Origin of the sequence: Amycolatopsis sp. NPDC004169 (assembly GCF_040610315.1) — a bacterium.
Lineage (GTDB): Bacteria > Actinomycetota > Actinomycetes > Mycobacteriales > Pseudonocardiaceae > Amycolatopsis.
In genome coordinates this window covers 1-57,671 of sequence record NZ_JBEXMD010000044.1, presented here as the reverse complement: position 1 = coordinate 57,671, position 57,671 = coordinate 1, and the positions used below count along the sequence as shown (strand labels likewise).

47 protein-coding genes (1 of these 47 running past the window's edge) are annotated in these 57,671 nt (G+C 71.6%); 21 read left to right on the top strand and 26 right to left on the bottom strand.

Features of this window, described 5'->3' with window-relative positions; all coding sequences use genetic code 11:
- The 4 genes in view from ABZX11_RS39510 to ABZX11_RS39495 are tightly spaced (at most 11 nt apart) and all read left to right on the top strand, a layout consistent with a single transcriptional unit that may run on beyond the window.
- Positions 1–421, top strand: the final stretch of a protein-coding gene (locus ABZX11_RS39510) for a methyltransferase (RefSeq protein ID WP_354923284.1). 1,007 nt of this gene lie to the left of the window's left edge; only the last 421 of its 1,428 coding nucleotides appear in the window; the start codon falls outside the window, past its left edge; it ends in the stop codon at positions 419–421.
- Complete coding sequence (locus tag ABZX11_RS39505) at positions 408–3,176, top strand: condensation domain-containing protein (protein ID WP_354923281.1); 2,769 nt, start codon at positions 408–410, stop codon at positions 3,174–3,176. The genes ABZX11_RS39510 and ABZX11_RS39505 overlap by 14 nt, the downstream gene beginning before the upstream one ends.
- Positions 3,173–4,927 carry a non-ribosomal peptide synthetase gene (locus tag ABZX11_RS39500; RefSeq protein WP_354923278.1) on the top strand — a complete coding sequence of 585 codons (1,755 nt, stop codon included), beginning with the start codon at positions 3,173–3,175 and terminating at the stop codon, positions 4,925–4,927. The genes ABZX11_RS39505 and ABZX11_RS39500 overlap by 4 nt, the downstream gene beginning before the upstream one ends.
- Before the next feature lie 11 nt (positions 4,928–4,938).
- Entirely contained in the window at positions 4,939–6,144 is a 1,206-nt protein-coding gene (locus tag ABZX11_RS39495; RefSeq protein ID WP_354923275.1) for a cytochrome P450, read from the top strand.
- 166 nt (positions 6,145–6,310) lie between these two features.
- Here ABZX11_RS39495 and ABZX11_RS39490 read toward each other — a convergent pair whose 3' ends face one another.
- From ABZX11_RS39490 to ABZX11_RS39480, 3 genes are all read right to left on the bottom strand, one after another.
- Complete coding sequence (locus ABZX11_RS39490) at positions 6,311–8,722, bottom strand: glycoside hydrolase family 3 C-terminal domain-containing protein (RefSeq protein WP_354923314.1); 2,412 nt, start codon at positions 8,720–8,722, stop codon at positions 6,311–6,313.
- A 134-nt stretch (positions 8,723–8,856) separates the two neighbouring features.
- A complete protein-coding gene (locus tag ABZX11_RS39485) occupies positions 8,857–9,165 on the bottom strand; it encodes a hypothetical protein (RefSeq protein WP_354923272.1) in 309 nt (102 codons plus the stop codon).
- Positions 9,166–9,179: 14 nt separating this feature from the next.
- A complete protein-coding gene (locus tag ABZX11_RS39480; RefSeq protein WP_354923269.1) occupies positions 9,180–10,493 on the bottom strand; it encodes a histidine kinase in 1,314 nt (437 codons plus the stop codon).
- Positions 10,494–10,795: 302 nt separating this feature from the next.
- Between ABZX11_RS39480 and ABZX11_RS39475 the strand changes: the two genes are divergently transcribed.
- The 5 genes from ABZX11_RS39475 (at position 10,796) to ABZX11_RS39455 (ending at position 15,343) form a co-directional block, all read left to right on the top strand.
- Positions 10,796–11,467, top strand: coding sequence for a VC0807 family protein (locus ABZX11_RS39475; RefSeq protein WP_176171887.1), 672 nt, complete (start codon positions 10,796–10,798; stop codon positions 11,465–11,467).
- Positions 11,468–11,504: 37 nt separating this feature from the next.
- Positions 11,505–12,698 (top strand): macrolide family glycosyltransferase, encoded by a 1,194-nt coding sequence (locus ABZX11_RS39470; RefSeq protein WP_354923266.1) that lies wholly within the window; start codon positions 11,505–11,507, stop codon positions 12,696–12,698.
- Between the two features lie 111 nt (positions 12,699–12,809).
- Positions 12,810–13,796: an ABC transporter ATP-binding protein gene (locus ABZX11_RS39465; RefSeq protein WP_354923263.1), complete on the top strand. Its 987-nt coding sequence runs from the start codon at positions 12,810–12,812 to the stop codon at positions 13,794–13,796.
- Positions 13,793–14,608, top strand: coding sequence for an ABC transporter permease (locus ABZX11_RS39460; RefSeq protein ID WP_176171890.1), 816 nt, complete (start codon positions 13,793–13,795; stop codon positions 14,606–14,608). The genes ABZX11_RS39465 and ABZX11_RS39460 overlap by 4 nt, the downstream gene beginning before the upstream one ends.
- Positions 14,609–14,683: 75 nt before the next feature.
- A complete protein-coding gene (locus tag ABZX11_RS39455) occupies positions 14,684–15,343 on the top strand; it encodes a response regulator transcription factor (RefSeq protein ID WP_176171891.1) in 660 nt (219 codons plus the stop codon).
- A gap of 55 nt (positions 15,344–15,398) precedes the next feature.
- Here ABZX11_RS39455 and ABZX11_RS39450 read toward each other — a convergent pair whose 3' ends face one another.
- The 8 genes from ABZX11_RS39450 to ABZX11_RS39415 all read right to left on the bottom strand — a co-directional run bounded on the left by ABZX11_RS39450 (position 15,399) and on the right by ABZX11_RS39415 (position 25,206).
- Entirely contained in the window at positions 15,399–16,445 is a 1,047-nt protein-coding gene (locus tag ABZX11_RS39450) for a DegT/DnrJ/EryC1/StrS family aminotransferase (RefSeq protein ID WP_176171892.1), read from the bottom strand.
- Complete coding sequence (locus ABZX11_RS39445) at positions 16,442–17,806, bottom strand: glycosyltransferase (RefSeq protein WP_354923258.1); 1,365 nt, start codon at positions 17,804–17,806, stop codon at positions 16,442–16,444. The genes ABZX11_RS39450 and ABZX11_RS39445 overlap by 4 nt, the downstream gene beginning before the upstream one ends.
- Before the next feature lie 5 nt (positions 17,807–17,811).
- On the bottom strand, positions 17,812–18,840 hold the full coding sequence (locus ABZX11_RS39440) for a GDP-mannose 4,6-dehydratase (protein ID WP_176171894.1): 1,029 nt from the start codon (positions 18,838–18,840) through the stop codon (positions 17,812–17,814).
- A gap of 277 nt (positions 18,841–19,117) precedes the next feature.
- Positions 19,118–21,970 carry a LuxR family transcriptional regulator gene (locus ABZX11_RS39435; protein ID WP_303246967.1) on the bottom strand — a complete coding sequence of 951 codons (2,853 nt, stop codon included), beginning with the start codon at positions 21,968–21,970 and terminating at the stop codon, positions 19,118–19,120.
- Between the two features lie 680 nt (positions 21,971–22,650).
- Positions 22,651–23,139 carry a hypothetical protein gene (locus tag ABZX11_RS39430; RefSeq protein WP_354923253.1) on the bottom strand — a complete coding sequence of 163 codons (489 nt, stop codon included), beginning with the start codon at positions 23,137–23,139 and terminating at the stop codon, positions 22,651–22,653.
- A gap of 12 nt (positions 23,140–23,151) precedes the next feature.
- Positions 23,152–23,748 carry a TetR/AcrR family transcriptional regulator gene (locus tag ABZX11_RS39425; protein WP_254896890.1) on the bottom strand — a complete coding sequence of 199 codons (597 nt, stop codon included), beginning with the start codon at positions 23,746–23,748 and terminating at the stop codon, positions 23,152–23,154.
- Between the two features lie 136 nt (positions 23,749–23,884).
- Positions 23,885–24,325 carry a nuclear transport factor 2 family protein gene (locus ABZX11_RS39420; protein WP_354923311.1) on the bottom strand — a complete coding sequence of 147 codons (441 nt, stop codon included), beginning with the start codon at positions 24,323–24,325 and terminating at the stop codon, positions 23,885–23,887.
- 5 nt (positions 24,326–24,330) lie between these two features.
- Positions 24,331–25,206, bottom strand: coding sequence for a TIGR03619 family F420-dependent LLM class oxidoreductase (locus ABZX11_RS39415; protein ID WP_354923250.1), 876 nt, complete (start codon positions 25,204–25,206; stop codon positions 24,331–24,333).
- A 146-nt stretch (positions 25,207–25,352) separates the two neighbouring features.
- Here ABZX11_RS39415 and ABZX11_RS39410 point away from each other — a divergent pair, with 146 nt between their 5' ends.
- Positions 25,353–26,165, top strand: coding sequence for a hypothetical protein (locus ABZX11_RS39410; protein WP_354923247.1), 813 nt, complete (start codon positions 25,353–25,355; stop codon positions 26,163–26,165).
- Positions 26,166–26,218: 53 nt separating this feature from the next.
- Here the strand turns inward: ABZX11_RS39410 and ABZX11_RS39405 are convergent, their stop codons facing one another.
- Complete coding sequence (locus tag ABZX11_RS39405; protein WP_354923244.1) at positions 26,219–27,028, bottom strand: DNA-formamidopyrimidine glycosylase family protein; 810 nt, start codon at positions 27,026–27,028, stop codon at positions 26,219–26,221.
- Positions 27,028–27,501: a ribose-5-phosphate isomerase gene (locus ABZX11_RS39400; protein ID WP_176171902.1), complete on the bottom strand. Its 474-nt coding sequence runs from the start codon at positions 27,499–27,501 to the stop codon at positions 27,028–27,030. Before ABZX11_RS39400 ends, ABZX11_RS39405 begins: the two co-directional genes overlap by 1 nt.
- 51 nt (positions 27,502–27,552) lie before the next feature.
- Here ABZX11_RS39400 and ABZX11_RS39395 point away from each other — a divergent pair, with 51 nt between their 5' ends.
- Complete coding sequence (locus ABZX11_RS39395) at positions 27,553–28,269, top strand: 2-phosphosulfolactate phosphatase (protein ID WP_354923308.1); 717 nt, start codon at positions 27,553–27,555, stop codon at positions 28,267–28,269.
- The gene (locus ABZX11_RS39390; RefSeq protein WP_176171904.1) at positions 28,266–29,075 is read left to right on the top strand and encodes an MBL fold metallo-hydrolase; all 810 of its coding nucleotides are present in this window, start codon (positions 28,266–28,268) and stop codon (positions 29,073–29,075) included. The genes ABZX11_RS39395 and ABZX11_RS39390 overlap by 4 nt, the downstream gene beginning before the upstream one ends.
- Before the next feature lie 60 nt (positions 29,076–29,135).
- Here the strand turns inward: ABZX11_RS39390 and ABZX11_RS39385 are convergent, their stop codons facing one another.
- Complete coding sequence (locus ABZX11_RS39385) at positions 29,136–29,756, bottom strand: DsbA family protein (protein ID WP_176171905.1); 621 nt, start codon at positions 29,754–29,756, stop codon at positions 29,136–29,138.
- A gap of 153 nt (positions 29,757–29,909) precedes the next feature.
- On the opposite strand from ABZX11_RS39385, the gene pepN reads away from it, so the two are divergent.
- Positions 29,910–32,477, top strand: coding sequence for an aminopeptidase N (pepN, locus tag ABZX11_RS39380; RefSeq protein WP_354923305.1), 2,568 nt, complete (start codon positions 29,910–29,912; stop codon positions 32,475–32,477).
- 308 nt (positions 32,478–32,785) lie between these two features.
- Here pepN and ABZX11_RS39375 read toward each other — a convergent pair whose 3' ends face one another.
- Both ABZX11_RS39375 and ABZX11_RS39370 read right to left on the bottom strand, forming a co-directional pair.
- Entirely contained in the window at positions 32,786–33,274 is a 489-nt protein-coding gene (locus tag ABZX11_RS39375) for a DUF5130 family protein (protein WP_354923239.1), read from the bottom strand.
- A complete protein-coding gene (locus ABZX11_RS39370) occupies positions 33,261–33,515 on the bottom strand; it encodes a hypothetical protein (RefSeq protein ID WP_176171907.1) in 255 nt (84 codons plus the stop codon). The genes ABZX11_RS39375 and ABZX11_RS39370 overlap by 14 nt, the downstream gene beginning before the upstream one ends.
- 278 nt (positions 33,516–33,793) lie before the next feature.
- Between ABZX11_RS39370 and ABZX11_RS39365 the strand changes: the two genes are divergently transcribed.
- Entirely contained in the window at positions 33,794–34,165 is a 372-nt protein-coding gene (locus ABZX11_RS39365; RefSeq protein WP_254896891.1) for a hypothetical protein, read from the top strand.
- Positions 34,166–34,273: 108 nt separating this feature from the next.
- Here ABZX11_RS39365 and ABZX11_RS39360 read toward each other — a convergent pair whose 3' ends face one another.
- On the bottom strand, positions 34,274–34,771 hold the full coding sequence (locus ABZX11_RS39360; protein ID WP_176171908.1) for an HNH endonuclease: 498 nt from the start codon (positions 34,769–34,771) through the stop codon (positions 34,274–34,276).
- Positions 34,772–35,138: 367 nt separating this feature from the next.
- On the opposite strand from ABZX11_RS39360, the gene ABZX11_RS39355 reads away from it, so the two are divergent.
- The 4 genes from ABZX11_RS39355 (at position 35,139) to ABZX11_RS39340 (ending at position 38,343) form a co-directional block, all read left to right on the top strand.
- A complete protein-coding gene (locus ABZX11_RS39355) occupies positions 35,139–36,122 on the top strand; it encodes a mechanosensitive ion channel family protein (protein ID WP_254897470.1) in 984 nt (327 codons plus the stop codon).
- Positions 36,123–36,303: 181 nt separating this feature from the next.
- On the top strand, positions 36,304–36,687 hold the full coding sequence (locus ABZX11_RS39350; RefSeq protein ID WP_354923302.1) for a globin: 384 nt from the start codon (positions 36,304–36,306) through the stop codon (positions 36,685–36,687).
- Positions 36,684–38,234 (top strand): glycoside hydrolase family 13 protein, encoded by a 1,551-nt coding sequence (locus tag ABZX11_RS39345; protein ID WP_176171910.1) that lies wholly within the window; start codon positions 36,684–36,686, stop codon positions 38,232–38,234. The genes ABZX11_RS39350 and ABZX11_RS39345 overlap by 4 nt, the downstream gene beginning before the upstream one ends.
- Complete coding sequence (locus ABZX11_RS39340) at positions 38,212–38,343, top strand: hypothetical protein (protein WP_354923234.1); 132 nt, start codon at positions 38,212–38,214, stop codon at positions 38,341–38,343. The genes ABZX11_RS39345 and ABZX11_RS39340 overlap by 23 nt, the downstream gene beginning before the upstream one ends.
- An 803-nt stretch (positions 38,344–39,146) precedes the next feature.
- Here the strand turns inward: ABZX11_RS39340 and ABZX11_RS39335 are convergent.
- The 7 genes from ABZX11_RS39335 to ABZX11_RS39305 form a co-directional block, all read right to left on the bottom strand.
- Positions 39,147–39,401 (bottom strand): hypothetical protein, encoded by a 255-nt coding sequence (locus tag ABZX11_RS39335; protein ID WP_354923231.1) that lies wholly within the window; start codon positions 39,399–39,401, stop codon positions 39,147–39,149.
- 53 nt (positions 39,402–39,454) lie between these two features.
- Complete coding sequence (locus ABZX11_RS39330; RefSeq protein WP_176171912.1) at positions 39,455–40,090, bottom strand: hypothetical protein; 636 nt, start codon at positions 40,088–40,090, stop codon at positions 39,455–39,457.
- Complete coding sequence (locus ABZX11_RS39325; protein WP_176171913.1) at positions 40,083–40,502, bottom strand: thioesterase family protein; 420 nt, start codon at positions 40,500–40,502, stop codon at positions 40,083–40,085. Before ABZX11_RS39325 ends, ABZX11_RS39330 begins: the two co-directional genes overlap by 8 nt.
- Positions 40,499–45,478: an NAD-glutamate dehydrogenase gene (locus tag ABZX11_RS39320; RefSeq protein WP_354923227.1), complete on the bottom strand. Its 4,980-nt coding sequence runs from the start codon at positions 45,476–45,478 to the stop codon at positions 40,499–40,501. The genes ABZX11_RS39325 and ABZX11_RS39320 overlap by 4 nt, the downstream gene beginning before the upstream one ends.
- A 630-nt stretch (positions 45,479–46,108) precedes the next feature.
- Positions 46,109–48,691, bottom strand: coding sequence for a hypothetical protein (locus ABZX11_RS39315; RefSeq protein ID WP_354923299.1), 2,583 nt, complete (start codon positions 48,689–48,691; stop codon positions 46,109–46,111).
- 148 nt (positions 48,692–48,839) lie between these two features.
- Positions 48,840–50,516, bottom strand: coding sequence for an energy-dependent translational throttle protein EttA (ettA, locus tag ABZX11_RS39310; protein WP_354923224.1), 1,677 nt, complete (start codon positions 50,514–50,516; stop codon positions 48,840–48,842).
- Positions 50,517–50,646: 130 nt separating this feature from the next.
- Positions 50,647–52,665, bottom strand: coding sequence for a cytochrome c oxidase assembly protein (locus ABZX11_RS39305; protein WP_354923221.1), 2,019 nt, complete (start codon positions 52,663–52,665; stop codon positions 50,647–50,649).
- Positions 52,666–52,721: 56 nt separating this feature from the next.
- Here ABZX11_RS39305 and ABZX11_RS39300 point away from each other — a divergent pair, with 56 nt between their 5' ends.
- Positions 52,722–53,360: a phosphoglycerate mutase family protein gene (locus ABZX11_RS39300; RefSeq protein ID WP_176171917.1), complete on the top strand. Its 639-nt coding sequence runs from the start codon at positions 52,722–52,724 to the stop codon at positions 53,358–53,360.
- Here ABZX11_RS39300 and ABZX11_RS39295 read toward each other — a convergent pair.
- Together ABZX11_RS39295 and ABZX11_RS39290 are read right to left on the bottom strand one after the other, a co-directional pair.
- Positions 53,334–54,515 (bottom strand): ATP-binding protein, encoded by a 1,182-nt coding sequence (locus ABZX11_RS39295; RefSeq protein WP_354923217.1) that lies wholly within the window; start codon positions 54,513–54,515, stop codon positions 53,334–53,336. The genes ABZX11_RS39300 and ABZX11_RS39295 overlap by 27 nt on opposite strands.
- Positions 54,516–54,692: 177 nt before the next feature.
- Entirely contained in the window at positions 54,693–55,874 is a 1,182-nt protein-coding gene (locus tag ABZX11_RS39290; RefSeq protein WP_354923214.1) for an MFS transporter, read from the bottom strand.
- 74 nt (positions 55,875–55,948) lie between these two features.
- Between ABZX11_RS39290 and ABZX11_RS39285 the strand changes: the two genes are divergently transcribed.
- Both ABZX11_RS39285 and ABZX11_RS39280 read left to right on the top strand, forming a co-directional pair.
- Positions 55,949–56,992 carry a LacI family DNA-binding transcriptional regulator gene (locus ABZX11_RS39285; RefSeq protein WP_176171919.1) on the top strand — a complete coding sequence of 348 codons (1,044 nt, stop codon included), beginning with the start codon at positions 55,949–55,951 and terminating at the stop codon, positions 56,990–56,992.
- Between the two features lie 170 nt (positions 56,993–57,162).
- Positions 57,163–57,537, top strand: coding sequence for a peptidase inhibitor family I36 protein (locus ABZX11_RS39280; RefSeq protein WP_354923211.1), 375 nt, complete (start codon positions 57,163–57,165; stop codon positions 57,535–57,537).
- Positions 57,538–57,671: the final 134 nt, after the last annotated feature.

Sequence of the window (57,671 nt, the reverse complement as noted above, 5' to 3'; positions counted from 1 at the left end):
GCCGTCCGCGCGGATCACCGGCGTGCCGAACGGCCGGGTCGCCCGCGAGCTGGCCGCGCTGGCCAAGCTCGACAGCGGCAGCACGCCCGCCGCGGTGACCGCACCGGACCCCGAAGACCTGCACGAGATCGGACGGCGGCGGGGCTACCAGGCCGCGGTGACCTGGTCGGCGGGCGGACCGGGCCTGGTCGACGTCGTCTACACCCGCGAGGGCGAGCCGGTGACCGTGCCCGCTTCGGCGGCGACCCCCGGGCTGCCCTTCACCGAGTACGCGAACGCCCCCTCGCGCGCGGCGAAGACGAGCACCTTCGTCGCCGAGCTGCGCGCCTACCTGGCCGCCCGGCTGCCCGCGGAGGCGGTTCCGCACGCCTTCTTCACCGTCGAAGACCTCCCCGAAGGGACCGGACATGCCGACCGCTGAGGAGACGCCGCGAATTCCGGCGACCCGCAAGGAAGAAGGGCTCTGGCTGCTCGAACGGCTGGTGCCCGGCGAGGGCGTGAACAACGTGCCGGGTGTCGCGCTGCGGGTGGCGGGCCGGCTCGACCGGGCCGTCCTGCAGGAGGCCGTCGCGCAGCTGGTGCGCCGGTACGACGCGCTGCGGACGGTGTTCCACGCCGACGACACCCGGCTGACGAAGTCGGTGCTGCCGTCGTTCCCGATCCCCCTCGAAGGCGCGGAGTGCGAGGATGTCGACGCTGCCCTGCGCGAGCTGATCACCCGTCCGTTCACCTTGGACGGATCGCCGCTGCTGCGCGTCGGCCTGTACCACGGCCCGGAGCACGACTCGGTCGGCGTGGCCGTGCACCACCTCGTCTTCGACGGCACGTCGATGTCGATCTTCCTGGAGGAGCTGGCCGCCGCGTACGACGCGGTGCTCGCCGGGGACCTCCCGGACGCCGGGCCGCCCGTCCCGGTCTGGCCGGAGTCCGAGCCGAAACCCGAGAGCCTCGCCTTCTGGCGCGAGCACCTGCGTGACTTCGGCTCCGGCGGGCCCGGACTGTGGTGCGGCGGCCAGGAAAGCGCCCAGCCGACCCTGCGCGGCGAGCAGCTCGTCCGCCCGTTCTCCGCGGCCGCGAAGGACGTCGTCACCGCGCTGCAGAAGGAACTCAAGGCACCGGACGTCGTCGTGCTGCTGGCCGCCTACTACCTGCTGCTGCACGCGCACGGCGCCGGGACCGACCTCGCCGTCGGCTTCCCGGTGAACGTGCGCAGCCAGCAGGCCCAGCGCGCGATCGGCTACCACGTCAACATCGTGCCGCTGCGCGTGCGGATCGACCCGGCCGAGACGTTCCGGACCTTCAGCCGCCGGGTGCGGGACCTGTTCTTCGAGGCGATCGCGCACGCGGACGTCCCGATGGACGTCCTGCTGCCCGAGGTCGAGCGAGCGGATTCGTCCTGGCGCACCACCCTGTTCCGGCACGTGTTCAACTACCTGCCCTTCGGCGGCCGGGCCGCCACGAGCCTCGGCGGCGCGGCCGCCGAGGTCGTCGAAATCGACCCCGGGCACAGCAAGTTCGACCTCGAGTTCGTCATCCTGCCCTCGGCGGAGGAGAGCCGCGTCAAGGCGGTCTACGGCGCCGAGGTGCTCGACCGCGGCGAGGTCGAACTGCTGCTCGAGCGCTACGACGCCCTCCTGGTCGCGGCGGCGAGCGCGCCGGACCGGCCGCTGCGCGAGCTCGACGGCTGGGGCGCCACCGACCACGCCGTCCTCGACGCGCCCGGTGTTCCCGCCGGAACCGGGACCGTCCTCACCGCGATCGCCCGGCACGTCTCGGAAAACCCGGGTGCCCCCGCCATCGTGACCGACGGGGGCACGACGTCCTACCGGGATCTCTGGCGGGCCGCGGCGGCCGTCACCACCCTGCTGGCCGACGCGGGAACCGGCCCGGGTGACGTCGTCGCCGTGACCGCCCCGCGCGGCCCGGACTTCGCGGCCGCGGTGCTCGGCAGCTGGCTGGCCGGAGCGGCCGTCACGGAGGCCTCCGACGCGAAAAAGGTGCTGGACGCCGAGGAAATCTCCTACGCCGTCACGGTCGCCGTCGACCCGGACGCGGCCGCCGTTTCCCCGGACAGCCCGGCGCTGCCCGGCGTGACCCACCGCGAGCTCGCGGACTCCGTCCGGCCGGTCGCCGTGGGTTCCCGGCCGGTGCTGTGGCTTTCCACCGCCGTCCCGGAACTGCTCCTGGCCCTGACCAACGGCGTGCCGCTGGTCGTCGCCCCGGACGCGGCCCGCACCGACGGTCACCTGCTCGCCGGGCTGCTCACCGGGCACGACATCGGCGTCGTGCCCGCCACCCCGCTCGTCTGGGCCCGCGTGGCCGAGCAGCTGGGCGAGGCCGTCGGCGGCCGCACCGCGCTGATCGGCGCCGAGCCCGCGCCCGGCCCGCTCGTCCGCACCCTGCAGGCCCTGGACGCCGAAGTCCACACGGTGTTCTCCGCCGGGGGCCGCTGGGTGCTGGCCGACGGCGTCCCCGTTCCGGGCCTCGGCGCCGACGTCGTCGCGCCGGACGGGCGGCGGCTGCCCGTGGGCGTGCGCGGGGAACTGAGGCTGGGCACCGCCACCGGCGTGCTCGCGCACTGGCGGCCCGACGGGTCCCTGCACGTCCACGGTCCACTGGACCGGCAGCTGGTGTCCGGCGGCACCCGGGTCGATCTGGCCACCGTGGAAGACGCCCTGACCGCGCACACGGACGTCGTCGCCGCCGCGGTCACCCTGCGTCCCGGCACCGAGGACCTCGTCGCCGTCGTGCAGGCGCCGGACAAACCGCAGCTCGCGGCCGAGCTGGCCCGGCACGCCGAGGCGGTGCTGCCGCCCGCGGCGCGTCCGGCCTGCTACCTGCGGGTCGACGCGCTGCCCGAGACGGCCGCGCACGAGGTGGACCGGGCCGCGGTCGCCGAGCTGGCCACCGCGGCCGGACCGGTGGCGGTGGCCCCGGCGGAGACCGCGCCGGACGCCACGACCGCCGCCGTCGTGGCGCTGTTCGGGCAGCTGCTCAAGCGGACCGACGTCACCGCGGACACGAACTTCTTCGCCGGCGGCGGGCATTCGCTGCTGGCCGCGCAGCTCGTCCAGCGGATCCAGAAGCAGACCGGGGTCCGGCTCAAGCTGTCCGCCGCCTTCGCCCACCCGACGCCGGCCGCGCTGGCGCAGCTGATCACCGGGAGCACCCGATGACCCCGTCCGCCAACCCCGCACCCGTCCCCTTCGGGCGCGCGGAGACCATGCACGGCCTGTTCGAGTGGTGTGCTTCGCGGTGGCCCGAGCGCACCGCACTGCACCACCGGGGCCGCGACACCAGCTACCGCGAGCTGGCGGAACTCGCCGACGCCTGCGCGGCCGAACTGCAGGACCGCGGCGTCGGACGCGGCTCGATCGTGCCGGTGCTGCTGCCCCGCTCCCCCGAGCTGTTCGCGACGCTGCTGGCCGTGCTCAAGTGCGGCGCCGCCTACGCCGCCCTCGACCTGCGGTGGCCCACCGCCCGGCTGGCCGAGCTGATCGAGCACCTCGGCGGGCCCGTGGTGGCCGCCGAGCGCGGGAGCTCGTGGCCGTCGGTGTGGTCGCCGCCGTCGCACCCGGTCGCGGGCGCCCGGCCGGCCGCGGTCGACGTCGGCTCCGACGACGCCTGCGCGGTGTTCTTCACCTCCGGGACCACCGGGACGCCGAAGGGCGTGGTCACCGCGCACCGCGGCAACGTCCGGCTCTTCGACGACTGGCTGTTCACCCCGCTGGACTCCGGCGCGGTGATGCCGCAGGCGCTCGCGGCGACGTGGGACGCCTTCGGCCTCGACTCCTGGGGCGTGCTGTTCAACGGCGGCACCCTGGTCCTGCTCGAAGACACCCTGGAGCTGGCGACGAAACTGCGTGACCTGGTCGCCATCCACGGCGTCACCACGATCTTCCCGCCCACCGCGGTGTTCCACAGCATGGTCGACAACGACCTCGACGCCTTCGCGGGCCTGCGGGCGGTGGGCACCGGCGGCGAGAAGCTCTCGGCCCGGCACGCCGCCCGGTTCCTCGAGGCGTACCCGGACATCCCGCTCTACAACATGTACGGCCCGGTCGAGTCGAGCGTCGCGGCCACCTGCCACCGCGTGCGGGTCACCGACCACCCCGAGGTGCCGCTCGGCGTGCCGTTCCCCAACACCCAGGCCTACGTCCTCGACGGCGACCGGCTGTGCGAGACCGGCGAGAGCGGCGAAATCTGCCTGGGCGGGCGCGGTCTGGCGCTGGGGTACTTCCGGGACGAGGAGCTCACCGCGCGGAAGTTCGTCACGGTTTCCCTGCCGTCCGGGCCGGAACGCGTGTACCGCACCGGCGACCTCGGCCGCTGGACCGCCGACGGCCTGCTGCACTTCGAAGGCCGGGCGGACCGCCAGGTCAAGATCCGCGGTCACCGCATCGAACTGGACGACGTCGAGCAGAACGCCGGCCGTGTCCCGGGGGTCGGGGCGTGCGCGGTGGTGCCGGTGACCGGCACCGACGGCGCGTACGAGGACCTCTGCCTGTTCTACACCGGAACGCCCGGTGAGGACGAGCTGCGTGCCCGGCTGGCCGAGCGGCTGCCGGGCTACCTGGTGCCCGCGCTCGTGCGGCGGCTGGAACGGCTGCCCGTGCTGGAGGACCGGAAGCTCGACCGCCGGGCGCTGGCCGAACTGGCCGTCCGCCTGCGGGCGGCGGCCGCACCAGCCGGGGACTCGCCGCTTTCGGAGACCGAAGCCGCCGTGGCGGGCATCCTGCGGGAGATCATCGGCGTGCCGTCGATCGCCGCCGACGTCTCGTTCTTCCGGCAGGGCGGCAACTCGCTGTCCGCCGCCCAGCTGTGCTCGCGGATCAGCCGCGACCTCGGGGTCAAGCTGCGCATCTCCCAGGTGTTCGAGGCACCGACCGTGCGCGGGGTGGCCGGGCTGATCGCGGCGGCGTCATGACGGTCCAGGACATGACCACCCAGATGCGGGTGCTGTGGACCCTCGGCGAGCTCGGTGACCCGCTCGCGCTGCTGCTGCGCGGCCCGGAGGACCCCTACCCGCTCTACGAACGGATCCGCGCGAAGGGCCCGCTGCACCGCAGCGAGCTCGGCGCGTGGACGACGGTCGACCACGCGACGGCCACGAAGGTGCTGCGGGACCGCCGGTTCGGCGTCCTCAAGTCCGACGGCACCCCGATCAGCCCGGTGATCACGACGTTCGACAACTCGATGCTCGGCGCCGACGGCGCCGACCACGCCCGGCTGCGGAAACTGGCCACGCCGTTCCTGAGCCCCAAGGCGATCGCCGGGTTTCGCGACCGGCTCACCGCGATCTGCCACGAGCTGCTGGACCGGGTCGACACGAGTCGCGAGTTCGACCTGATGACGTCGTTCGCCGACCTCATCCCGGTGACGGTGGTCGCGGCCGTCTTCGACATCCCCGAGCCGTTCCTGAGCCGGTACCTCGAGCACGGCCCGAAGTTCGGCACGATCTTCGACGAGATCACGTCGGTGGAGCACATCACGGAGGTCCAGCGGTCGCTCGACGAGCTCGACGCGCTGTTCACCGAGCTGATGCAGCTGCGCCTGGCCCACCCGGGCGACGACGCGGTCAGCAAGCTGCTCACCGCCCGCGCGGAGGACCGGCTGTCGACGCACGAGCTGGTGTCGCTGTGCCAGCTGCTCACCCTGGCCGGCGCGGAGTCGACGGTGAACCTGATCGGCGTCGGGGTCAAGACCATGCTGGAACGGCGTGACCAGTGGGAGAAGCTGGTCGCGAACCCCGACCTGGCGCCCCAGGCGGCGCAGGAGTCACTGCGGTTCGAGGCGCCGGTCCAGCAGTCCAGCCGGGTGTCCACAGAGGACGTGCTGGTCGGTGACACGGTGATCCCCGCGGACACGGCGGTGGTCGTCCTGACGGCGGGCTGCAACCGCGACCCGTCCGTGTGGTCCCGCCCCGACGTCTTCGACCTCACCCGCCCGACCACCCCGGACAACCTCTCGTTCTCGGGCGGTTCGCACTACTGCCTCGGCGCACCCCTGGCCCGCCTGGAGGCGGACGTGGCGTTCCGCGTCCTGGCCACCCGCCTGCCGGACCTCCACCAGACGGGCCCGGCCGACCGCCGCCGCTCGGCGATCATCCGCGGCCTCCGCCACCTACCGGTGACCAACGGCTGAGGAGCGAACGAGGAAACGGCCGGCACCCCACCAGGGCGCCGGCCGTTTCCTTGTGATCAGCGAGGCATCACGTGTGCTCAGCGGGGCATCATGCGTGATCGGAGGGGCATCAGGCTGATGCCCCTCCAATCACATGTGATGCCCCCGGGGACACGCGTGATGCCCCTCAGCGCACGGCGACCCGGGTGCTCAGCGGGAGGGATGCCGAGGACGGACCCACCTGGACCGCGCGAGTGCCGCCGCCGCGCTTCCACGCCTTCGCCGTCACGTCCCAGTAGGACAGCTGGCGGGGGTCGACGTGGATCGTCAGCGTCCGGTACGCGCCCGCCGTCAACGTCACCTTCGCGTAGCCGCCCAGGGCCGTCGGCGGCTGCGGGGCCGTCACCTGCGGGCTCGGGCCGACGAACACCTGGGCCACCTCCGTGCCCGTGCGGGTGCCCGTGTTGCGGACGGTCACCTTCACGTCGAGGCCGCCGTCGGAAGCGTTCGCCACCGTGAGGCCGCTGTAGGCGAACGTCGTGTACGAAAGCCCGAAGCCGAACGGGAACAGCGGGGTCATCTTCTTGTCCGCGTACCAGCGGTAGCCGATGTCGACGCCCTCGGTGTACTTCACCTGGCCGTCCTGGCCCGGGTACAGCCCGGCGCTGCCGCTGACCAGCGTGTGCGCCTCGTCCACCGGGAACGTCTGCGTCAGCTTGCCCTGCGGGCCGACGTCGCCGTAGAGCAACGCCGTCGTCGCCTCGGCGCCCTTCTGGCCCGGGTACCACATCTCCAGCACCGCCGCCGTCTTGGCCAGCCACGGCATCTTCACCGCGGAACCGGTGTTCAGCACCACGACCGTCCGCGGGTTGGCCGCCGCGACGGCGTCGATCAGCTCGTCCTGGTAGCCGGGCAGCGAGAGGTCCGGCCGGTCGAGGCCTTCGGAGCTGTCGTCGTAGGCGAACACGATCGGCGTGGTGGCCGCCTTCGCCGCCGCCACCGCCTGGTCGATGTCGGCCTGGGCCGCGGCCGGGGTGATCCAGTGCAGGTTGACCTTCAGCGGGTTGACGAAGTCCGCGAAGCCGTACAGCAGCAGCGAGTGCGGCCCCGCGGTCAGGTGCACGGTGATCCCGGTGTACCCGCCCGCGATCGAGTCGCCGAACAGCCCGCTCGCCGTCCCGTCCACCTGGAAGAACCCGCCGCCGCCGGTCGACTGGAGCTGGATGCTGTAGTCGCCCTCGCTCGGCGCGGTGACCGTGCCGTTGTAGAACACGCCCTCCGCCCCGGCGGGCAGCCCGCCGCCCTGGGTGAACGCCGGGGACAGCGCGCCGGCCGGCACGGCCTCGCCCACCGGGTCGTAGCCCGCGGTGTAGGTCGTGGTGCTGCCCGCGCGCTGCTTGATCAGGTCGACCGGCGAGGCGGGCGTGGCGGACGGGAGCACGTGGGAGCTGCCGCCACCGTTGAGCTTCGGCGTCTTCGCGTTGTAGCCGATCACCGCGACCTTGCCGGAGCGCGCGGTGCTCAGCGGCAGCGCCGACTTTTCGTTGCGCAGCAACACCGCGCCGGCCTGGGCGACGTCCTGCGCGGTCGCCGTCAGCCCGGCGAGGTCGCGGGACGGCCGGGCGGGGTTGTCGAGCAGGTGGAAGCGGTCCAGCTGGCTCAGGATGCGCCCGACCGCGGTGTCCAAAGCGGACTGCGGGATGGTGCCCGCGGTGAGCGCCGCCTTGAGCTGGTCACCGAAGTACGTGCCGTCCGGCATTTCCTGGTCGAGGCCCTTGGGCAGGCTGTCCGGGGTCAGCGACATCCGCCAGTCCGACATCACCCAGCCCTGGAAGGCCAGCTGCTCGCGCAGGATCCCGGTCAGCAGGTCGGGGTTCGCGCAGGCGGACGGCCCGTTGAGGTTGTTGTACGAGCACATCACCGCGCCCGCACCGGCCTTGACGGCGGCCTCGAAGCCGGGCAGCTCGACCTCGTGCAGGGTCTGGTCGTCCTGCACGACGTTGATCGTCTGCCGGTCGTTCTCCTGGTTGTTCCCGGCGAGGTGCTTGACGACCGGGATGGTGCCCTGCCCGGCGATGCCCCGCACCTCGGCACCGGCCAGCCGGGACGTCAGCAGCGGGTCCTCGCTGAAGGTTTCGAAGTTGCGGCCGCCGTAGGGGATCCGGATGGTGTTGACCATCGGGGAGAGCAGGACGTCGGTGCCCAGCGCGCGGGCTTCCCGGCCGACGCCGGCGCCGTACCGGGTGGCGAGGGATTCGTCGAAACTGGACGCGAGCGAAACCGGCGCCGGCATGACGACCGAAGGCTTGTCGACGCGCACCCCGGCGGAGCCGTCGGTCAGCCGCAGCGACGGGATGCCGAGCCGCGGCACACCGGGTACGTACCCGGCTTCGCCGACGCTGTTCGGGTCGTTTCCGCCGTGCACCAGGGAAAGCTTCTCGTCGAGCGTCAGCTCGCCGACGAGGCTCCGCACCCGCGGCGAGAACTTCGCGGCCGGGTCGGCCGCGGCGGCGGAAGCCGCCAAAGCGGACGTCAGCAGCACGCCGGCGAGGACGACCGCCGCCGCGCGCGGGCGCGCTCGTAGAAGATCATTACGCATAGTCACCCCAGAAACCCGCGAAAGGGTCACCCCTGCCGCTAGTCGGTCCAATCGTGGACCAACCTAGGTGACTGCTGCACGGACCGTAACCCCTGTCTTGACCAGCGCGGACAGGGCGGCCGGTGCACCGCCGGCTAATTCCGGGTGACGTCCAAACTGGCCTCGCCGCCGCGGATCTCCCCCAGGTGCAGGTGGTACCCCAGGAAATCGAGGTCGACACCCTGGAACAGTGAGACGCTGATGCCGTCGGTCAGGAAGGTGACGGAATTGTTGTCCATTTTCTGCACCTTCAGCTCCTGCCCGCCGAGGTCCACCTTTCCCCCGCTGACGAGGTTGAAATGACAGGACCGTTCCGCGCACCCGAGGTCCACGAAATGGTCGCACCCGGTCACCGAAAAAGAAGTGACCACGGCGAACAGGCACACTGCAATGGCGCGACGCATGCTGATCCCCCTGGTTATTCGGCGTACGGAATGACGATGGTGATTTCGGTGGGTCCGCCGGGCGGGCTGACGCATTCCACGACGCCGTCGAACGCCGCGATCCGGCGCTGGACACCGACCAGCCCGGTGCCGCGGCCGAAGTCCGCGCCGCCCTTCCCGTCGTCGGCGACGACGACCTGCAGCGCCCCCGGCCGGTGGGTGACGCGCACCCGCACGCGCTTGGCCGCCGCGTGCTTGGCCGCGTTGGCCAGCAGCTCGGCGACGGCGAAGTAGACGGCCGACTCCAGGGCGGCGTCCGGACGGCCGATCAGCCCGACCTCGACGTCCGTGGGCACCGGGGCGTCCATCGCGAGGTCCTCGAGCGCGGCGCCGAGGCCGCGGTCGGCGAGCATCGGCGGCTGGATGCCGTGGACCAGCCCGCGCAGCTCCCGCAGCGCGGCGGCGGACAGCTCGCGCGCGCCGGCCAGCTGCCGCCGCACCTCGTCGAGGTCGGTGTCGAGCAGCATTTCCGCGGTGCCGAGCGAGATGCCGATCGCGATCAGCCGGGCCTGGGCGCCGTCGTGCAGGTCACGCTCGATCCGCCGCAGCTCGGCGGCCTGCGCGTCGATCGCCGCGGCGCGCGTGGCGAACAGCCGCTCCACCCGCCGGGACAGCAGCGCCCGCTCGTCGGGCGCCAGCAGCCACCGCGTCCAGGCTTCGTGCAGGCCGACCGCGCCGGGCGCGGCCACCAGCCCCAGCACCAGCAGGGCCAGCCCGGCGACGACCGTCGCGGCGATGCCCGCCGGGCTGTCCACCGGCAGCGGGAAGTACCAGGCCCCGGACGGCAGGTGCGGCGCGGTCAGCGGGGCGACCAGCAGGAACGCCCCGAACCCGGCGAGCGCGACCGGGACGGCGGCGAGGAGGCCGCCCGAGAGCGGGTTGAGGACCAGCCAGCACAGGTCCCGCCAGGTGGCCGGGTCGGTGAAGAACCAGCGGCCGCGCCGCTGGGCGAGCGAGACCCAGCGGAACTTGTGGAAGTCGTAGCCGTTCCAGTACCAGCCGTTCTCGGTGCGTTCCAGCGACGGCAGCGGCAGGTACGGCGATTCGATGGGGCGGCCGTAGAGCACCGGCGCGCATTTGCGGGAAAGCACTGGCAGCAGCCGGCACGCCGGAATGGCGACCAGCACGGTGAGCCCCGCGGCGGCGACGTATTCCGGCAGCCAGAACAGCGCGGGCAGCGTGAGAACGCACACCTGCACCGCCGCGAACAGCACGAAAACGACCAGCCGCGCCATTCCGGCGACACCCCGCCGGACGGCCGAGGCGCTGCGCCGGGGAATCGTCGACATCGGCAGATCATACTCGCCACGGGACAGTGTTCCCGGTCGGCTCATCGCGTCCCCCATCGTCCGGCGAGGGGGCCGGACCGGCCGCTCGCACTCGAGGCCGTTCCAGGATGGGGGCACCCCCGGGGGCGGGACAATCGGTCCAGCCCACTCCTAGGGGGTAGGGAAAGGCATACCCCTATGTTCGGTCTAACAGGCTCACGCCGACCGGGATCGCGACACTACCGTTGTCCCCGGAGCAGCGCCACGACGCAAGCGAATGGCGTTCCGGAAGAGAACGAACCCGCGAACCACCAGGAGCAGCAATGAACGAAGCCGGCATCCAACGCACCCAGGCCGACGCGCCGTCGCACGGTGAACCGCGCAACCCGCGGCTGGCGTTGTTCGCCTCCGCCGCGTTCGACCTGATCGTCCCGCTCGCCGTCTACTACATCCTGCGCCAGAACGGCGTTCCGCTGTTGACCGCCGCGATCATCGGTGGCATCGTCCCGGTGGTCCGCACCGTGTACGTCTTCGCCCGCTACCGCAAGATCGACGGGCTCGGCCTCTTCATGGTGACGATGATGGTCATCGGCACCGCGGTTTCGCTGATTTCGGGCGACGCGCGGTTCTTCTTCGCCAAGGACGGCTGGCTCACCGCCATGTTCGGCATCTGGATGCTGATCACGCTGTTCTTCGAGAAGCCGTTCTTCCTGCACGCCGGGGTCAGCATCGCGCGCACCAAGCGCGGCGGCGCCGGCGCCGAGGTGTGGGAGCGCCGCTGGGACACCGAACCGAAGATGCGCCACGGCCTGCGCCTGCTCACCGTCGTGTTCGGCGTCGGCATGATCGTGGACGCCGTCGTGCGCGTGGTGCTCGCCTACACGCTGCCGCTCGACGACATCAACCTGGTGACGACCGTGCAGTGGATCGTGGTCCTCGGCGGGCTCATCGGCTTCATGGCCTACTACACCCGCAAGCACGACCTGCGCGCCTGAGGCCCCGGCCGTCCACCGCAACCCGAGGAGCTTTCCCATGGCACACATCGCGCTGCTGAGCATCCCCGCCTACGGGCACGTGATGCCGACGCTGGACGTGGCCGCCGAGCTGGTCCGCCGCGGGCACCGCGTCACCTACGCCACGACCGACCAGTTCGCGGACCTGGTGGCGCCGACCGGGGCCCGGGTGCTGCGGTACGAGTCGTCGCTGACGCCGAAGCCGCGCACCGAGGACCCGCCCGCCGACTTCGCCGCCTGGCTGCCGCTGGTGCTGGTCATGGAGAGCACGGCGACCATCCCGGTGTTCGAGGCGGCCTTCGACGGCGACCGGCCGGACCTGATCCTCTACGACCGCACGGTGTACGCGACCGGGCGGGTGCTCGCCGCGAAGTGGGGCGTGCCCGCGGTGGAGCTGTTCCCGTCCTTCGCCTACAACGACCACTGGTCGCTGGCGAAGTTCCTCGGCGAGGAAAACGGTTTCAGCGAGGAACACCCCGCCCGCGTCGCGTTCCGGGAGAAGATCGCCGAGCTGACGCAGGCCCACGGTGTCCCGGCGATCTCGCCGTCGGACTTCGCCATCGGGCGCGAGGAGTTCGCACTGGCCTTCGTGGCCAAGGAATTCCAGTACCAGGGCGAAACCTTCGACGAGCACTTCGCGTTCGTCGGCCCGTGCCTGGGTGACCGGACGTTCCAGGGCGGCTGGGAGCCGCCGTCGGACCGCAAGCCCGTCCTGCTGGTTTCGCTCGGCACGGCGTTCAACGACCGGCCCGACTTCTTCAAGGCCGTCGTGGCGGCGTTCAGCGGTTCGGAGTGGCACGTCGTGCTGTCGATCGGCGCGCTCGACCCGGCCGCGCTCGGCGAGCTGCCGCCGAACGTCGAGGCGCACGCCCAGGTGCCGCAGCTGGCGGTGCTGGAACACGCTTCGGCCTTCATCACCCACTCCGGGATGGGCGGGACGATGGAGGCGCTGTACTTCGACACGCCGATGGTGGCCCTGCCGCAGAGCGTCGAGCAGGCCGCGGTGGCCAACCGGGTCGCCGAACTCGGCCTCGGCACGAACCTGGCCGGCCGCGAGCCGACGCCCGAGCTGCTGCGGGACGCCGTGCGCTCGACGGCGGCCGACGGGCGGATCCGCGCCGCGGTCGCCGCGATGGGCGCGAAGGTGCGGGCCGCCGGTGGCGCGGTGCGCGCCGCCGACGAGCTCGAGCGGCACCTCAAGCACGTTTCCTGACCCGCTGGTTCGGCCGAACCAGCCGCCTGTGGGGAAGGGCCGAGGTTGTCCCCCAGCACCACGGCCCTTCCTCACCTCTTTTTCGTCCACACTGATTCCTGGAGGACCGGCGTGCCGGACGCTGTGGTGGTACGGGATCTCGTGAAGAGATACCCCAAAGCAGAACGGCCTGCGGTCGACGGCCTCGGTTTCACCATCGCCACCGGCGAGGTGTTCGGCCTGCTGGGCCCCAACGGCGCGGGCAAGACGACGACGGTCAGCATGCTGACCACCCGCGCGCTGCCGACGTCGGGCCACGCCGAGGTGGCGGGCATCGACGTCGTCAAGCACGCGACGGCGGCCCGCCAGGCGCTGGCCGTCGTGCCGCAGCGCAACAACCTCGACCAGTCGCTGACCGTGCGGCAGAACCTGCTGTTCCACGCCGCTTACCACGGCATGGGCCGGGCGCAGCGGCACCGCCGGGCCGAGGAGCTCATCGAGTGGATGGGCCTCGGCCCGCGGGCGAAGGCCAGGGTCGACGAGATGTCCGGCGGCCAGGCCCAGCGCGTGATGATCGCCCGCGCGCTGATGCACCAGCCGCAGGTGATGTTCCTGGACGAGCCGGCGACCGGGCTGGACCCGCAGTCGCGGCTGTTCGTGCACGAGCGCGTCGCCGAGCTGACGGCCGAGGGCGTCACGGTGGTGGTGACCACGCACGACATGGAGGAGGCGGCCAAGCTGTGCGACCGCGTCGGCATCGTCGACCGCGGCAAGCTGCTGGCGCTGGACACCACGGACGCGCTCACGCGGTCGCTTCCCGGCAACACGACGCTGACGGTGGGCGTGAGCCTGGCCGAGTCGCCCGCGGACGCCGTGGGCAAGGAACTCGAGCAGGTGCCGACGGTGGAGCGCGTCGAGCGGCTGGCCGCGGCCGGCCGGGCCGCCGCCGACGAGAAGGCCGTCCAGTTCCGCCTGTACACCGAAGCCGAACCGGCGTCGCTGCTGCCGGGCGTGCTGGCGGTGCTGGGCCGCGAGCGGTGCGACGTCACCGGCATCTCGTTCGGCAAGCCCACCCTCGAAGACGTGTTCATCTCCATCACCGGACGGGACCTCAGATGACCGCCGCCACTGTCGCCCAGCCCCAGCCGCAAGCACAGCCGGGGCAGGCCCGCGCGTTCTTCGCCGTGCTGGGCCGCGACTTCTTCGTCACCGGCCGCGAGCTGCTGCCGTTCCTGGCCCAGATGCTGATCCAGCCGCTGTTCCTGCTGTTCATCTTCGGCAAGGTGCTGTCGCAGATCGGCTACGCGGGGGCGGGGTACGCCCAGGTGCTGCTGCCCGGCATGGTGGCGATGAACGCGTTCACCGGGGCCCTGCAGAACACGGCGCTGCCGCTGGTGCTGGACTTCTCGGTGACCAGGGAGATCGAGGACAGGCTGCTGGCGCCGTTGTCGATCCGGCTGGTCGCGGTGGAGAAGATGCTGTTCGGCGCGATCCGCGGCATCATCGCCGGCCTGGTGATGATCCCGATCGGCCTGCTGATCCTCGACGGCGTCCACTGGAGCCCGGCGGCCCTGCCGGGTGTCGCGGGGGTCGTCGCACTGGGGTCGCTGGCGGGCGCGGCGGTGGGCATGGTGCTGGGGACGATCGTGCCGCCGCGGCACATCAACCTGGTGTTCACCATCCTGCTGGTGCCCCTGATCTTCACCGGGTCCGGTCAGTTCCCGTGGCTCAGCCTGTCCGGTTTGCGCTGGTTCCAGGTGATCTGCGCGGCCAACCCGCTGACGTACGTGTCGGAGGCCCTGCGCCGGCTGGTGATGCCGGACCAGGTCCAGTCCATCCCGCTGTGGATTTCCCTGCTCGTCATGACGGTGGCGACGCTGGTCTTCGGGGCGTTCGGCATCCGGGGCTTCCTGAAGCGGGCACTGGACTGACGCGGGGTGACCGGGCGGTACGGTTGGGCCACCCCCAGCCCGGCCCCGCCCGGCCCGGAACCCCAGGAGCGGTTCGTGCGCGTAGTCCTCGCGGAGGATCTCTACCTGCTTCGTGACGGCATGACGAGGCTGCTGGAAGCCCACGGGTTCACGGTGGTGGCCGCGGTCGGCAACGCCACGGAGCTGCTGAAGGCGATCGAGGACCACACGCCGGACATCGCGGTGGTGGACGTCCGCCTGCCCCCGAAGTTCAGCGACGAAGGAATCCGGGCGGCGCTGGAGGCCCGCCGCCGCCGTCCGGGGCTGCCGGTGCTGGTGCTGTCCCAGCACGTGGAGCAGACGTACGCCCGCGAGCTGCTGGCCGACGGCGCCGGCGCGATCGGGTACCTGCTGAAGGACCGGGTGCTGAACGCGGACCAGTTCGTGGACGCACTCCGCATGGTGGCGGCAGGAGGGACGGCGATGGACCCCGAGGTCATCACGAAGCTGCTGGCGAGCCGGTCCCGGAAGGACCCGCTGGACGCGTTGACCCCAAGGGAGCGCCAGGTGCTGGAGCTGATGGCGGAGGGCCGCTCCAACGCGGCGATCGCCCAGCGGATGACGATCAGCGAGGCCGCGGTCGGGAAGCACACGGCGAGCATCTTCACGAAGCTGGACCTGGCCCAGCACGAGGACGACAACCGGCGCGTGCTGGCGGTGCTGACCTACTTGAGCAGCAAGGTGCGCCAGGGCTGAAACGACACCACCCCGGCCGTGGTCACGGCCGGGGTGTGAGTCGAGCGCAAAAGGATCAGCTGTAGAACTTCCGGACCCGGGACACGATGTACTCCTGGTCGTCCTCCGAAAGCGACGTGTAGGTCGGCAGGTACAACCCCTCTTCCGCGAACCGGTTCGCCTTCAGCGACGGCCAGACCGGATCGAGGTACATCGGCTGCCGGCTCATCGGCTTGAAGAACACCCGCGTCTCGATCCCCTCCGCGGCGAGGAAGGCCCGCAGCTCGTCCCGCCGCGAGCACAGCAGGTCGTACATCCACAGCACGTCCCGCCGGGGCATCAGCGTGACACCCGGAACGTCCCGCAACCCGGCGTCGTACCGGGACTCGATGGCGGACCGGAGGGAAAGGATCGAGTCCAGCTGGGCCACCTGGGCCGTCGCCACCGCGGCCTGCAGGTTCGTCATCCGGAAGTTGTAGCCGAGCTTCTTGTGCAGGAACGTGTGGTCCCGGTTGAACGCCATCCCCCGCAGGTGTTCCATCTGCGCGGCGAGCCGCGCGTCCGAGGTGAGGCAGATGCCGCCCTCGCCCGACGCGATGATCTTGTTGGCGAACAAGGAAAAACAGGCGACGTCCCCGACCGGCCGCACCCCGTGCGCCTCGGCCGAATCCTCCACCACCCGCAGGTTGTACTCGAAGGCCAGCGCCATGATCGCGTCCATGTCGCAGCGCCGCCCGTAGACGTGCACCGGCATGATCGCCCGGGTCCGCGGCGTGATCTTCGCTTCGATCAGCGACACGTCGATGTTCAGGTCGTCGCCGCAGTCGACGAACACCGGTGTCGCACCCGTGTACGTCACCGCCCACGCCGAGGCGATCATCGTGAACTCGGGCACGATCACCTCGTCGCCCGGGCCGATCCCCAGCGCCCGCAGGGCCAAGGTCAGTGCCGTGGTACCGGACGAGCACGCGACTCCGAAAGAAACACCGTTGTAGGCCGCGAAATCCGCCTCGAACCGGGCCACGTACGGCCCCTGCGAAGAGATCCAGCCGCTCGTGACGGCGTCGGTGACGTTGGCCAGCTCGTCGCCGTTCAGGTACGGCTGCGAAACCGGGTACTTCATGCCCGTTCCTCCCGGAGAGCGGCCAGCACGGTGTCGGCCGCCGCCGCGGCGCCGCCCGCGGAGCGGAAGCGGTCCGCCCATTCCTCGGCCCGTGCGGTGAACTCCTTCTCCTCCAGCACGCGCCGCAGCTTCGCCACGATCGCGTCCGCGGAAACCGTTTCCTCGTACGAGAGCACCAACCCGCAGCCGCTGTCGAGGACGCGGGCCGCGTGGTCGTGGCAGTCCATCCAGAACGGCTGCACCAGACCCGGCTTGCCGAAGTAGATCCCCTCGTACGCGCTGTTCCCACCGCCGTGGTGGTAGTACGCGCGCACGTGCGGGTGTGCCAGGACGTCGAACTGGGACGGCACCCAGTTCTCCAGCCGCACGTTGGGCGGCAGGTCCGCCGGCAGCAGGACGCGCTGGGCCTTCGGCAGCTTCCACAGCACGTGGTGCTCGGGCCCGATCCGCCGGGCCGCCTCGGCGATCGCCGCCACCTGCGGCGCGGTCAGCCGCATGTGGGTGCCGAACGCCAGGTACACCACCGATTCGTGCTCGTCCAGCCAGGCCGACAGCGCCGGGTCCGGTTCCACCGCCTCGGGCAGCGGGGGCACCACCGGCCCGACCATCCGCAGGTGCGACGGCGCCGCGTCGAACGGGTACTCCATGCCGAACACCGAATACCCCAGGATCGCCTGCGCGCGGTCGGCGTAACCGGACTGGCCCGCCGTCGCGTTCAGGATCCCGGCTTCCTTACGGGCCTTGGTGAACTGCATCGCAGGCACCTTCGTCAGCATGCCGTACAGCAGCCGCAGCCGGAAGCCGAGGTTCGCCAGCTTCTGGCGTCCCGAAAGCTCCCGCGGCAGGCCTGTGTTCGGGCTGGGGTAGCTCAGCGGCAGGCGTTCGGCGAAGATCTCGCTCACCGAGATCGGCACGCTGTAGACGTACGGGATCCCGCGGGCGATCGCCGCGTCCGTCGGGTAGACGCTGGAGGAGTCGATCACCATCAGCGCCGGCTCGACCTCGTCGACCACGGCCAGCGCGCGCTCGTACATCGTCACCATGATGCTCGCGTCCGTGACACCGCTCAGGTACGCCACGACGTTCTGCGGCCGCGCGGTCAGGCTGCCCGGCTTGGCGGGCTGGGTCGCCGCCGCGTAGAGGTCCGGGTCCCACTCGCCCGGCGGGCGCTCGAGCCGCTCGCCGAAGGAGACGAACCGGACCGGGTTGGCCGCGGAGATCGCCTCGACGTCGGCGCGGCGGTCCTCAGTGGACGCGAAGTACAGGTCCGGCACGCCCCGGCGGGCGAGTTCCCCGGCGATGACGAGCAGCGGGTTGATCATGCCGGCGTCCGCGATCGACGCGAACAGGATGGGCGCCATCGCCGTCACCAGCTCCCGGCGAGCATCAGCTCGCTGTACTTGTGCTCGTTCGACGCCTTCCGCAGGTCGGCCTCGACCATCATCCGCATCAGCTCCTCGAAGTCGACCGACTGCTTCCAGCCGAGCTCGGCGCGGGCCTTCCGCGGGTCGGCGCACAGGGTCTCCACCTCCGCGGGCCGGACCAGGGCCGGGTCGACGACGACGTGGTCGCGCCAGTTCAGGTCCACCGCGTCGAAGGCGATCTGGACGGCGTCCCGCACCGAGTGCATCTGCCCGGTGCCGACGACGTAGTCGGTCGCCGTCTCCTGCTGCAGCATCAGGTGCATCGCGCGGACGTAGTCGCCGGCGAAGCCCCAGTCGCGGACGGCGTCCAGGTTGCCGAGGTAGAGCTTGTCGCGCAGGCCCAGCTTGATCTCCGCCACCGCCATGGTGATCTTGCGGGTGACGAACTCGGCGCCGCGGCGCGGCGACTCGTGGTTGAACAGGATCCCGGACACCCCGAACATGCCGAAGGATTCGCGGTAGTTCTTGGTGATGAAGTGCCCGTAGGTCTTCGCGACGCCGTAGGGGCTGCGCGGGTGGAAGATCGTCTGCTCGTTCTGCGGGGTCTCGGCGACCTTGCCGTACATCTCCGACGAGGACGCCTGGTAGAAGCGCATCCCGCCGCCGGTCGGGCGGGACTTGTCGAGGCCGCAGACCATCCGGACCGCTTCGAGCACCCGCAGCACGCCCATGCCGTTCACCTCGGTGGTGAGCTCGGGCTGCTGCCAGGACATCGGCACGAACGAGATGGCCGCCAGGTTGTACACCTCGTCCGGCTGCACGAAGTCCACCGCGGACACGAGACTGACCTGGTCCATCAGGTCGCCTTCCACGAAGTGGAGGTCGGAGACCAGCCTGCTGATCCGCGACTTGCGCGGATTCGCCTGGCCACGGACCAGACCCCACACCTGGTAGCCCTCGGCCAGCAGGTGCTCGGCCAGGTACGAGCCGTCCTGCCCGGTGATGCCGGTGATCAACGCACGCTTCGCCATGAATGTGTGCCTTCCTTGCCACGTCACGAGTTCAGCTCCCGCCGTGGCGTCGTCCGGCCGCCGTGCGAGCAGCTCCGGGGTACCTCGCCGCCGCGAAAATCGCGCCGGATCCGGTGCCCGGCAACGACGTTCACGCTCGCCGCAGGCCGGTTCTTTGTCAATGAATCCGGCGCCAAGTCAGTGGCCGCGCGGGGAAACCTAGGGGCGCACCTATAGGGGTGGCGGCGAAGGGAAAGCCGGGACCCCGTACGGGATCCCGGCTTCTCTCGGCGTCCGATCAGCGGACCGGCGGCACCGGCCTCAGTGGACGGCGCACCGGCGGCGCCGGCGCCCGGTGGTTGACCGCGACCGGCGGCCGCGGCACGCCCGGCAGGCGCTCCTGCTGCTCCGGCACCCGCAGCTGCGGCTCCGACGCCAGGTCGCGGCGCCGGCTGACGCTCAGCTTCCGGTAGACGCGCGTGAGGTGCTGTTCGACCGTGCTGACGGTGATGTAGAGCTGGCTGGCGATCTCCCGGTTGGTGTGCCCCCGCGCGGCGAGCCAGCCGACCCGCTGTTCGGCGTCGGTCAGCAGCTTGACGTCGGCCGGGGCGACCGGACCGCGGAGCGGGACCACCACGTCGGCCGCGCCGCCGTCGAGGAACGTCTTCCGCAGCAGCTCCGCGCCGCACTCCTTGGCCAGCACCCTGGCGTCCCGCTCGGCCGTGCGGGTGGTGGCGGGGTCCCCGCTCGCCCGGCTCAGCTCGGCCAGCGTCCGGGCCAGTTCCAGCTTGGCGCCGGACTTTTCGAGCACGTCCACCGCCTCCTGCAGCAGCCGGGGCCGCCGGGCCGGGTCGGCCACCAGCGCCAGCGTCCGCAGGGTGATGCCGCGGGTGCGGTCCCCGCAGTCCGGGCCGAGCTTCGCCGCCTGCTCCTCGGCGAGCACACGGGCGTTCTCGCGGTCGCCCAGCTTCAGGTAGACCTCCGCGGCGCTGGAGCGCCACGGCACGAGCGACGGCTGGTCCAGCTCCCACCGGGCCATCTGCTCCCCGCAGGCGAGGAAGTCGTTCAGCGCGGTCGGCAGCCGGCCCGTCGCGAGGTAGTAGTGGCCGCGCGCGTGCAGGTAGTGCAGGCCGAACCGGGTTTCGCCGAGCGCGTCCGGCACCGGCTGGTTGAGCAGCTCGGCCGCTTCGTCGAGCCGGCCCATCTCGGTCAGCGCGGCCAGCAGGGTCGCCAGCGGCGCGCCGACCCCGATGCCCCACGCCTCCGGGGTCATCTTCGTCAGCGCGATCTTCGCGTTGCGGGCCGCGAGCGGCAGGTCGCCCTGCCGCAGCGCGACCTCCGCGCGCAGCTCGGCCAGTGACGCCTGCCAGGTCGGGGCCGGGCGCCCGGCGGCCTGCGCCATCAGGTGGTCCGACCAGGTGGCGGCCTTGTCGAGGCGTTCGGCGTAGATCAGCACCGTCGCCGCGAACACCAGGTGCCGCAGGGTGATGTCGGTCATCCGGGTGCCTTCCAGCACCTGCTCGGCGTCGAGCACCGCGGCCTCCGACGGTCCTTCGCGCACCGCGCTGGTCAGCGCGTCGATCGCCTTGAGCTGCGAGTTCACCGCGAGCCCGAGCTGCGGTGCCGCGGTGCCGTCGGTGATCGAGGCGAGCATCGGCTCGACCAGGTGGAGCATCCCCGGCACCGAGCTGGCCAGCCACGACGACAGCGTCAGCAGCTCGCCGCGGGTGCGGCGGTCCCGGCAGTCGACCAGGTCGCCGAACGCGTTCGCGATCTCCACGGCCTCGTCGACCCGGCCGAACCAGAGCAGGAACTCGAAGATGCCGACGACCCGGATGCCCGGCAGGTGCCCGGCGCGGGTCGCGTGCACCAGCTCCGGCAGCCGGCGCATCGCCTTCGCCGGGGTGGTCCGCCATTCGATGTCGGCCAGCGACGCCTTGGCGATGGCCCGGTCGCGGTCGTCGGTGCAGCAGCGGCTGGCCAGCGCGATGCAGGCGCGGGCCAGCTCGACGTCGTCTTCGAGCAGCGCCGCCTCCGACGCCTCGGACAGCAGGTGCTCGGTCCACGGCTCGTCCAGGTTCCCCGCCACCACGTGGGCGGCGATGGCGGTCGGGCGGGCGCCCTGGTCGAACAGCAGGCGGGCGGCCTGGCCGTGCAGGGCGGCCCGCACGCCGGGGTCGAGTTCCTCGAGCACCGCGGCGCGGGCTTCGGCGTGCCGGAACCGGTGCCCGTCGAGCACACCGGCCGATTCCAGCGCCCGGCGCACCGGCTCGGTGGTGGCCGGCGCGAACGAGACCATGCCGCCGGCCAGCGCGATCTGCGACTGCTCGTCGTCGCCGAGCACGGCCAGCGCCCTGGCGAGTTCGAGCGCCCGCGGCTCGCTGGAGTGCAGGCAGCTGAGCACGGCGTGCCGGTAGGCGGCCCCCGCGACGACCTCGCCCGTGCCGGCCGCCCGGGTGTCGTGCACCAGGGCCGTGGCCAGCAGCGGGTTGCCGCCGCTGACCGCGAAGCACCGCGCGGCCAGCGCGTGGGCCCGGCCCTCGTCGAGCTTGCCGGCCAGCAGGACGCCGACGCCGTTGCGGGACAGCGGGGCCAGCCTCAGCTGGCGGCAGTGCGGCCGCCGCATCAGGTCGACGTGGCGGACCGGGCGCCGCTCGCCCGGGTCGGCCCGCTCGGCGAGCAGCACCAGCACCCTGGCCGGCCGGATGCGCCGGGCCATGTGCTGCAGGAACTGCAGGGACGCGGGATCGGCGTGGTGGGCGTCGTCGACGCAGATGACCAGCGGGGTCTCGGCCGACCAGCCGAGCACCGCGCTGGAGAGGCGGTGCAGGAACCGGCTGTCCAGCAGGGTCGCATCGGCTTCGGCGTCCTCCACGTACGCCGAGACCTGGTCGGCGATGTCCGCGCGGACGCCCGGCGTGTGCACCAGCTGGGAGACGACGCCGAGGCCGACGGCGGTCTCCGACCGGGCGCCGGACGCCGAGAGCACGACCGCGCCGGTGCCTGCGGCGTGCCTGCCGAAGGTCTCCAGCAGCGCGGTCTTGCCGCTGGCGACCGGGCCGAGAACCAGGCCGACACCGCCGGCCCCGGAGCAGGCGTCGGCGAGCATCTGACTCAGTGTCGCCGTTTCGAAATCACGTTCGATGAGCATGACAGGTACTTCCCCCAGGAATTCGTTGCGTGTTGGATTCGGCTGATCCACGCACCGGGTTGCGGCCGCCCCAGACGGGCCGAACCCGGCTATTCCCGTGAATCACCAGCACAGCCGCGCGCACCGGGCAAATGCTCCTCGCGCGCAATGCTTCACGGTCGATCAACCCGGCAGACCGCTCCCCAACGAGGTGCCTGGTGATGACAAAGTTTCCGGCGACTCGCGCACGAGCCGGCGGCGAAGTGTTATTCGGCGTCCCTTAAGAGGGACCGCGGTAAACGTTCATCGGACGACCTTTCCCCAGACCCCAGATCCCCGCGGTTGCCGTTGGACGATTACTGTCCTGATCGCCCGGTTCACCGCGAGGAGATAACGATCAGAAGCTACCACCTGCCCCTACCTGCCGCAACGAGGCACAACAGGGGTTCGTCGCGCAAGGATGTCCGTTTGGTCCCGTTCCACTCAGGCGGGTCGCGACACACCGGCAGCAGGTAAAAGCTGCATGAACCCGCACTCCACCCAGGGTCGAAGCCGACGTGACGGCACTCGGGCGTTCGAGTGAATGGAGTACGGTCTCCTTCCCGTTGGGTAACGATTACTTCCCCGGAACCCGAACCTTTTTTCTGTTGCCGCCGAATAAGCTCCGGGAAACAGTGCGTGAACGAAATCCCGAGCCGCGGTCAGACCTTCTCGCGGACGCGGCCCTGCTTCGAGAAGTAGCCGCGGACGCTCTTCGTGCACAGCAGCACGAACAGCACGAGCAGCACCAGCGCCTGCCCCGCCTGGCCGGCCCGCATCCAGTCCGGGAACTCGGCCGCGACGATGAGGTAGACCAACCCGGCCAGCCCGAGGACGGTGATCACCATCAGCCGGACGTAGGTGCTGCGGCGGCCGAGCTTGAGCCGCCCGGCCAGCCGGACGTAGACGATGGCGATGACCAGCACCGACACCGGGCGGATCCACAGCACGCTCTCCAGTGAGGAGCGCGTCTCCGCGCGGTCGGCCGGGTTGGCCTGGCCGGTCGACTCCCAGTGCAGCACCTGGTAGTCGAGGATGCCGTCCTTGTGCAGGAAGGTGAGCACCGCGAACGCGACGCTGATCAGCAGGTTGAGGTAGAGCAGGGTGATGACCGGCCGCAGCACGCGCCCGGAGGTGTTCGAGGTGGCCATGGTTTCCCCAGTTCAGTCGGGCGCGGTGGCCCGTTCGACGATCGCGACGAGTTCGGCCGCGTAGGCGTCGACGTCGGTGTCGGGACGCCGGAGCAGTTCGGTGTGGATGCCGTCGATCGCCTGGCGGACGGTGATCGCCATGACGCGCGGGTCGAACCGGCCGAAGTCGCCGGTGCGCTGCCCCTCGCGCAGGCAGGTTTCCAGGATGTCGACGGCGCCGTGGTACCAGTCGTCGTTGCCAGCGGTGGTGGCGCCGCCACCGCCGTGGCGCAGGCTCTCGAGCAGCGCGGTGAGTTCGACCGGGTGCTCGGCGATGAACGCCAGGTTCGACTCGATGTAGGCACGCAGCTCCGCTGCCGGCCCCCGCACCGCGTCGATCCGCTCCCGCATGTAGGCGAGGCTCGTGGCCAGCACGTCCCGGACGACTTCGGCGATCAGGTCGGCCTTGCCGTCGAAGTGGTAGGAGATCATGCCGGTGCTGCTCAGCCCGGCGCGTTTCGCGATCTGTCCGAACGAAGCCTTCGCGTACCCCAGTTCACCGATGGTCTCGATCGCCGCGCGGACGATCTGCGCCCGCCGGGCGTTCTCGGTGAACGTTTTTGCTTGCACGAGCAAAAAGTAGCACGATTGAGCAAACACCCGCCAGAATGCGCTCTTTCCGCAACCGGGCGGTTGCGGTTCGTGTCGATCACGCACGAGAAAGGCCACCCCGGGGCGTCCGGGGTGGCCTTCACAGCGGTAGGGGTCAGACCTGGCGGGCCGTCGCCATCGCGCGCTCGGTCTCCCAGAACGCCCGCACCGACCGGATCAGGCCGTCGTCGCCGACGCGGTAGACGAACACGCCGTCGGTGTCGACGCGGTAGCCGCCCGGGAGGAACGTGGTGATCGTGCCGACGTTCGCCACCTCGTCGCCGCCCGCGTGGGAGTCGCGGATGGTGAACTCGAAGCGCTCGACGTTCGCGATCGTCTTGTCCCAGAACGCGCCGATGCCCTCCCGGCCGTGGTGCCCCTTGCCCTCTTCGTCGAAGAACGACGGCCCGACCGGGTCCTCGACCACCGCGTCCGGGGCGAAGAGGGCCAGCCAGCCCTCCTTGTCTCCCGCCGCCACCGCGGTCATCGACGCGAACGCCGCGCGGCGCGCCGCCGGCTGCTCCTGCCCGGTGTCCCAGCTGACCTGCACGCCCACGGCGGTCACTCCTCGAACTTCGCGATGATTTCGGTGCCGAACCTGCGGATCGCGTCGAGCTTCGGCTCGACCGGCGCGTCGAACCCGACGCCGTCGAACACCCACGGCATGGTGATCACGTCGGTGACGCCCGCTTCCGCCTGCGCGCGGTAGCCGTCCAGGCCGAAGGCGTCGATGCACACCGCCTGGTACTCGAACGGGTCGTCGGCGCGGCCCCGCTCGGCCAGCAGCTCCTTGATCCGGGCGATGGTGTCGCGCAGCTCGTCGAGCTTCATCATCGCCGAGGACCAGCCGTCGGCCACCCGGGCGGCGCGCTTCAGCGCGACTTCGGTGTGGCCGCCGATGTAGAAGGGCACCCGGCTCGGCGGCGCCGGGCTCATCTGGATCTTGTCGAAGTCGTAGAACTCGCCGTGGTACTCGACCATGCCGCCGCCGAGGATCAGCCGCAGCACGTCGATGGCCTCGTCGACCCGCTTGCCGCGCCGTTCGAACGGCACGCCGCAGTACTCGAACTCCTGCGGCAGCCAGCCGACGCCGAGCCCGAGGCCGAACCGGCCGCCGGTGAGCACCGCCGCCGAGCCGACCTGGCGGGCCAGCAGCACCGGGTTGCGGGAGCCGAGCTTCAGCACCGAGGTGTAGAAGTGGATCCGGCTGGTCACCGCCCCCATCGCCGCGGTGGCCACGAGCGGGTCGACCCAGGGGGTCTCCGCGGTCCAGAACCGGCTGCCGTCGGGGGTGTACGGGTAGTCGGTGTCCACCGTCTCGGCGTAGAAGAGCGAGTCGGGCAGGGCAATGGAGGCGAAGCCGGCCTCTTCCGCGGCGCGGGCGAGCTCGCCCAGCTGATCGAGGGGGTTCATCGCGATCGACAGGGTGAACTTCATGACCGAACTATAACGTGTTCTAGTTTACTCGGCCAGGCCTGGTGGTGGGCCCGGTCACGCTCCGGGAACCCACCGCGTAGCGTCCGCGTTGTCCGTTTCGAAGGTGACCACGTGGTCACCGAGCCCCGAACTTCCAGGAGTGGTCCATGGGCACCGCGATCTTCCTGATCGTGCTCGTCGTCGTGATCGTCGGTGGCGGCCTCTATTTCTCGCGGCAGCGCGCCGCGGCCCGGCAGCGGGAGCTGGACGACGCCAAGGCCGACGCCCGGCGCCTGGTCGAGCGGCTCGGCGGCCAGGTCCTCAACCTCAACGGCACGGACACCGCGTCGCAGCAGGCGATGGCCGACGCGAGCGAGCGCTACAACGCGGCCGGTTCGCAGCTGGAGCAGGCCCGCACGATCGAGCAGGCCCGGCTGGTCAAGGACACCGCCGTCGAGGGTCTCTACTACGTCCGCGCCGCGCGGGTCGCGATGGGCATGGACCCCGGCCCGCAGCTGCCGGAGGAGGCCGAGCGCGAGCGCGCGGGCAAGGTCACCGAGCGCCGCGAGGTCGACGTCGAGGGCCAGCACTACGCCGCTTCGCCGGAGGCCGGTCAGGACACGCCGTACTACTACCCCGGCGGTCGCGTCGCGGGTCGTCCGGTGCCGCAGGGCTGGTACAGCGAGCCGTGGTGGAAGCCCGCGCTCGTGGCCGGTGCCTGGGGTCTCGGGTCGATGTTCCTGTTCAGCGCGATGTTCTCGGGCATGAGCGGCATCGCGAGCGCCTCGGCGTGGGAGTCCGGTTACGACGCGGGCCAGCAGGACGCCCTCGAGTCCGGTGACGCGGGCGGCGACGGCGGTGACTTCGGCGGTGACGGCGGAGGCGACTTCGGCGGAGACGGCGGCGGCGACTGGGGCGGCGGCTTCGACGGGGGCGGGTTCGACGGCGGAGGCTTCGACGGCGGCGGTTTCGACTTCTGACCCCCGACGTCCGCGAGCGGCTCGTTCACCCGAACGGGCCGCTCACGGCGTTTTCAGGGCAGCTGGCACTTCGGGCACCAGTAGAGGTTGCGCCCGGCCAGCTCCGAGTTCGCCACCAGCGTCCCGCACACCAGGCACGGCTCGCCCGCGCGCCGGTAGACGTAGACCTCGCCGCCGTGGCGGTCCACCCGGCCCGCGCGGCCCATCGCCTCCGGCAGGTGCTCCGGGCGGACCGTGTCGATGCGGCCGACGCGCACGCCGTCGCGCATCAGGGTCACCAGGTCGGCCCACATCTCGTCCCACAACCCGCGGTCCAGCGCGCGGCCCGGGGTCAGCGGCGCGACGCCGTGGCGGAACAGCACCTCGGCGCGGTAGACGTTGCCGACGCCGGCGAGCACCGCCTGGTCCATCAGCAGCGCCGCGATCGACGTCTTCGACCGCGAGATGCGCGCCCAGGCCAGTTCTGGTTTCGCGTCGCGGCGCAGCGGGTCGGGGCCGAGGCGGGCCTTGATCGCGTCCGCCTGCGCGGGGTCCAGCAGCTCGCACTTCGTGGGCCCGCGCAGGTCCGTCCAATGTGTCCGGCCGGCCAGCCGCAGCCGGACCTGCCCCACCGGCTCGGGCGCGGGCAGCGGGAACTCGCCGAACGTGCCGTACAGCCCGAGGTGGATGTGCACGACACCGTGCGGGCCGTAGTCGTGGAAGAGGTGCTTGCCGTACGCCTCGGCGCCGACGAACACCTGACCGTCCAAACGGGACGCTTCGGCGGCGAACCGGCCCTGCGGGCTGCTCACCTCGACCGGCGCCCCGGCGTACCGGCGCTTGTGCAGCCGCGCGAGCCGGTGGAGCGTGTGCCCCTCGGGCATCAGGCCTCCGGCAGCGCCGGCGGCGTCCCGGTGCGCTCGTAGTCCAGCAGCTGCTGCACGCGGCGGGCGTGCCGCTCGTCCGGCGAGACCTCGGTCGCCAGGAACGCCTCGACGATCTCGACGGCTTCTTCGGCGGTGTGCATCCGGGCGCCGACCCCGATCAGCTGGGCGTGGTTGTGCTCGCGGCACAGCTTCGCAGTCTCGACGCTCCAGGCGAGGCCGGCGCGGGCGCCGGGCACCTTGTTGGCGGCGATCTGCTCACCGTTGCCCGAGCCGCCGACGACGATGCCGCGGCTGCCCTCGTCGGCCACCACGCGCAGCGCCGTCTCGACGCAGAACGCCGGGTAGTCGTCGGCCGCGTCGTAGACGTGCGGACCGATGTCGGTCACCTCGTGCCCCTGCTTCTCCAGGTGAGCCACCAGGTGGTTCTTCAGCTCGAAACCGGCATGGTCGGATCCCAAATAGACACGCACAGCCGGAAGTCTGCCACCACGGCCGGTTTCGGGCATGCTCCGGGGGTGGGGATCTGGGAGCAGACCGGCAGCGACGTGCGGCTCGACTGGGGCGCCGAAGGGGTGGCCGCACTGGGCCGCGAATGCGCGGTGCTGGTGGTGGTCGACGTGCTTTCCTTCAGCACCACCACGGACCTCGTGGTCGGCCGCGGCGGCCGCGTGCTGCCGGTCCGGTGGCGTGACGAGCGCGGGATCGCGCAGGCCCGGGCGGCCGGGGCGGTCATCGCCGGTGAGAGCGGATTCACCCTGCGGCCGTCTTCTGTGACGGACATCCCTCCTGGCACGCTGCTCGCCCTCCCCTCACCCAACGGCGCCACCCTGTGCGACGCAGCCGCGGCGACCGGAGCGAAGGTGCTCGTGGGCTGCCTGCGCAACGCCTCCGCCGTCGCGGCGAAGGCCGTCGCGCTGGGCGGCCCGGTCGGGCTGATCGCGGCCGGGGAACGCTGGGGGGTGAACATCTTCGGCGCGGGCACGACGCCGGGGCCGCTGCGGCCGTGCGTCGAGGACCAGGTGGGCGCCGGGGCGATCGCCGCCGCGCTGGCCGGGCACGGGCTTTCGCTGTCCGCCGAAGCGGCGCTCGCGGCGCGGTCCGTCGACGTCACGGCGTTGAGCAGCTGCGTGTCGGGGCGTGAGCTGACCGAAGCAGGCCACGGCGGCGACGTCGTCCTGGCCGCCCGATCCGACGTGAGCGGAACCGCTCCCGTCCTGAGCGAAGGAGTACTGGCATGACCGGCCGCTGGATCGAGGTCGCCGAGGGCGTGCACGCGCGCCGGTACGAGGAGCTGGACCTGACCGCCGGGCTGGTCGTGGGCACCGAACGCTGCCTGGTCGTCGACACGCGCGGCGACCTCGAGCAGGGCGCCGAGCTCGCCGCGGCGGTCCGGGAGGTCACGCCGCTGCCGTGGGTCGTGGTGTACACGCACGCGCACTTCGACCACGCCTGGGGCACCGAGGCGTTCCTGCCCTGCGAGGTCTGGGCGCACGAAGGCTGCGCGGCCGAGCTGAGGACGGACCTGGAGACCGTGCGCGCCAAGTGGGTCGCGCACTACCGCGCGGAGGGCAAGCCGGAGATCGCCGACGCGATCGGGCGCACGACCATCACCGGCCCGGACCACACGTTCACCGACCGCGTCGAGCTCGACCTGGGCGGCCGCACGGCCGTCCTGCTGCACCCGGGCCGCGCGCACACGAGCCACGACGTCGTGGTGCACGTCCCGGACGCGGGCGTCGTCTTCGCCGGTGATGTCGTCGAACACGCCGAAGCGGGATTCAGCGAGTATTCGTTCAGCGACGAAACGGACCTGACCGCGTGGCCGGCCGCGTTCGACCGGATCCTCGCGCTGGAGCCCCGCGTGGTGGTCCCCGGCCACGGCGACCCGGTCGACGCCGGGTTCGTCCGCTACCACCGCGACGGCCTGCACGAACTGATCACGCTGAAAGCGGGCGTGGGCCGCGGCGAGACGACCGAGGTCGCCGCCGTGGCCGCGTCCCGCTATCCCGGCGACGTCACCCTGGCCGCCCTCGCGACCCCGTGACGAGGAGAGGGGCGGTGGCCCTCTGCGCCACCGCCCCGTCCCGCGACCCCCGGCCCCGGCTCAGTCGAAGTTCAGCTCACCCGAGCGGGTGCGCTTGAGCTCGAAGAAGTCCGGGTAGCTCGCCAGCGCCACGGCGCCGTCGAACACCTTCAGCGCGGCCTCGCCCCGCGGGATCGAGGTCAGGACCGGGCCGAAGAACGCCACGCCGTCGATGTGGATCGTCGGGGTGCCGACGTCCATGCCGACCGGGTCCATGCCCTCGTGGTGGCTCTTCTTCAGCGCCTCGTCGTACTCGGTGGAGTGCGCGGCGTCGGCCAGCTCGGCCGGCGCGCCGATCGCGGCGAGGGCCTCCTTGATCACCACGTCGTAGTCCTTGGTGCCCTGGTTGTGGTAGCGGGTGCCGAACTCGGTGTAGTACTCGCGCAGCACCTCTTCGCCCTTGAGCTGCGAAAGCGCGACGGCGACCCGCACCGGGCCCCAGCCCTTCGCCAGCAGCTCCTTGTACTGCTCGGGCAGCTCGTCCCGGCCCTCGTTCAGGACCGACAGGCTCATGATCCGGAAGTGCAGATCCAGGTTGCGGTGCTTTTCCACCTCGAGGATCCAGCGGGAGGTGATCCACGCGAACGGGCAGATCGGGTCGAAGTAGAAATCGACCTTCGTGGGCTGCTCGGCAGCGGTCATTCGGGTGCTCCTGAGTGGCGTCTCGGTGTGGGCGGACCCCCACACGACGGGCCAACACCGCGCAACCCGGGGTTGTTCCCTTATCGCCCGCCACCCCGTCCCCATGATTGGATGCGGGGAGTTGAAAACCGATACCAACGACCAGAGGTGCCTGTGCCCGCCCCCAACCTGACCCGTGATCAAGCCAAGCTGCGCGCGGATCTGCTCGACGTCACCGGCTACGACATCGAGCTCGATCTGACCGACGGCCACGGCGGCCCCGGGGAGAAGACCTTCGCGTCGACGACGACCGTCCGGTTCTCCAGCGCCCGGGCCGGCGAATCGACGTGGGTCGACATCGTCGCCGACCGCGTGCACTCGGCGACCCTGAACGGCGCGGACGTCGACGTCAGCGCGTACGTCGAGGACAAGGGCATCGCGCTGGCCGGGCTGGCCGAGTCCAACGAGCTCACGGTGACCGCCGACTGCCGGTACATGAACACCGGCGAAGGCCTGCACCGGTTCGTCGACCCGGTCGACGACGGCGTCTACCTGTACACGCAGTTCGAGACGGCGGACGCCAAGCGCATGTTCGCCTGCTTCGACCAGCCGGACCTGAAGTCGGTCTACCGGCTCACGGTGATCGCGCCGAAGGACTGGAAGGTCGTCTCCAACGCCATCGCCGAGTCCGCCGAAGAGACGCCGGAAGGCGCCGTCCGCACGGTGTTCCGCGAGTCCGAGCGGATCTCCACCTACCTCGTCGCGCTGGTCGCCGGCCCGTACTCCGAATGGCACGACGAGTACACCGACGACCACAAGACGATCCCGCTCGGCATCTACTGCCGCGCGTCGCTGGCCGAGCACATGGACGCCGACCGCCTCTTCACCGAGACCAAGCAGGGCTTCGGCTTCTACCACGAGAAGTTCGGCACGCCCTACCCGTTCTCCAAGTACGACCAGCTGTTCGTGCCGGAGTTCAACGCGGGCGCGATGGAGAACGCCGGCGCGGTGACGTTCCTGGAGGACTACGTCTTCCGCAGCCGCGTCACCCGCTACGCCTACGAGCGGCGCGCCGAGACGCTGCTGCACGAGATGGCGCACATGTGGTTCGGCGACCTGGTCACCATGCGCTGGTGGGACGACCTGTGGCTGAACGAGTCGTTCGCGACCTTCGCGAGCGTGCTGGCCCAGGCCGAGGCGACCGAGTACAAGAACGCCTGGACGAGCTTCGCGAACATCGAGAAGTCGTGGGCGTACCGGCAGGACCAGCTGCCCTCGACGCACCCGATCGCGGCCGACATCGTCGACCTGCACGCGGTCGAGGTCAACTTCGACGGCATCACCTACGCCAAGGGCGCGAGCGTGCTCAAGCAGCTCGTCGCCTACGTCGGCCTCGACCACTTCCTCGACGGCCTCAAGGTGTACTTCGGCAAGCACGCCTGGGGCAACGCCACGCTGGCCGACCTGCTCGGCGCGCTGGAGGAGGCGTCCGGCCGCGACCTGTCGTGGTGGAGCGCGCAGTGGCTGGAGACGACCGGGCTCAACTCGCTGAGCCCGCGCTACGAGGTCGGCGCGGACGGCACGTTCACCTCGTTCGCCGTCGTGCAGTCGGGCGCGAAGCCGGGCGCCGGCGAGCTGCGCACGCACCGCGTGGCCGTGGGTGTCTACGACGAGGACGCGTCCGGCAAGATCGTCCGGACCCAGCGGGTCGAGCTGGACGTCGACGGCGAGCGCACCGAGGTACCGGACCTGGTCGGCCGCCCGGCGGGCAAACTGGTCCTGGTCAACGACGACGACCTGACGTACTGCACGATGCGCCTCGACCCGGCGTCCCTGACGACGCTGATCGACCGCATCGCGGACATCACCGAGCCCCTCCCCCGCACCCTGTGCTGGTCGGCGGCGTGGGAGATGACCCGCGAGGCCGAGCTGAAGGCCCGCGACTTCGTGACGCTGGTCCAGCGAGGGATCCACACGGAGTCCGAGGTCGGCGTGGTCCAGCGCCTGCTGCTGCAGGCCCAGACGGCGCTGAACTCGTACGCGGAGCAGGAGTGGGCGGTCTCTCGCGGGTGGCCGGCGTTCACCGCGCGGCTGCTGGAGCTGGTCCGGGGCGCCGAGCCGGGTTCGGACCACCAGCTGGCGTTCGTGAACTCGCTGGCCGGCTCGGTCCTGGACGACGCCACGCTGGCGGTGCTGTCCGGTTGGCTGGACGGCTCGGCCCCGCTGGAGGGCCTGACGGTGGACACGGACCTGCGCTGGCGCCTCCTGCACGCACTGGTGGCCCACGGGAAGGCGGCGGCACCGGAGATCGACGCCGAGCTGGAGCGCGACAACACGGCCACCGGTCGCCGCCAGGCCGAGCGAGCCCGAGCCCTCCGCCCGGAACCGGAGGCCAAGGCGGACGCGTGGCAGCGAGCGGTGTACGACGACGAGCTCCCGAACGCGGTGAGCGACTCGCTCATCTCGGGCTTCTCCCACCCGGGCCAGAAGGCACTGCTGGGCTCGTACGTGGCGAAGTACTTCGAGGTGATCGACGAGGTGTGGCAGCGCCGTTCGAGCGAGCGGGCCCAGCCGATCGCAATCGGGCTGTACCCGTCATGGGCGGTGGCCCCGGAGACGGTGACGGCCTCGGACGAGTGGCTGAAGGGTGAACACCCCCAGGCTTTGCGCCGGTTGGTTTCGGAAGGCCGCGCGGGGATCGTCCGGGCTTTGGCGGCGCGGGACTTCGACGCCCAGGCCTGAGTTCCCGGGGGTCGGGCGTGCTGCGGCGCAGCCCGGCCCCCGGCGTGGCCCGCTGGGGCATGGCCCCTCAGCAGCGCCGCCCCGGCACGGCCCGCCCTCCCTGGGGGCTGCCCCCGCTTCCAGCGTATCGAGCCCAACCGACAAAAACCGGCAACCGACCGCCGGCCGCCCACCGGTTGTCCACAACACCGCAGCCCTGGGGATACCGAGCCAAACCCAGGTCCGAACGCGAAACGGCCCCGCACCAGCAGGTGCGGGGCCGTTCGCTTGCGAAGATCAGCGGGGCGCGGGCCGATCACTTCCGAAGATCAGCGCGGCGCGGGGCCTGCCTGGTCGGACAGCATGCGCAGCGCGTTCACCAGGCCGTTGACCAGTCCGCGGATCAGGTCGCCCTCCTTGAACGAGGCCACCATGCTCGCCACCGCCAGCTTGGCGCCGCGGTCCGGCAGGCGCAGGTGCGCCGCCTTGCCGGTCACGATCTCGATGACCCGCTCACCCGGCGAAACCGCGATCAGCACCGAGTTCGCCGGATCGGCCGTCGTCGAGTGCAGCTTCTCCGCCGTCACCCGGCTCTCGGCCCCGAGCTCGCCGAGGTACAGGCTGAAGTCCAGCCCGGTCTCGCGCGAAGCGAACGTCAAGGCCTCGTCGAGGCGGGCCAGCTGCCGCGTGTTGAACGGCCCGGACGGCGCCTCCGGCTCGTACATCTTGGCCGCGGACACCCGTCCGGTGGCCATCAGCGCCTCGCCGTAGCCCAGCTCGGACTCGTCGACACGCTTCGTCAGCTCACCAGTTGCCACGAGCGCCTCCCGCCGCGGTCGGAGCGCCCTCGGGCGCGCTGTTCTCGATACCGGCGTGCCGGTGGGCGGTGCCCGCCCCTTCGGGGTTGGCGCTCCACCACATAGCCGGGTATTCCCAGGCCTGGCCGGACCGGTGCCGCGGGGCACCGCCGGACCGGCGCCGGAGCGTCAGCAGCCCGGCGAGGCCGTAGATGGCCAGCGGGATCACGGCGAAGACCACGATCGTCTCGACAACGTTCACGGCGCTGAGCGTATCGGATGACCTCCGCACCCACCGCGCGCGGCGCACTCGACCGTTCGTCGTAAGCCGACCGCCGTCCGCCGCTTGGCTCGCGGCCACTGGAACGTTGGGGCGAAGACCGTCGGGCCGAAAGGTTGCAACTCAACGTACAGGCGGCCGCACCCGCCGCTGTCGTCTTGTCCGGGCCTTGAAATCCTCGTAGCTTTTTCACCTGTACGGGCCTTGCGCCCCGCTCCCCAGCCCCAGCAGGTAACGCACCGGTCCCAGGAGGCCTTGCCATGAACAGCGTCCACACGCCCGCACAGGCGATCACCGAGACCTTCTCGTCACCGAGCGACACCGAATTCGTGCCCGGAACGCGTGTGACGGCGGGCACAAGGGTTACCCGCGGTACACGCGTCACTCGCGGTACACGCGTGACAGCCGGCACGCGCGTCACGGCGGGCACCCGGGTGACGGCGGGCACGCGAGTCACCCGAGGGACCCGGGTCACGCGTGGCACGCGCGTCACGATGGGCACGCGTGTGACGGCCGGCACGCGAGTCACCTGCGGCACCCGCGTCACGCGAGGCACCCGGGTCACGCGCGGCACGCGCGTCACCATGGGCACTCGCGTCACCTGCCAGAGCGACTACACGCTCGCTGCCTGACCCGTACTCCAGGGACGCGCACCACCTGAGCGCAAGCACCCGGCTCGCCCCGGCCGCCGCACAGGCAGCCGGGGCGCCGGCTTGTCCGGGGGGCTCCACCCCCGTGCATCAGGCGGCGGAGCCGAGGTACGGCCGCCAGAGCGGGTCGGCCTCCTTGGAGTGGGCGAGCAGCCGCCAGTGCGGGCCGTGGGGCGCCCGCGGGACGATCCGCAGCCGCCAGCCGATCTCCGAGAGCAGCCGGTCCGCCTTGCGGTGGTTGCACTTGGCGCAGCAGGCGACGCAATTGGTCCAGCTGTGGGGGCCGCCCCGGCTGCGCGGGACGACGTGGTCGATCGTCTCGGCCCGTCCTCCGCAGTAGGCGCAGCGGTACCGGTCGCGGTGCATCAGCCCCGCACGGGTCAGCGGTACCTGCGCGCGATACGGTACGCGCACGTACGTGCTGAGGCGGATCACCGAGGGCACCGGCAGCGAGACCTTCGCCGAGTGCAGCTCGATCCCGCCGGGGTCACCGTGGACCACTTCGGCCTTGCCGCACATCACGAGCACGACGGCGCGCCGCAGCGGCAACGCCGTCAGCGGCTCGAAGGTGGCGTTGAGCAGGAGCACCCGGCGCCGGCCCCAGGCCGGGGCAGCCGGATCACGGCCTCTACTACGCTGTCCGGGCGGGCGGGTCACTCCCCCTGGGCGGGTCCCCGGCCCGGCCGGGACGGTTCCGCCGGATGCGGAACCCCCCGGATAGGCACGCAGAACCACCTCTGGCGCCTCGTCGGCCGTGGCTTGGCCGGAGACGCCGCGGGGGCTGGGTTGTCGGTCTGGCACTCGACCACCTCCAGGGGCGTAGGCATAGTCGACCACAGAACAGGCCCCCAGCGCACGTGTGTTACAAGACGTGTCACATCCACGCGACCCAACATCCACTCGGCGTTGGGGTGCCCGACCCGATCGGAAGGATGAACTGAACCCCGTGCTCTCCCTGCTCCCCTCCGCCGATCCGCCGCCGTGCCTGAAGGACCCCAGCACGTTCTGTTACCAGGTGTACGACGTCACGAACAACGCGTGGCTGGCGGGCTCGGCGAACTGGCTGATCACCAAGCCGGTCAAGATCCTGATGATCATCGTCATCGCGTTCCTGGTCCGCATGCTGGTGCGGCGGCTGATCAACCGCGTCACGACGCTGCCGAAGACGGGCGGCAAGCTCCCGTCGATGCTGCGGCCCCTGCGCGAGCGCGCGCCGGAGGTGCTCGGCTCCGCGGTGATCGAACGGCGCCGCCAGCGCGCGAAGACCATCGGCTCGGTGCTGAAGTCGATGGCGACGTTCCTGATCTACGGCCTGGCGTTCATCCTCGTGCTGGGCGAACTCGGCATCAACCTGGGCCCGATCATCGCCTCGGCGGGCATCATCGGCGTCGCCATCGGGTTCGGCGCGCAAAACCTGGTCAAGGACTTCCTGTCCGGGATCTTCATGATGGTCGAGGACCAGTACGGCGTGGGTGACGTCGTGGACGTCGGCGAAGCGTCCGGCACGGTCGAGTCCGTCGGCCTGCGGATCACGACGTTGCGCGACGTCAAGGGCACGGTCTGGTACGTCCGCAACGGCGAAGTGCTGCGCGTCGGCAACTCGAGCCAGGGCTTCGCGGTGGCCGTGGTCGACGTGCCCCTTGGCTACACGGCGGACGTCGAGCGCGCGGCGACGGTGCTCGCGGACGCGGCCTCGGCGGCCACGGAGGGTGACGCGCTCAAGGACAACGTCCTCGAGCCGCCGGAGATGCTGGGTGTGGAAAGCGTCACACCGGAGGGCATCCAGCTGCGCCTGACGGTGAAGGTCCGCCCGGGCAAGCAGTGGGCGGTGCAGCGGGCGCTGCGGGCCCAGCTGCTGGCGGCCCTGGAGGAGGCGGGCTTCGACCCGCCGCTCGGCCGCCTGTTCCCGCCCGCGGCCCCGGCGGCCGAAAAGAAGTGACTCGGCTCGAGCGAGCCGCGGCGTCCGGGGGTGCGGACGCCGCGGCCCCGCTCGCCGCGCATCGTCCGCATGCTGCCGTGAGCCGCGGTTACGCTGGGAAACGGATTTGCGACCATCCGGTATCACCGGACCGGGCGTCGGGAAGCCGTACCCCAAGGGCAAAATGGAAGGCGTGTCTGCAGTGAGCGAACCGGCGAACCTCTACGAAGCGGTCGGCGGCGAACCGACCTTCCGCCGGATCGTCGGGCGGTTCTACGAGGAGGTCGCGCGCGACGAGGTCCTGCGCCCCCTCTACCCCGAGGAGGACCTCGGGCCGGCCGAGGAGCGGTTCCGGCTGTTCCTCATCCAGTACTGGGGCGGCCCGCACACCTACTCCGACCAGCGCGGCCACCCGCGGCTGCGGATGCGGCACGCGCCGTTCAAGATCGGGCCGCTCGAGCGGGACGCCTGGCTGCGGTGCATCCGGATCGCCGTCGACGAAGAAAACCTCGAAGAACCCTACCGGGGGCAGCTGTGGGCCTACCTGGAGATGGCGGCGCACAGCATGATGAACAGCTTCGTATGAGACAGGAAGCCTGGTGGCGCGATGCCGTCTTCTACCAGGTCTACGTGCGCTCGTTCGCCGATTCGGACGGTGACGGCGTCGGGGACCTGGAAGGCATCCACGCCCGGCTCGGTTACCTGGAGCTGCTGGGCGTCGACGCGCTGTGGCTGACGCCGTTCTATCGCTCCCCCATGGCCGACCACGGCTACGACATCGCCGACCCGCGGGACGTCGACCCGATGTTCGGCACCCTCGGCGACTTCGACGTGCTGCTCACCGAGGCGCACAAGCGCGGCATCAAGGTGACCGTCGACGTCGTCCCCAACCACACCAGCAACCAGCACGCCTGGTTCAAGTCGGCGATGGCCGCGGCACCGGGCAGCCCGGAGCGCGACCGGTACGTCTTCCGCGACGGCGTCGGCCCGAAGGGCGAGGACCCGCCGAACAACTGGGTCAGCGCCTTCGGCGGCCCGGCCTGGACCCGCGTGCCGGACGGCCAGTGGTACCTGCACCTGTTCGCGCCGCAGCAGCCGGACCTGAACTGGGCCAATCCCGAGGTCGCCGCCGACCTGGAACGCACCCTGCGGTTCTGGCTGGAACGCGGCGTCGACGGCTTCCGCATCGACGTCGCCCACGGCATGGCGAAGCCGCCCGGCCTGCCGGACATGGACCCGCGCGCGGACGCGCTGGGGCCGAGCCACTACTACGACCCGCGCTGGGACAACGACGGCGTCCACGAGATCCACCAGATGATCCGCAAGGTGCTCGACGAGTTCCCGGACGCGATGGCGGTCGGCGAGATCTGGGTGACCGACGAGGAGCGCCTGTCGCGCTACCTGCGGCCGGACGAGCTGCACCTGGCGTTCAACTTCCGCCTGGTGCTCACCCACTTCGACGCCGACGCGATGCGCACGGCCATCGAGCGGTCCCTGGCGGTCCCGGCCCGAACGGGCGCCCCGGCGACCTGGACGCTGGGCAACCACGACGTCTGGCGCCAGGTCAGCCGCTACGGCGGCGGCGCCACCGGAGTCCGCCGAGCCCGGGCGATGGCCCTGGTCGAGCTGGCCCTGCCGGGCGCGATCTACCTGTACAACGGCGAAGAGCTGGGGCTGGCGAACGTCGAGCTGGCCGCATCGGACATGGCGGACCCACGAGCGAAGACGAGCGGCCCCGAGTTCGGCCGCGACGTCGCCCGGGTGCCCCTGCCGTGGGAGGGCGACCTGCCGCCGTTCGGTTTCTCGCGCAACCCCCGCACGTGGCTGCCGATGCCGGCATCGTGGGCGGGGCTGACGGTGGAGAAGCAGATCGAGGACGCGGACTCGACGCTGTCCCTGTACCGCGCGGCGATCGAGCTGCGGAAGACGCATCCGGCGTTCAGCGGCGACGAGCTGGAGTGGTACGGCGCCCCGGCGGGGTGCTTCGCCTTCCGCCGGCGCGGGGGTGGGCTGGTGTGCGCTTTGAACACGTCGGCTTCGCCGATTGCGCTGCCGCCTGGTGAGGTGCTGTTGTCGAGCAGCCCGCTGGTGGAGGGGAAGCTGCCGGCGGATGCGGCTGCTTGGCTGGTCTGAGGTGCTGTCGTCGAGCGACCCGCTCGTGGAGGGCAAGCTGCCAGCAGATTCGGCCGCCTGGCTCGTGGAGGAGAAGCTGCCCGCAGATTCGGCCGTCTGGCTCGTCTGAGATGCCGTCGTCGAGCGACCCGCTCGTGGAGTGCAAGCTGCCAGCAGATTCGGCCGCCTGGCTCGTGGAGGAGAAGCTGCCCGCAGATTCGGCCATCTGGCTCGTCTGAGATGCCGTCGTCGAGCGACCCGCTCGTGGAGGGCGAGCTACCCGCGAACTCAGCCGCCGGGCTTGTCCGAGGCACCCTTCCACAATGCCCGTGGCGTGGGGACAACTCGAGCCGTCGGCCCCTTCGTCCGGCCTTTCCGTCGGTCGCTGCCGATACGCTGGAAGCGGGGGCAGCCCCCAGGGAGGGCGGGCCGTGCGCGGCGCGGGAGCTCAGCCCGGCCGGTTGCCCGAGCGGTCGTCGAAGGCGCTGCTGGCCAGCCACGATGCTGGACATGGGAGGTGCACCGGGAGTGCCACCGGACGCTGGGACGAGGCTTTCAGACTCACTCTGCCCACTGGCACACGGTCGTTGAGCTGCGAGGTCCGGACCGCCGGATGAGGCGCGCTGGCGGAGCAAACCACCCCGGACCCGACCGCCGAGCGAGCCGCAGTCCTCGAACACCCCCTGACGGGAACAAACCACCCCGGACCAAACCGCCGGGTGAGGTGCGGTTGTGGAGCAGCCCACTGATGGGCGGGCAAGCCGCCCCCGGACTCAGCCGCCGGGCTCGTCCGAGGCGGTCTTCCACAATCCACGCGGGGTGTGGACAGCTCGGGCCGTCGGCCCTTTCGCCCGGGATTTCCGTCGGTCACTGCCGATACGCTGGAAGCGGGGGCAGCCCCCAGGGAGGGCGGGCCGTGCGCGGCGCGGGAACTCAGCCCGTCTGGTTACCCGACCCGTCGTCGAAAGCGCCGCTGGCCAGCCAAGCCACCAGTGCCGCGGCCTGGAGGTAGGGCGCCGCCTGGGCGGCCGCCCGGCCCGCCGCACGCGTGCGGCCCCACCTCTCAGGTCTTTCCGCGGGCTCCGGCGCCCGCTCGCCCGCCGGACCCGTCCGGTCCTGCCGCCAGTGCGGCTCCGGAACTCGGACCTCGTCGAGGAAGTCCGCGGTCGGGTCTTCGTCCGGGGTCATGCCTCCAGGCTGCCACTGTCCGGCGAGGAACGGTGGCCGCCGTAAGGACTTCGTCAGAACAGCAGCGGCAGCAGCGCGTGCCGGCGGCGCACGATCGCGCCGTACCGGGCGTCCAGGCGCAGCCAGGAATCCGTCGCCGTCACGCGGACCACGTCTCCGGGTACGTCCGAGTCCACGAACCCCATTCCGGACATCGCGAACAAGCAGCGCATCTGGACCTTGACCTCGGTCGCCTCGCCGGTCACCGTCAGGACCGCCTGGTCCATCAGCGACGCCGGCGGCGTGCCGTGCGGGCCGACGTTGTCCCTGGCCAGCGTCACGCCGCGGTCCGCCAGCTCCGACACCACCCGGGCGGGCAGCTCGTCGACCAGCGGCCAGCGGCCCGACGGCGGCAGCTCGCCGTGCCACAGCAGGTCGCGGGCCGGGCCCGGGTCCATCCGGGGCCCGCCCGCCACGGTCAGCGCGGCCAGCAGCTCGTTGCCGGACACCGTGACGTCACCGGGCGTCACGTCCCCGGCCACCGCTCGGGTGGCCAGGCACTCGAACGGCGTCGCCGTCCAGGCCTCGACCACGCCGTCGCCGCGCCGGCGCAGCCGCACGGCCGTCTGGCCGTCCAGCCGGACCGCGCGGGCGACGAACGCGCCGAGGGTCTCCCGGTCGGCCGCGTCCGGCACGAACAACTCAGGCATCCGCGAACCCCTGCTTCAGAAACTCCGACTCGGCCGGGCTGAGCCTACGCGGCCGCAGCTCGACCGTGTCGTACGGCGCCAGCACCGTCTCCGCGGTCACCGCCACCCGGTCGTCCGCCGAGGGCCCGCCGCGCACGCGGTAGGCCAGCGTGAAGCTCGCCGCGCGCAGCTCGGTCAGGTCGATCTCGATCCGCAGCTGCTGCCCGGACACCACGATCGGCGCCTTGTAGGCCACCTCCAGCCGCACCACGACGATGCCCTTCGGCAGCTGGTCCAGCCCCGCTTCCACGGCTCCGTCGAACAGCAGCGGGATGCGCGCCTCTTCGAGCAGCGTCACCATCTTCGCGTGGTTGATGTGGCCGTAGACGTCCATGTCCGTCCAGCGCGGGCGGACGTGCGATACGTAGGTCACCGCACCGTGCTCCGGATCTGGCGGGCCGCCACCGAGAGGGTCGCCAGGTCGAGCCGGCCGGACTTGGTGATCTCGTCGAGCGCGACGCGGGCCCGCTGCAGCCGGGACGCGTTCGTCTTCTCCCACTGCGCGATCTTGGCGTCCCCGGACGAGCCGGGATCGCTGTGCCGCAACGCATCGAGCGTGATCGCGCGCAGCGAGCCGTAGACGTCGTCGCGCAGCGAAAGCCGGGCGAGCGCGTGCCAGCGGTTGCCGCGTTCGAGCTTGCTGATCTCGGTGAGCATCCGGTCGATGTCCAGGTGCGCCGAGAGCGCGTAGTACAGCTCCGCCGTCTCGGCCGGGCTGTGCACCGCGTCCACGCCGATCTGCTGCTCGGCCAGCTCCGCCACCTCGGTGACGTCGAGCAGGCCGTAGGTGTGCAGCAGCAGCGACACCCGGCGGGCGAGCCCCTCGGGCACGTTCGCGGCGGTCAGCTCGTCGACGTGCTTCTGCACCGACTCCGCTTCGCGGCCGCGCAGCAGGTCGCCGATCTTCGGCACCAGCTTGTCGAGCACCCGCCGGAAGCGCTTGATCTCCGACAGCGGGGCCAGCGGCTGCGGCCGGTTGGTGAGGAACCAGCGCGCGGCCCGGTCGAGCAGCCGCCGCGTCTCCAGCACCATGTCGTTGGCGACGTCGGTGGACACGACGTTGTCGAGCGCGTCGATCTCCTGCCACAGCGCGGGGAGGTCGAAGACCTGCGTCACCACGGCGTACGCGCGCACCGCGTCGGTCGCCGTCGCGTTCATCTCCTCCATCAGCCGGTAGACGAACGAGATGCCACCGCCGTCGACCACCTCGTTGGCGACCAGCGTGGTGATGATCTGGCGTTTCAGCGGGTGTTCCCCGATCGCGTCCGGGAACCGCTCGCGCAGCGGCTTCGGGAAGTACTCGGGCAGCCTGGCCGAGAACACCTTCGAGTCGGGCAGGTCGCTGGCCAGCAGCTCGTCCTTCAGCTCCAGCTTGACGTGGGCCAGCAGGGTCGCCAGCTCCGGCGAGGTGAGGCCCTTGCCCGCCTTCTCCAGTTCCCGGAATTCGGAGTTGCTCGGCAGCGCTTCGAGCTTGCGGTCGAAAGCGCCCGCCGTGACCAGCGCCTGCACCTGGCGCGCGTGCACCGAGACCATCGGCGCGGCGTGCGCGCGGCTGACGCCGAGGACGGCGTTCTGCCGGTAGTTGTCCTTGAGCACCAGCGCGCCGACCTCGTCGGTCATCTCCTCCAGCAGCTCGTCGCGCTGTTCGCGCTCCAGCTTGCCGGTCTGCACGAGGTGGTCGAGCAGGATCTTGATGTTGACCTCGTGGTCGGAGCAGTCGACGCCGGCCGAGTTGTCGAGCGCGTCGGTGTTGATCTTGCCGCCGCCCCGCGCGAACTCGATCCGGCCGAGCTGGGTGAGCCCCAGGTTGCCGCCTTCGCCGAAGACCTTGACGCGCAGCTGCTTGCCGTCGACGCGGATGGCGTCGTTGGCCTTGTCGCCCGCGGCCGCGTGGCTCTCGGTCTCGGCCTTGACGTAGGTGCCGATGCCGCCGTTCCACAGCAGCTCGACCGGCGCCAGCAGGATCGCCTGGATCAGGTCCATCGGGGCCAGCGCGGTGACGCCTTCTTCGAGGCCGAGCGCCGCGTGGACCTGCGGGCTGATCGGGATCGACTTCGCCGTGCGCGGGTAGATGCCGCCGCCTTCGCTGATCAGCGAGCGGTCGTAGTCGTCCCACGAGCTGCGCGGGAGGTCGAACAGCCGTCGCCGCTCGGCGTACGACGTCGCCGCGTCCGGGTTCGGGTCGAGGAACACGTGCATGTGGTTGAAGGCCGCGACCAGGCGGATGTGCTCGGACAGGAGCATGCCGTTGCCGAAGACGTCGCCCATCATGTCGCCGATGCCGACGACGGTGAAGTCCTCGGTCTGGGTGTCCTTGCCCAGCTCGCGGAAGTGCCGCTTGACGCTCTCCCAGGCACCCTTCGCCGTGATGCCCATGGCCTTGTGGTCGTAGCCGACCGAGCCGCCGGAGGCGAAGGCGTCACCCAGCCAGAAGCCGTACTGGGCGGAGACCTCGTTGGCGATGTCGGAGAACTTCGCGGTGCCCTTGTCGGCCGCGACGACCAGGTAGGAGTCGTCGGCGTCGTGCCGGACGACGTTCGGCGCGGGCACGGTCTTGCCCTCGATCCGGTTGTCGGTCAGGTCGAGCAGGCCGGAGATGAACATGCGGTAGCAGGCGATGCCCTCGTTGAGCTGGGCGTCGCGGTCGATGCTCGCGTCGCCGCTGGGGGCCGGCGGGCGCTTGACGACGAAGCCGCCCTTCGCGCCGACCGGCACGATCACCGCGTTCTTCACCGCCTGCGCCTTGACCAGGCCGAGGATCTCGGTGCGGAAGTCCTCGCGCCGGTCCGACCAGCGCAGGCCACCGCGCGCGACCTCGCCGAAGCGCAGGTGCACGCCCTCGACGCGCGGCGAGTACACGAAGATCTCGAACTTCGGCCGCGGCTCGGGCAGATCGGGCACGCCGGCCGGGTCGAGCTTGATCGACAGGTACTCGCGGGGCGTCCCGTCGGCGCCGGTGACGTGGTAGTTCGTCCGCAGGGTGGCCCGGATGACGGCCATCAGGCGGCGCAGGATGCGGTCCTCGTCGAGGCTGGTGACCTCGTCGATCATCGCGCTCAGCTCGGTGCCCAGTGCCTCCGCGGCGGCGTCGCGGTCGGCGTCGGACAACTGCGGGTCGAACCGGGCCTCGAACAGCCGCAGCAGCTTGGTGGCGATCTGCGTGTGGTTCAGCAGCGTGTTCTGGATGTAGTCCTGGGAGAACGCGCTGCCGGCCTGACGCAGGTACCGCGAGTACGCGCGCAGCACGGCCACCTGGCGCCAGCTGAGCCCGGCGCGCAGGACGAGCCCGTTGAGGCCGTCGACCTCGGCGTCGCCGCGCCAGGCGGCCTCGAAGGCGTTCTGGAAGCGGCCGCGCAGCTCCTCGACGGCGTGCTCGTCGGACTCGTCGAGCATCTTCTGGTCGACGCGCAGGCCGAAGTCGTAGATCCAGCACGCGCCGCCGTCCTCGCGGTGCAGCTCGTACGGCCGCTCGTCGACCACCTCGACGCCCATGGCCTGCAGCACCGGGAGCACCTTCGAGAGCGTGACGCCTTCGCCGCGCAGGTAGAGCTTGAAGCGCCGCTCGCCCGGCCCGGCGTCGGCGGGCTGGTAGAACGACAGCGCGAGGTCGCCTTCGTCGGTCAGCGAGTCCAGCGAGCGGAGGTCGGCCAGCGCCTCTTCGGCGGTGAAGTCTTCCTTGTAGCCCTCGGGGAAGACCATCGCGAAGCGCTGGCCCTGCTCGGTGGCCGATTCCTCGCCGACGATCCCGACCGCGACGCCGCCGTCGGCGCGCTCCCGGCGTTCGTCGAGGACGGCTTCGACCATCCGGTCGTCCCAGGTGCGGACGGCGTCGTTCAGCCGGTCCTGGATCTTGAGCGTGTCCGGGTCGAGCCGGCGCGCCGGGTCGGTGTGCACGACGAAGTGCACCTGCGCCAGGACGGTCTCGCCGATCCGCGCGCTGTACTCGAGCTGGGTGCCTTCGAGCTCCTCGAGCAGGACTTCCTGCATCGCCAGCCGCGAGCGCGTGGTGTAGCGGTCGCGCGGGAGGTAGACGAGGCAGGAGTAGAAGCGGCCGTACGGGTCGCGGCGCAGGAACAGCCGCAGCCGTCGGCGGTCGGAGAGGGTGATCGCGCCGGTCGTCGTCGAGTACAGCGAGTCGCTGTCGGCGGAGAACAGGTCCGCGCGCGGCCAGTTCTGCAGGATTTCCAGCATCCGCTGACCGGAGAACGACTCGATCGGGAAGCCGGCGCGGTGGATGACCTCGCGGACCCGCTTGCAGACGACCGGGATGTCGAGGACGTTCTCGTGCAGCGCGGTGGTGGTGAACATGCCGAGGAAGCGGTGTTCGCCGGTGACGTTGCCTTCGGCGTCGAAGGTCTTCACGCCGACGTAGTACGGGTAGACCGGCCGGTGCACGGTCGAGGGCGCGCTCGCCTGGGTCAGCACCAGCAGCGTCGGCGCGAGGGCGGTGGCGGCGGTGTCCGGCCCGGCGGTGAGGCCGCGGGCGGCGAGGCTGTCCTGGCGCAGCACGCCGAGGCCGGAAGCCAGAACCGCACGCAGGGCGGGGGTGTCCGCGTCCGGGTGGTCGACCAGCTCGTAGCGGCGGTAGCCGAGGAAGGTGAAGTGGCCGTCGGCCAGCCAGCGCAGCAGCCGGGCGCCCTCGGCGACCTCGTCCTTCGGCAGCTTCGGCGGGTCGGTCTCCAGCTCGCTCGCCAGCTGGCAGGCGGTCTGGGCCATCTTGTCGGCGTCCTCGACGACCTCGCGGACGTCACCGAGGACGCTGGAGAGCCGGTTGTCGAGCTCGCGGGCCCGGTTGCGATCGGTGACGAAGTCGATCTCGATGTACATCCACGACTCGGCGGCGGAGTTCGCGGGCGGCTCGGCCGGGTCGGCTTCGGGGTGGACTTCGAGCAGCTCGCCGGTCAGGTCGCGGCTGACCACCACGATCGGGTGAACGATCCGCTGCACCTGGACGCCGTCACGGGCGAACTCGGCGGCGATCGAGTCGACGAGGTAGGGCATGTCATCGGTGACGACCTGCACGACGGTGGCCTCGCGAGCCCACCCGTCTTCGGCGACGGTCGGGTTCAGCAGCCGCACGGCCGGGCGGCCGGGCATCCGCGACTTGGCCAGCTGCAGGTGCGACCGGACGGCGCCGACCAGGTTGACGGGCTCGTCGCCGACGATCTCTTCGGCCGGGATGTGCCGGTAGTAGAGCCGGATGAGCTCACCGATCTCCGGCGCCAGCCCCGCGGCGGCGTCGATCAGGTCGTCCCTGATCTGCTCCGGGCTGGCCGGGGAGCGCTGGCCGAATTCAGGTTCGGTTTCGGCTCCGGTTCCGGGTAGGGACGAGACTCCGGTCGAGCTCATTTGAGGCAACTCTCCAGTTTGCGTGAGGTGACACCGCGCCGGTTCGGCGTTGAGCCGGCCACCCCACACTAATGCGCCGCGATCCGGGATCACATGAAGACCCGGGGCCCGGAAACCCTTCCGGAGCACGGGATTCCCGTGATCGGTCAAGCTACTGACGGGTTGCCTAGAGGGGGCGGCCGCGCCGCTGACCAGCCCAGCCCGCCGGGCGTTACCCGACGTGGGGCCAACGTGATCGGTTCAGTTGAAGGGGTGGGCTGCCGTTCGTCGAACGCTGTCGGCCAGTCGGCGACGTCGAGGTGCGACGGATCCCACTGAGTTCGGGTGGAGGCAGGTCGGCGACGAATCGGGGCGTCTCAGCGACTGGACGCGGGGTGAGGTGAACTGTGTTGTGGATGCCGTGGGTCAGTGGGGCGCGCGCCGGCCGAAACTGTCGGTGCCGGCGGGTAGCGTGGAAACCGGGGGGGCGCCCCCGCGGGCCGGGCCTGCGCTTTCTCCGGGCAAGGCAAAGTGTCGGTGGCCGCCGGTAGCGTGGGAAACGGGGGCTGCTCCGAACGCCCCGGGCCTTCCGAGGGGCGGCGGTCCGGCTGCCTGAGCCGAGGCGGCCCGGCCACTCCGACCAGGCGCGGTTCAGTCGCGGCCGCGGGAGTCCGAGACCTCGGCGCCGTGGCCGTTGCGACCGTGACCGTTCCGGCGGCTGGTGTCCTGGGAGCCGAGCTGCTTGACCAGTGCGGCCGCGCTGGCCGTTCCCGCCTGGTGCTCGGCCAGCGCGCGGGCCAGCAGGTCGGCCAAGCCCGCGTCCGGCGGGGGCTCGTCCTCCGCGATCGCCCGGGCGTAGCTCTCCGGGAACGGGGCCGTCGCCGGCGTCCAGTGGCCGAAGTCCTCCATCGGCTCCAGCGACGGGGGCATCCGCAGCCGCGGCAACCACGGCTCGACCTCGTCGCGGTAGTCCGGCACCGAGGGCGGCTCGTCCTCCGGCCGCGGCGGCGGGGCGAGCTCCGGCTCCGGGCGGGCCGGTTCCTCGGCACGTGGGCTGTCGGCGTCTTCCGCGCGGCGCCGGCCGCCGGCGCCGCCGGACGCGGAGATGCCCAGCCGGTCCAGCACGGACCGCGCGGCCACCGAGCCGTGCTCGGCGTCGTGGCGCGTCGACGGTTGCGGTTCCTGGCGCCGTCCCTCCGAGGCCCACGGCTCCCGCTCGGCGGCGGGCTCGGGCGCCAACGGCAAGGCCGGCGTGACGCGGGTGGGCGCCGATTCCCGTTCGGCCGCGGTCTCCCGCAGCCGGGCTTCGGCCAGCGCGGCCCAGGAGAACTTGGTCTTCCCGGTTTCGGCGGGCGGCGCCGCTTCGGGCTCCCGGGTGGACCGCGCCTCGACCGGTTCACGCCCACGCTCGGCCGGCCGCGGCTCAGCCGCTTCCGAACGAGCCTCCGATTCGGCGAACCGGCGCTCAGCCGCCTCCGAACGGAACTCCGACTCGGCGAACCTGGGCTCAACCGCCTCCGAACGAACCTCCGGCGCACGCTCGGCCGGCTCCGAACGAACCCCGGGCTCGGCAGACCGCGTCCGAGCAGGCTCCGGCCGCACCTCGACCGGCTCCGAACGGAACTCCGGCCGCTGCTCCGTCCCACGCCCCGACCGAACCTCGATCGGCGCCGACGAAGGCTCCGGACGGAACTCCGCCGTCCGCCCACGCTCAGCCGAGGCGACCTCGCGCCCCGGCCGCGGCTCGGCAGCGGCCCGAGAATCGGCGCCGGGCCGCGGCTCGACAACCTCAGCCCGCTGCTCGGCAAACCGAGGCCGCGCCTCGGCCACTCCAGGCCGCTCAACAGCCCCAGGCCGGGACTCCACGCCCCCACGCGAATCAGCACCCCTGCGCCGCGGCTCAGAAGCCCCGGGCCCCTCAGTGGCCCCGCGCCGCTCGACAGCCCCAGGCCGCTCAGCAACCACAGGCCGCGGCTCATCCCGCACCGCAGGCATCAACGTCGTCTCCGCCGCATCCGCGGTCACCCGCGGCCGCTCGAACGACCAAGCCGGCTGCCGCGGCTCCGGCCGCGACGGGGCTTCCTCCCGCCCGAACGACCACGCCGGCGTCCGCGGCTCAGCCTCCGAAACCGGCTCCACAACCGGCTCCGCCGCGACAACCGGCACCGGCCGGGCCGGCACCGCCTTCAGCACCTCGTCCAGATCGATCGACGCCGGCTCCCCGCTGCCGAACTCGCCGGCCAGCACGTTGCACGCCTGCCGCCGGGCGCGAGCGTGCAGCTGCTCCGCCGCCCGCGAGCGGTACAGGCACGCGATGGCCTCCTCCGCCTGCCCGAACCGCTCCTGCAGCTGCGCCAGCTCCAGCCACAGCCGCGCCGTGACCGCCGACAGCCCGTGCCGGTCCGTGCTCGCCACCGCCTCGCGGACCAGCTCGATCGCCGCCTCACCGGCACCGGCGGGCAGGTGGACCCGCGTCGCGACGGCCAGCCGCAGCCAGCCCATCGGCGCGACACCCGCCGCGCGCACCGGCTCGGCCAGCACCGGCTCCGCGATCTCGTACGCCATTTCGGTGTCGCCGCGGTCGAGCAGTGTGTTCACCAGCAACAGCACCAGCCGGATGCGGACGAGGCCGCCGTCGTCGGCCGGGTTGTCCAGCCTCTCCAGGAAACCCAGACCGGTACGGGCCGCGTCGGCCGCCGCCGTCAGGTCGCCGTGGCGGCGCCGGTGCGCGGCCGTGCCGATCCGCAGCAGCGCCCGGACCAGCAGCTGGGTGTCCGCACCCAGCGACTCGTCGCCGAGGACGAGCTTGTCCGCTTCGACGAGCACCCGGTCCAGCTCGGCCTTCCGCCCGATCAGCCCGAGGCAGCCGACGAGGTGCGTCAACGCGGCGGCGCGGTGCACCGGCGAGACGACCGGGTCGGTGAGCACCGGCCGCAACGCGGCGAGCCCGGTCAGCGGCACACCGAGGCTGCGGGCGCACACGGCGAGGTCGATGCGCAGCCGCGCGGCGATGTCGCCGTAGCCGGCGTGCTCGGCCGCGCGCAGGGCCGCGACCGCGCGCCCGACCGTGGCCGGGCGCATGCCCAGCCGCACCCGCGCGGACACGACCAGGCTCTCGGCCCGGATCCACTGCTCGTCGGCTCCGGCGGCCTCGGACAACGCCGCCGCGCGCTCACCCAGGACCAACGCGAGCTCGGGCGCGCGCAGGTGCAGCGCGTCCGCGCGTTCGATCAGCCTGCCGACTGCGGAGAGGGTTCCCCCGGCATGCGCGGAGCGCCCGCTCTCCGCCGGCGTACGCCCTCCCGCGGAGGCGGCGTTCGACGGAGCGGAGAGCGGGCCGGTCCGGTGCTGTTTGCTGGCTTCCACGGGGAAACCCGCCCCCTCAGTCGCGGGTCAGCTTGCGATGGGTGACACGGTGCGGCCGCGCCGCCTCGGCGCCGAGGCGCTCGACCTTGTTCTTCTCGTACCCCTCGAAGTTGCCCTCGAACCAGAACCACTTGGCGGGGTCTTCGTCCGTGCCTTCCCAGGCGAGGATGTGCGTGGCCACCCGGTCCAGGAACCACCGGTCGTGGGAGATCACGACGGCGCAGCCGGGGAACTGCTCCAGCGCGTTCTCCAGCGAGCCCAGCGTCTCGACGTCCAGGTCGTTGGTCGGCTCGTCGAGCAGGATCAGGTTCCCGCCCTGCTTGAGCGTCAGCGCCAGGTTGAGCCGGTTGCGCTCACCACCGGAGAGCACGCCCGCCGGCTTCTGCTGGTCCGGGCCCTTGAACCCGAACGCGCTGACGTACGCGCGCGACGGCATCTCGGTCTGCCCGACGTGGATGTAGTCGAGCTTGTCCGAGACCACCTCCCAGACCGTCTTGTCCGGGTCGATACCGGCCCGCGACTGGTCCACATAGGACAGTTTGACGGTCTCGCCGATCTTGACCTCGCCGGCGTCCGGCTCCTCCAGCCCGACGATGGTCTTGAACAGCGTGGTCTTGCCGACGCCGTTCGGGCCGATCACGCCGACGATGCCGTTGCGCGGCAGGTCGAACGACAAGCCGTCGATGAGCACCCGGCCGTCGAAGCCCTTCTGCAGCTTCTGGACCTCGACCACGACGTTGCCCAGCCGCGGGCCCGGCGGGATCTGGATCTCTTCGAAGTCGAGCTTGCGGTGCTTGTCCGCCTCCGCCGCCATCTCCTCGTAGCGGTCGAGGCGCGAACGCGACTTCGTCTGGCGCGCCTTGGCGTTGGACCGGACCCACTCGAGCTCGGACTTCAGCCGCTTGGCGAGCTTCGCGTCCTTCTTGCCCTGGACCTCGAGGCGCTCGCGCTTCTTCTCCAGGTACGTCGAGTAGTTGCCCTCATAGCCGACGACGCGGCCGCGGTCCAGCTCCATGATCCACTGGGCCACGTTGTCGAGGAAGTACCGGTCGTGGGTGACGGCGAGGACGGCGCCGGCGTAGCGGGCGAGGAACTGCTCCAGCCACAGGACACTCTCGGCGTCCAGGTGGTTGGTGGGCTCGTCGAGCAGCAGCAGGTCGGGCGCCGACAGCAGCAGCTTGCACAGCGCGACCCGGCGGCGCTCACCACCGGAGAGGTGGGTGACGCCCTCGTCCGGCGGCGGGCAGCGCAGCGCGTCCATGGCCTGCTCGACGGTCGAGTCGAGCTCCCAGGCGTCGGCGTGGTCCAGCTCCTCCTGGAGCTTGCCCATCTCCTCGAGCAGCTCTTCGCTGTAGTCGGTCTCCATCAGCTTGAGGACCTCGTTGTAGCGGTCCAGCTTGACCTTGACCTCGCCGAGGCCTTCCTCGACGTTCTGCCGGACCGTCTTCTCCTCGTTGAGCTCCGGCTCCTGCATGAGGATGCCGACCGAGGCGCCGGGCTGGAGGAACGCTTCGCCGTTGCTGGCCTGCTCGATCCCCGCCATGATCTTGAGAACGGTGGACTTACCGGCACCGTTCGGCCCGACCACGCCGATCTTGGCGCCGGGGTAGAACGCGGTGCTGACGTCGTCGAGGATGACCTTGTCCCCGACGGTCTTGCGCACCTTCTTCATGGTGTAGATGAACTCGGCCATACCCACGATCGTAGAGCGCGCTCGATCGCGCCTCGACGCCGGTCACCGTCGGACTACCGAAAGTCAGCCCGAGATCACGGCGAGAGTAGCAAAACGGCCGTTTTCCCGGCACCCGGACGGCGGCTCAACCTCAACTGGAACCCGAGGGTCGCTTGCCCTCGGCGAGGTTCTTGAGCATCGCGTTGTAGGCGTTCAGCTCCTCGTCGCCGGTGGCCGCCTCGCGCCGGTCACGCCGCTTCGCCTCGCGCTCGTCCTGCCGCGACCACTGCACCAGCAGGGCGATCAGCACCAGCAGCACCGGGACCTCGCCTGCCGCCCAGGCGATGCCGCCGCCGAGCCGCTGGTCGGCGAGCAGGTCGGTGACCCACGGCAGGTGCAGCTGGCTGTAGAAGGCCTGCCCGATGACGGTCTGCTTGCTCATCAGGATCACGCCGAAGAAGGCGTGGAACGGCATCGCGGCGAACATCATGCCGAGCCGGCCCAGGTACGGGATCCGCCGCGGCGACGGGTCGACGCCGATCACCGGCCAGTAGAAGACGTACCCGGCGAGCAGGAAGTGCCCGTTCATCGCCAGGTGCGCCCAGTGGTACTGCAGCGCGTTGTCGAACAGGCCGGAGAAGTACAGCGCGTAGAACGAGCCGACGAACAGCAGCAGCGCGACGACCGGGTGGGTGAGGAACCGTGACACCGGGGAGTGCACGAAGGCGACGAGCCACTCCCGCGGCCCCGGCGGGGCGTCCTTGCCCGCGGCAGGCAGGGCGCGCAGCGCGAGCGTCACCGGCCCGCCGAGCACGAACAGCACCGGCGCCACCATCGACAGCAGCATGTGGTTGCCCATGTGGACGCTGAACATCGCGGGCGCGTACCGGCCGATGCCCGACGACGTCGCGAAGAACAGCACCACGCAGCCGGCGACCCAGGCGACCGTCCGGCCGACCGGCCAGGTGTCGCCGCGGCGCAGCAGGCGGCGGACCCCGGCGAGGTACAGGCCGCCGATGACCAGCGCGAGGGTGCCGTAGACCAGGTCGAAGCGGGTGTCGAAGAGCAGCCGCCACACCGTCGGCGGGCCGTCGAGGTCGTAGCCGATCAGCAGCTCGGTGGTGGACGGCTGGGTGACCGCGTCCGCCGGCGGTGGCGTCCTGGCCAGCCCGGACGCGATCCCGATGGTGACGAACATGATCAGGATCTCGACCGACGCCAGGCGCAGCAGCTGGGCGCCGCCCGTGCCGTTCTTGAGGTTCGCGACGCCCTTTTCGCGCTGCTGGTGGCCGAACACCCCGAGCAGCAGCAGCGCCACCGTCTTGGCCACGACGAGCAGGCCGTAGTCGGTGGTGAACAGGTCGTCGAGGCCGATCCGGACCAGCGCGTTGACTGCGCCGGAGAGCGCCATCACGATCCAGCAGACCAGCGCCAGCCGGGAGAACCGCTGTGCGGCCAGGCTCAGGTGGCCGCCGCGCCGGTACCCCAGTGCCAGCAGGGCGACCAGGCCGCCGACCCACAGCGCCGCGGCGACCAGGTGGAACAGCAGGCTGTTGGTGGCGACGTCGTGCGAGCCGCCGCTGGCGGAGTGCCCGGTGACGGCGACCGGGACCAGCCCGCCGACGGCCAGGAAGAACAGCACCGCCGTCCAGCCCCAGGACAGCGCGAGCCGGCAGCCGAGCGCGACGAGGACCGCGATCAGCGCTGTCCACAGCCACGCCTTCGGCTGTTCGATGGCGCCGACGAGGTCCAGCAGCGTCTGCGGGTCCAGGACGTCGCCGAAGGGCTTCCCGGCGGTGTCGGCGGCGGTGAAGGCGACCGAAAGCAGGGCCGCGGCGAACCACACCCAGGCGGCGATCCCGGCCGCGCGCAGGGCGCCGTAGCCCTCCGGCCCGAGCGTCCCGGACTTCTGCGGCGGCACCAGGAAGGCGGCCAGCAGCAGCGACCCGACGCAGATCACCGACGCGCATTCGGACAGCACGCGCATGACGGTGATGCCGTACTTGGTGACCAGCCCCGGGTCGGGCAGGCCGGCGATGACGTAGCCGGCCCCGCCGGTGAGCGCGATCAGGCCGATCGCGACCACCGCGGCCAGCAGGAAGCCGACCAGGAGCAGGGGCAGCACACTGGCCCGGCGCTGCGTCGGGACGTCGGATTTCGTCGCGGACACGCCACTGAGGGTATGCCCCGCCCCGGTCAGGCCCGTGTGACGGGCAGGATGGCGTGGTGAAGATGATCCTGCTGCGGCACGCCGAGTCGCTCGGCAACGTCGACGAGCTCGCCTACACGCGGATCCCCGACCACGCGCTGCCGCTGACCGCCAAGGGCGAGCGGGAGGCCCGCGCGGTCGCGCCGGAGATCGCGCGGCTGCTCGACGGGACGCGGCCCGCGGTGTACGTCAGCCCGTACCTGCGCACCCGGGAAACGTTGCGGCTGCTGGACATCCAGGCGTCCTGCGAACGGCTCGTGCAGGAGCCGCGGCTGCGCGAACAGGACTGGGGCAACCTGCAGGACCCCGCCGACCAGGAGGTCCAGAAGGCACGGCGGCACGAGTTCGGGCACTTCTTCTACCGGCTGCCGTTCGGCGAGTCGGGCGCGGACGTCGACGACCGTGTCGCGGCGTTCCTCTCGGACCTGCGACGGCGCGAGGAAAGTCACCCGGAGACGGTGCTGATCGTCTCCCACGGGCTCACGCTGCGGCTGCTGTGCCGACGGCTCTTCGGCTGGAGCATCGACCTGTTCGAGTCCCTGTCCAACCCGGCGACCTGCGAATACCGCGTCCTTTCCGAGTCCGACGGCAAGTGGACGCTGGACCGCCCGTTCGCCCAGTGGCGAGACTCACCCGACGGGGAAACCCAGCTTTAGCGGCGCGGTCAGCACGACGCGGGTGCCGTGGCCGGGCGCCGAGTCGATGCGCGCGGCGCCCTCGATCTCGGCCATCCGCGCGTGGATCGAGTTCTCGATGCCGAACCCGGCGCGGCGCGCGGCGAGGTCGAAGCCGGTGCCGTGGTCGCGCACGGACACCGTGACGACGCCTTCGCGCTCTTCGAGGCACACGACGGCCTTCGCCGTCCTCGCGTGCTTCAACGTGTTTCGCAGTGCCTCGCGGGTTGCGTCGTGAAGGGCGTTGACGACGGCTTCGGGGACGTCGGTGGGCTTCGCGAGCACGACGAGGTCGACGCGGAGGCCGTCCGCCGTCATCTCGACGGCCAGCGCGCCGAGGCGGTGTTCGAGCCCGCCCGGCTCGGCGGGCGCGTCGCCGTCGAGGCTCAGCCGCAGGCGCAGGGCGTGCGCGCGGGCGGTGCGGCGGACCTGGTCGAGGCTGCCGCGCGGGTCGAGCGCGTCGCCGGGTGCGGGCAGCGCGAGGGACTCCATCACCTGCAGGACGGTGTCGTGGACGTCACGGCGGTGGCGTTCCCGCTCGGCGGCCCGGCCGCGCTGCTCGCCCAGCCCGAGGGCGAACCGCATCGACCCGGCGACGAGCAGCACGATGGCCAGCGCCGTCACCGCGGCCGCGACCAGGGCGAGCAGGATCCACGTCGCGGGCGCCGACGTGCCCGAGACCGCGGCCATGCCGTACCGCAGGAGCAGCGCGCCGGCGATCGCCACGGCGCCCGCGGGCGCGCCGCGCAGGAGGGTCCAGACCATGACCGTGCCCATGATGTTGGGCCAGGCCAAGGTCAGCAGCTCGGGTGAATGCGCCGCGAAGACAGCCGCGGCGAAGCTCGTCATGAGCGTGTACGCGGTATCGGCGGCCAGCACCGGCCGGATCCCGGTGGCCCGGCGGAAAACCCAGGCCACTTCCAGGAGGTTCGGCACCAGGTAGAGGCCGACCGCACCCCAGAGCACCGGCGCGCTCAGCGGTCCGCCGGACCAGACGGCCTGCAGGAACAGCGCCAGCCGGAACGCGACCGGCACCAGCACGAGCCGCGGCACGGCGTCCCGCACGAGCGTCAGGCCGCCCCACCGCCCGCTTACGCCGGCGAGCGCCCCCGCTCCGCCGAGCAGCACAACCCTCACGACGTCCTCCCCGGATCAAGGCGCCCCCGCCTTGATCAGCCGACCTGAAATTGAAACGTCGCCGTATTCATTTCAGTTTACCGACGGGGTTCAGCTTGCCTCTTGCACCAGGAGACTGTCAACGCCCGGGCCGTGGTGGAAACGCCGGTTGCGGCACGGATTTCGTGCCCGGAACGGCTACCGGCTGATCATCGCCTCCGCTTCCTCCCGCCGGCGCGACCGCCGGGCGGCGACCGCGGCGGGCAGGATCAGTGCGGCCACCACCGCGACGAAGACGAACGCCACGGCGTAATCCGTCGCCTGCGCGATGCCGCCGACGATCGGCGGGCCGCCCAGGAAACCGGTGTAGGCGACGGCGGTCACGAAGGCGATCTCGCGCTCGCCGCCGGTGCCGTCACCGCGCTTGCCGGCGTCGCCGGCGAGGCTGAGGCCCATCGGGAAGGACGCGGCGAGCCCCGCGCCGGCCAGCGCGAACCCGGCGAAACCGACGGCGGCGACCGGGATGACGGCCGCGGCGACCAGCCCCACGGCGGCGAGGGTGGCGCCCGCGGCGAGGCAGCGGGTCGGGCCGAACCGGCGTTGCGCCACCGGGCCCGCCAGCCGGGTCAGCGCCATGACCAGCTGGAACCCGGCGAAGGCGAGGGCCGCGGTGCCCTGGCCGACCCCGCGCTCGGCCGTCATCAGCAGCGCCGACCAGTCCGACGCCGCGCCCTCGGCGATGGCCGAGCACAGCGCGACCGCGGCGAGCAGCCACAGCACCGGCCGCCGGATCGGCGCCCGCGCCGGCGTGACCACGGGTTCTTCGGTGTGCTCGGGGTGGCTGCCCGGGACGGCCCGGATGACCAGGGCCAGCACCAGGACCGCGACGACGGCGGCGACGGTGAGGTGCCGGGCCGGCGACCAGCCGTGGCCGGCGGCGAGGCCCGCGGCCAGCGAACCGGCGAGCGCGCCGAAGCTGAACCCGGCGTGGAACACCGACATGATCGGCTTGCCGAGCCGCCGTTCGACAGCGACGCCGGCGACGTTCATCGCGACGTCGAGCATCCCGACACTCGCGCCGATCACCAGCAGCGCCCCGGCCAGCAGCGGCACGGTGGGCGCGAAGCCGACCAGCACCAGCGAGCCGGCGGCCATCGCCGTGCTCCCGGCGACGACCGCTCGGACACCGGCCCGTTCGATCAGCCGCCCGGCCACCGACGCGGCGGCGAGCATGCCGACGCTGGCGCCGAGCAGGGCCAGGCCGAAGACCCCTGGCGAAGCGTGCACCTGAGCGGTCAGCGCGGGCGTGCGCGACGCCCACGAGCCCAGCGCGAGCCCGTTGAGGGCGAACACCGTGAACACGGCGGTCCGGTCCCGCATGGGTCCCCCTTTCGTGGCTCCAGCGTGACTGAAGCGCTTCAGAAAGTCCACCGCGCGCTGGCTAGACTGCGCGGATGACCCGGCGCCGCCGTCCCACGCTCGACGACGTCGCCGTCGCCGTCGGCGTCTCACGCGCGACGGTGTCGAACGCCTACAACCGGCCCGACCAGCTGTCCGCGCGGCTGCGCGACGAGGTCCTGCGGGTGGCGGCCGAGCTGGGCTACCCCGGTCCCGACCCGACCGCGCGGAGCCTCGCGACCAGCCGGACCGGCGCGATCGCGGTCCTGCTGGACACGTCGTTGTCGATGGCGTTCGCCGACCCGGCGCTGTACCTGACGCTGGACGCGCTGGCAAAGGTGATCGACCCGCACGGGCACGCGCTGCTGCTCCTGCCGGGCGGGCCGCCCGCCGAGCGGGTCCTCACCGCGCAGGCCGGCATCGCGATCGCGTACTCGCTGCCCGACGGCGCGCCATCGCTGGCAGCGGCGCGCACGCGGGGGTTGCCGCTGGTGGTGATCGACCAGCCGCTGCTGCCGGACACGGCGCGGGTCGGCTGCGCGGACCGGCTCGGGGCGGCGCTGGCCGCGCGGCACCTGCTGGAGCTGGGGCACCGGCGGTTCGGGATCTTCGCCGCGTGCAGCCACCTCCGGCCTGGTGGCGGCCGGTTGACCGCGTCGGAAGCGGCGGCCGCGCCCTTCCACGACGTCCGCGAACGGCTGGGCGGCTACCTGGACGAGCTGGGGTCGTGCGACGTCGTCGTCGAGGAAGCCGCCGGGCTCAGCGCGGAGAGCGCGATGGCCGGGGCGTTCGCGCTGCTCGGGGCGTCGCCGCGGCCGACGGCGGTGCTGTGCATGTCCGACCAGCTGGCCCTGGCTGTCCTCGCGGCGGCGCGTGAGCTGGGGATCAGCGTGCCGGGCGAGCTGTCGGTGGCCGGCTTCGACGACAGCCCGCCGTCGTCGTGGTCGGCACCGCCGCTGACGACGGTCCGGCAGGACCTGGCCGCGAAGGGGCGGATCGCCGGGGAGCTGGCGCTGGGCCTGCTGGACGGCGGGGCGGTGCCGGCACCGGTCGAGGTGCCGGTTTCACTCGTCGTACGCGGCAGCACGGGCCCCGCGTAGCACCGTCCCCACCTTTCCGCAAGGCCGCTTTCGGATCTGTGGACAACCATTCCCGTTGCCGGGCAGTTGTCCACAGAATTGAAATTGCGGGCTGACAGATCCCCCGCCACCCGCCAATCTGGAATCACAGTCCACCGCGGCCCGGCCGCGATTCCGGAGGGAAATCCACCATGTCTTCACGTCGTCTTCGTTCCCGCCTGCCGCACATCGTGGTCCTGGCCGTCGTCGGCCTGCTGACCAGCGTCGGAGCGGCGCAGGCGAGCACCGATCCGGGCTGCCGCAAGGGTGAGTTCTGCGTGTGGCCGTCCGACGGCTACGGCGGGCAGATCCAGCGGTTCGACCTGCGCACGGCCAATACCGAAGAATGCCTGCCACTGCCCGAAGGATTCGACGGGTCGTCGTTCGCGAATCTGATGACCCGCGACGTCACGGTGTACCAGGACGAGGAATGTTCGACCGAGGGTGACTTCGTCACCTATCCGGGTGGCGGCACGTACGTCCCGAACGCCCCGTTCCTGGTCCGCGGCATCCAGATCTGGGAGTAGCCGGATGACCCGGGCCCGCGTCGCCGCCCGCTCCAGGAGTGAGCCGGCTCGCGGCGGCGGCCGGACCCGACCAGGGCCGCTCGCCCCGAAGCGGCCCCACCCGTGGGCGCGCCTCCCAGCGGCAGGGGCGCGCC

Bases quoted from the DNA above. Each gene is read 5' to 3' on its own strand.
- ABZX11_RS39450 (WP_176171892.1), bottom strand. From the start codon at position 16,445: ATGAAGTACCCGGTTTCGCAGCCGTACCTGAACGGCGACGAGCTGGCC.
- ABZX11_RS39495 (WP_354923275.1), top strand. From the start codon at position 4,939: ATGACCACCCAGATGCGGGTGCTGTGGACCCTCGGCGAGCTCGGTGAC.
- ABZX11_RS39340 (WP_354923234.1), top strand. From the start codon at position 38,212: ATGCGGCTGCTTGGCTGGTCTGAGGTGCTGTCGTCGAGCGACCCGCTC.
- ABZX11_RS39330 (WP_176171912.1), bottom strand. From the start codon at position 40,090: ATGCCTGAGTTGTTCGTGCCGGACGCGGCCGACCGGGAGACCCTCGGC.
- ABZX11_RS39280 (WP_354923211.1), top strand. From the start codon at position 57,163: ATGTCTTCACGTCGTCTTCGTTCCCGCCTGCCGCACATCGTGGTCCTG.
- ABZX11_RS39385 (WP_176171905.1), bottom strand. From the start codon at position 29,756: ATGACCGCTGCCGAGCAGCCCACGAAGGTCGATTTCTACTTCGACCCG.
- ABZX11_RS39475 (WP_176171887.1), top strand. From the start codon at position 10,796: ATGAACGAAGCCGGCATCCAACGCACCCAGGCCGACGCGCCGTCGCAC.
- ABZX11_RS39285 (WP_176171919.1), top strand. From the start codon at position 55,949: ATGACCCGGCGCCGCCGTCCCACGCTCGACGACGTCGCCGTCGCCGTC.
- ABZX11_RS39335 (WP_354923231.1), bottom strand. From the start codon at position 39,401: ATGACCCCGGACGAAGACCCGACCGCGGACTTCCTCGACGAGGTCCGA.
- ABZX11_RS39410 (WP_354923247.1), top strand. From the start codon at position 25,353: ATGGGCACCGCGATCTTCCTGATCGTGCTCGTCGTCGTGATCGTCGGT.
- ABZX11_RS39405 (WP_354923244.1), bottom strand. From the start codon at position 27,028: ATGCCCGAGGGGCACACGCTCCACCGGCTCGCGCGGCTGCACAAGCGC.
- ABZX11_RS39320 (WP_354923227.1), bottom strand. From the start codon at position 45,478: ATGAGCTCGACCGGAGTCTCGTCCCTACCCGGAACCGGAGCCGAAACC.
- ABZX11_RS39440 (WP_176171894.1), bottom strand. From the start codon at position 18,840: ATGGCGAAGCGTGCGTTGATCACCGGCATCACCGGGCAGGACGGCTCG.
- ABZX11_RS39505 (WP_354923281.1), top strand. From the start codon at position 408: ATGCCGACCGCTGAGGAGACGCCGCGAATTCCGGCGACCCGCAAGGAA.
- ABZX11_RS39460 (WP_176171890.1), top strand. From the start codon at position 13,793: ATGACCGCCGCCACTGTCGCCCAGCCCCAGCCGCAAGCACAGCCGGGG.
- ABZX11_RS39290 (WP_354923214.1), bottom strand. From the start codon at position 55,874: ATGCGGGACCGGACCGCCGTGTTCACGGTGTTCGCCCTCAACGGGCTC.
- ABZX11_RS39485 (WP_354923272.1), bottom strand. From the start codon at position 9,165: ATGCGTCGCGCCATTGCAGTGTGCCTGTTCGCCGTGGTCACTTCTTTT.
- ettA (WP_354923224.1), bottom strand. From the start codon at position 50,516: ATGGCCGAGTTCATCTACACCATGAAGAAGGTGCGCAAGACCGTCGGG.
- ABZX11_RS39390 (WP_176171904.1), top strand. From the start codon at position 28,266: ATGACCGGCCGCTGGATCGAGGTCGCCGAGGGCGTGCACGCGCGCCGG.
- ABZX11_RS39500 (WP_354923278.1), top strand. From the start codon at position 3,173: ATGACCCCGTCCGCCAACCCCGCACCCGTCCCCTTCGGGCGCGCGGAG.
- ABZX11_RS39365 (WP_254896891.1), top strand. From the start codon at position 33,794: ATGAACAGCGTCCACACGCCCGCACAGGCGATCACCGAGACCTTCTCG.
- ABZX11_RS39445 (WP_354923258.1), bottom strand. From the start codon at position 17,806: ATGGCGCCCATCCTGTTCGCGTCGATCGCGGACGCCGGCATGATCAAC.
- ABZX11_RS39490 (WP_354923314.1), bottom strand. From the start codon at position 8,722: ATGCGTAATGATCTTCTACGAGCGCGCCCGCGCGCGGCGGCGGTCGTC.
- ABZX11_RS39470 (WP_354923266.1), top strand. From the start codon at position 11,505: ATGGCACACATCGCGCTGCTGAGCATCCCCGCCTACGGGCACGTGATG.
- ABZX11_RS39430 (WP_354923253.1), bottom strand. From the start codon at position 23,139: ATGGCCACCTCGAACACCTCCGGGCGCGTGCTGCGGCCGGTCATCACC.
- ABZX11_RS39345 (WP_176171910.1), top strand. From the start codon at position 36,684: ATGAGACAGGAAGCCTGGTGGCGCGATGCCGTCTTCTACCAGGTCTAC.
- ABZX11_RS39435 (WP_303246967.1), bottom strand. From the start codon at position 21,970: ATGCTCATCGAACGTGATTTCGAAACGGCGACACTGAGTCAGATGCTC.
- ABZX11_RS39480 (WP_354923269.1), bottom strand. From the start codon at position 10,493: ATGTCGACGATTCCCCGGCGCAGCGCCTCGGCCGTCCGGCGGGGTGTC.
- ABZX11_RS39415 (WP_354923250.1), bottom strand. From the start codon at position 25,206: ATGAAGTTCACCCTGTCGATCGCGATGAACCCCCTCGATCAGCTGGGC.